Annotated in this window: 56 protein-coding genes and 1 tRNA gene (2 of these 57 running past the window's edge); 21 read left to right on the top strand and 36 right to left on the bottom strand. The window is 71.3% G+C overall.

The genetic code is table 11. The features are described 5' to 3' along the window. The 4 genes in view from ABG090_RS06755 to ABG090_RS06740 are tightly spaced (at most 29 nt apart) and all read right to left on the bottom strand, a layout consistent with a single transcriptional unit that may run on beyond the window. Positions 1 to 971 carry the 5' portion of a WYL domain-containing protein gene (locus tag ABG090_RS06755; protein ID WP_347753643.1) on the bottom strand. Its footprint begins 70 nt before the window's first position, so only the first 971 of its 1,041 coding nucleotides appear in the window; the start codon lies at positions 969 to 971; its stop codon lies off the left edge, out of view. Next, on the bottom strand, positions 971 to 1,951 hold the full coding sequence (locus ABG090_RS06750; protein ID WP_347753642.1) for an FKBP-type peptidyl-prolyl cis-trans isomerase: 981 nt from the start codon (positions 1,949 to 1,951) through the stop codon (positions 971 to 973). The genes ABG090_RS06755 and ABG090_RS06750 overlap by 1 nt, the downstream gene beginning before the upstream one ends. Positions 1,952 to 1,980: 29 nt before the next feature. Continuing rightward, positions 1,981 to 3,048: a tRNA (adenine-N1)-methyltransferase gene (locus ABG090_RS06745; RefSeq protein WP_347757535.1), complete on the bottom strand. Its 1,068-nt coding sequence runs from the start codon at positions 3,046 to 3,048 to the stop codon at positions 1,981 to 1,983. Further along, positions 3,048 to 3,725, bottom strand: a complete 678-nt coding sequence (locus tag ABG090_RS06740) for an HAD family phosphatase (protein WP_347753640.1) — start codon at positions 3,723 to 3,725, stop codon at positions 3,048 to 3,050. The genes ABG090_RS06745 and ABG090_RS06740 overlap by 1 nt, the downstream gene beginning before the upstream one ends. 84 nt (positions 3,726 to 3,809) lie before the next feature. Between ABG090_RS06740 and ABG090_RS06735 the strand changes: the two genes are divergently transcribed. After that, positions 3,810 to 4,862: a PAC2 family protein gene (locus ABG090_RS06735; protein WP_347753639.1), complete on the top strand. Its 1,053-nt coding sequence runs from the start codon at positions 3,810 to 3,812 to the stop codon at positions 4,860 to 4,862. Here the strand turns inward: ABG090_RS06735 and ABG090_RS06730 are convergent. The 3 genes from ABG090_RS06730 to ABG090_RS06720 are packed head-to-tail and all read right to left on the bottom strand — an operon-like array spanning position 4,859 to position 8,254. Beyond that, on the bottom strand, positions 4,859 to 6,094 hold the full coding sequence (locus ABG090_RS06730; protein ID WP_347753638.1) for a cysteine--1-D-myo-inosityl 2-amino-2-deoxy-alpha-D-glucopyranoside ligase: 1,236 nt from the start codon (positions 6,092 to 6,094) through the stop codon (positions 4,859 to 4,861). The genes ABG090_RS06735 and ABG090_RS06730 overlap by 4 nt on opposite strands. 20 nt (positions 6,095 to 6,114) lie before the next feature. Next, positions 6,115 to 6,948, bottom strand: a complete 834-nt coding sequence (locus ABG090_RS06725; RefSeq protein WP_347753637.1) for an undecaprenyl-diphosphate phosphatase — start codon at positions 6,946 to 6,948, stop codon at positions 6,115 to 6,117. A gap of 13 nt (positions 6,949 to 6,961) precedes the next feature. Continuing rightward, entirely contained in the window at positions 6,962 to 8,254 is a 1,293-nt protein-coding gene (locus ABG090_RS06720; RefSeq protein ID WP_347753636.1) for a M20/M25/M40 family metallo-hydrolase, read from the bottom strand. Positions 8,255 to 8,343: 89 nt separating this feature from the next. Here ABG090_RS06720 and ABG090_RS06715 point away from each other — a divergent pair. Then, a tRNA-Leu gene (locus ABG090_RS06715) sits at positions 8,344 to 8,429 on the top strand. Positions 8,430 to 8,522: 93 nt separating this feature from the next. Further along, positions 8,523 to 8,762: a PspC domain-containing protein gene (locus ABG090_RS06710; RefSeq protein ID WP_347753635.1), complete on the top strand. Its 240-nt coding sequence runs from the start codon at positions 8,523 to 8,525 to the stop codon at positions 8,760 to 8,762. Positions 8,763 to 8,764: 2 nt separating this feature from the next. Here the strand turns inward: ABG090_RS06710 and hutC are convergent, their stop codons facing one another. The 4 genes from hutC to dinB form a co-directional block, all read right to left on the bottom strand. Continuing rightward, complete coding sequence (hutC, locus tag ABG090_RS06705) at positions 8,765 to 9,520, bottom strand: histidine utilization repressor (protein ID WP_347753634.1); 756 nt, start codon at positions 9,518 to 9,520, stop codon at positions 8,765 to 8,767. Then, positions 9,517 to 10,494 (bottom strand): formimidoylglutamase, encoded by a 978-nt coding sequence (hutG, locus tag ABG090_RS06700; RefSeq protein WP_347753633.1) that lies wholly within the window; start codon positions 10,492 to 10,494, stop codon positions 9,517 to 9,519. The genes hutC and hutG overlap by 4 nt, the downstream gene beginning before the upstream one ends. Then, complete coding sequence (gene hutU / locus ABG090_RS06695; protein ID WP_347753632.1) at positions 10,491 to 12,200, bottom strand: urocanate hydratase; 1,710 nt, start codon at positions 12,198 to 12,200, stop codon at positions 10,491 to 10,493. The genes hutG and hutU overlap by 4 nt, the downstream gene beginning before the upstream one ends. Before the next feature lie 112 nt (positions 12,201 to 12,312). Beyond that, positions 12,313 to 13,557 carry a DNA polymerase IV gene (gene dinB, locus ABG090_RS06690; RefSeq protein WP_347753631.1) on the bottom strand — a complete coding sequence of 415 codons (1,245 nt, stop codon included), beginning with the start codon at positions 13,555 to 13,557 and terminating at the stop codon, positions 12,313 to 12,315. Positions 13,558 to 13,628: 71 nt separating this feature from the next. Between dinB and ABG090_RS06685 the strand changes: the two genes are divergently transcribed. Beyond that, positions 13,629 to 14,438: an SGNH/GDSL hydrolase family protein gene (locus ABG090_RS06685; RefSeq protein WP_347753629.1), complete on the top strand. Its 810-nt coding sequence runs from the start codon at positions 13,629 to 13,631 to the stop codon at positions 14,436 to 14,438. Between the two features lie 57 nt (positions 14,439 to 14,495). Here the strand turns inward: ABG090_RS06685 and ABG090_RS06680 are convergent, their stop codons facing one another. Together ABG090_RS06680 and ABG090_RS06675 are read right to left on the bottom strand one after the other, a co-directional pair. Continuing rightward, positions 14,496 to 15,761, bottom strand: coding sequence for a hypothetical protein (locus ABG090_RS06680; RefSeq protein WP_347753628.1), 1,266 nt, complete (start codon positions 15,759 to 15,761; stop codon positions 14,496 to 14,498). Continuing rightward, positions 15,758 to 16,576 (bottom strand): RNA methyltransferase, encoded by an 819-nt coding sequence (locus tag ABG090_RS06675; RefSeq protein WP_347753627.1) that lies wholly within the window; start codon positions 16,574 to 16,576, stop codon positions 15,758 to 15,760. Before ABG090_RS06675 ends, ABG090_RS06680 begins: the two co-directional genes overlap by 4 nt. Before the next feature lie 56 nt (positions 16,577 to 16,632). Between ABG090_RS06675 and ABG090_RS06670 the strand changes: the two genes are divergently transcribed. Further along, a complete protein-coding gene (locus ABG090_RS06670; protein WP_347753626.1) occupies positions 16,633 to 17,445 on the top strand; it encodes a Sir2 family NAD-dependent protein deacetylase in 813 nt (270 codons plus the stop codon). Positions 17,446 to 17,596: 151 nt separating this feature from the next. Here the strand turns inward: ABG090_RS06670 and ABG090_RS06665 are convergent, their stop codons facing one another. Beyond that, positions 17,597 to 18,673, bottom strand: coding sequence for a glycosyltransferase family 1 protein (locus ABG090_RS06665; protein ID WP_347753625.1), 1,077 nt, complete (start codon positions 18,671 to 18,673; stop codon positions 17,597 to 17,599). Positions 18,674 to 18,677: 4 nt separating this feature from the next. Further along, entirely contained in the window at positions 18,678 to 19,586 is a 909-nt protein-coding gene (locus ABG090_RS06660; RefSeq protein WP_347753624.1) for an alpha/beta hydrolase, read from the bottom strand. 48 nt (positions 19,587 to 19,634) lie between these two features. Between ABG090_RS06660 and ABG090_RS06655 the strand changes: the two genes are divergently transcribed. Then, on the top strand, positions 19,635 to 20,366 hold the full coding sequence (locus ABG090_RS06655; protein WP_347753623.1) for an exonuclease domain-containing protein: 732 nt from the start codon (positions 19,635 to 19,637) through the stop codon (positions 20,364 to 20,366). A gap of 176 nt (positions 20,367 to 20,542) precedes the next feature. Here ABG090_RS06655 and ABG090_RS06650 read toward each other — a convergent pair whose 3' ends face one another. From ABG090_RS06650 to glgA, 3 genes are all read right to left on the bottom strand, one after another. Then, a complete protein-coding gene (locus ABG090_RS06650; protein ID WP_347753622.1) occupies positions 20,543 to 20,791 on the bottom strand; it encodes a type B 50S ribosomal protein L31 in 249 nt (82 codons plus the stop codon). 92 nt (positions 20,792 to 20,883) lie between these two features. Further along, positions 20,884 to 21,669 carry an ABC transporter ATP-binding protein gene (locus ABG090_RS06645; RefSeq protein WP_347753621.1) on the bottom strand — a complete coding sequence of 262 codons (786 nt, stop codon included), beginning with the start codon at positions 21,667 to 21,669 and terminating at the stop codon, positions 20,884 to 20,886. Positions 21,670 to 21,726: 57 nt separating this feature from the next. Continuing rightward, positions 21,727 to 22,923, bottom strand: a complete 1,197-nt coding sequence (gene glgA, locus ABG090_RS06640) for a glycogen synthase (RefSeq protein WP_347753619.1) — start codon at positions 22,921 to 22,923, stop codon at positions 21,727 to 21,729. Positions 22,924 to 23,019: 96 nt separating this feature from the next. Between glgA and glgC the strand changes: the two genes are divergently transcribed. Together glgC and serB are read left to right on the top strand one after the other, a co-directional pair. Then, positions 23,020 to 24,258: a glucose-1-phosphate adenylyltransferase gene (gene glgC, locus ABG090_RS06635; protein ID WP_347753618.1), complete on the top strand. Its 1,239-nt coding sequence runs from the start codon at positions 23,020 to 23,022 to the stop codon at positions 24,256 to 24,258. After that, positions 24,255 to 24,914, top strand: coding sequence for a phosphoserine phosphatase SerB (gene serB / locus ABG090_RS06630; protein WP_347753617.1), 660 nt, complete (start codon positions 24,255 to 24,257; stop codon positions 24,912 to 24,914). Before glgC ends, serB begins: the two co-directional genes overlap by 4 nt. 66 nt (positions 24,915 to 24,980) lie before the next feature. Here the strand turns inward: serB and fabG are convergent, their stop codons facing one another. Next, positions 24,981 to 25,688, bottom strand: coding sequence for a 3-oxoacyl-ACP reductase FabG (fabG, locus tag ABG090_RS06625; protein ID WP_347753616.1), 708 nt, complete (start codon positions 25,686 to 25,688; stop codon positions 24,981 to 24,983). 60 nt (positions 25,689 to 25,748) lie between these two features. Between fabG and ABG090_RS06620 the strand changes: the two genes are divergently transcribed. The 3 genes from ABG090_RS06620 to ABG090_RS06610 are packed head-to-tail and all read left to right on the top strand — an operon-like array spanning position 25,749 to position 27,081. Continuing rightward, on the top strand, positions 25,749 to 26,048 hold the full coding sequence (locus tag ABG090_RS06620; RefSeq protein ID WP_347753615.1) for a DUF3099 domain-containing protein: 300 nt from the start codon (positions 25,749 to 25,751) through the stop codon (positions 26,046 to 26,048). Continuing rightward, positions 26,045 to 26,284: a hypothetical protein gene (locus tag ABG090_RS06615; protein WP_347753613.1), complete on the top strand. Its 240-nt coding sequence runs from the start codon at positions 26,045 to 26,047 to the stop codon at positions 26,282 to 26,284. Before ABG090_RS06620 ends, ABG090_RS06615 begins: the two co-directional genes overlap by 4 nt. Continuing rightward, positions 26,284 to 27,081, top strand: coding sequence for an SURF1 family protein (locus ABG090_RS06610; RefSeq protein WP_347753612.1), 798 nt, complete (start codon positions 26,284 to 26,286; stop codon positions 27,079 to 27,081). The genes ABG090_RS06615 and ABG090_RS06610 overlap by 1 nt, the downstream gene beginning before the upstream one ends. Before the next feature lie 6 nt (positions 27,082 to 27,087). Here ABG090_RS06610 and ABG090_RS06605 read toward each other — a convergent pair whose 3' ends face one another. The 3 genes from ABG090_RS06605 to ABG090_RS06595 all read right to left on the bottom strand — a co-directional run bounded on the left by ABG090_RS06605 (position 27,088) and on the right by ABG090_RS06595 (position 30,243). Beyond that, on the bottom strand, positions 27,088 to 27,747 hold the full coding sequence (locus ABG090_RS06605) for a trimeric intracellular cation channel family protein (protein ID WP_347753611.1): 660 nt from the start codon (positions 27,745 to 27,747) through the stop codon (positions 27,088 to 27,090). A 38-nt stretch (positions 27,748 to 27,785) separates the two neighbouring features. After that, positions 27,786 to 29,396: an ABC-F family ATP-binding cassette domain-containing protein gene (locus ABG090_RS06600; RefSeq protein ID WP_347753609.1), complete on the bottom strand. Its 1,611-nt coding sequence runs from the start codon at positions 29,394 to 29,396 to the stop codon at positions 27,786 to 27,788. Between the two features lie 91 nt (positions 29,397 to 29,487). Then, complete coding sequence (locus tag ABG090_RS06595; protein WP_347753607.1) at positions 29,488 to 30,243, bottom strand: isocitrate lyase/phosphoenolpyruvate mutase family protein; 756 nt, start codon at positions 30,241 to 30,243, stop codon at positions 29,488 to 29,490. A 90-nt stretch (positions 30,244 to 30,333) separates the two neighbouring features. Here ABG090_RS06595 and ABG090_RS06590 point away from each other — a divergent pair, with 90 nt between their 5' ends. Both ABG090_RS06590 and ABG090_RS06585 read left to right on the top strand, forming a co-directional pair. Continuing rightward, complete coding sequence (locus ABG090_RS06590; protein ID WP_347753605.1) at positions 30,334 to 30,954, top strand: biotin transporter BioY; 621 nt, start codon at positions 30,334 to 30,336, stop codon at positions 30,952 to 30,954. 10 nt (positions 30,955 to 30,964) lie between these two features. After that, a complete protein-coding gene (locus tag ABG090_RS06585) occupies positions 30,965 to 32,737 on the top strand; it encodes a DEAD/DEAH box helicase (protein ID WP_347753604.1) in 1,773 nt (590 codons plus the stop codon). Here the strand turns inward: ABG090_RS06585 and pnuC are convergent. The 6 genes from pnuC to sufB form a co-directional block, all read right to left on the bottom strand. Next, complete coding sequence (pnuC, locus tag ABG090_RS06580) at positions 32,734 to 33,441, bottom strand: nicotinamide riboside transporter PnuC (protein ID WP_347753603.1); 708 nt, start codon at positions 33,439 to 33,441, stop codon at positions 32,734 to 32,736. The genes ABG090_RS06585 and pnuC overlap by 4 nt on opposite strands. Before the next feature lie 138 nt (positions 33,442 to 33,579). After that, a complete protein-coding gene (locus tag ABG090_RS06575; RefSeq protein WP_347753601.1) occupies positions 33,580 to 33,912 on the bottom strand; it encodes a metal-sulfur cluster assembly factor in 333 nt (110 codons plus the stop codon). Then, entirely contained in the window at positions 33,912 to 34,670 is a 759-nt protein-coding gene (gene sufC / locus ABG090_RS06570) for a Fe-S cluster assembly ATPase SufC (RefSeq protein WP_347753600.1), read from the bottom strand. The genes ABG090_RS06575 and sufC overlap by 1 nt, the downstream gene beginning before the upstream one ends. Positions 34,671 to 34,720: 50 nt before the next feature. Further along, positions 34,721 to 35,050: a non-heme iron oxygenase ferredoxin subunit gene (locus ABG090_RS06565; protein WP_347753599.1), complete on the bottom strand. Its 330-nt coding sequence runs from the start codon at positions 35,048 to 35,050 to the stop codon at positions 34,721 to 34,723. Beyond that, a complete protein-coding gene (gene sufD / locus ABG090_RS06560) occupies positions 35,047 to 36,264 on the bottom strand; it encodes a Fe-S cluster assembly protein SufD (protein ID WP_347753598.1) in 1,218 nt (405 codons plus the stop codon). The genes ABG090_RS06565 and sufD overlap by 4 nt, the downstream gene beginning before the upstream one ends. Beyond that, on the bottom strand, positions 36,264 to 37,682 hold the full coding sequence (gene sufB / locus ABG090_RS06555) for a Fe-S cluster assembly protein SufB (RefSeq protein ID WP_347753597.1): 1,419 nt from the start codon (positions 37,680 to 37,682) through the stop codon (positions 36,264 to 36,266). The genes sufD and sufB overlap by 1 nt, the downstream gene beginning before the upstream one ends. Before the next feature lie 220 nt (positions 37,683 to 37,902). Between sufB and ABG090_RS06550 the strand changes: the two genes are divergently transcribed. Both ABG090_RS06550 and ABG090_RS06545 read left to right on the top strand, forming a co-directional pair. Beyond that, positions 37,903 to 38,799 carry a COX15/CtaA family protein gene (locus ABG090_RS06550; protein WP_347753596.1) on the top strand — a complete coding sequence of 299 codons (897 nt, stop codon included), beginning with the start codon at positions 37,903 to 37,905 and terminating at the stop codon, positions 38,797 to 38,799. 61 nt (positions 38,800 to 38,860) lie between these two features. After that, positions 38,861 to 39,880, top strand: a complete 1,020-nt coding sequence (locus ABG090_RS06545) for a Ppx/GppA phosphatase family protein (protein WP_347753595.1) — start codon at positions 38,861 to 38,863, stop codon at positions 39,878 to 39,880. A 486-nt stretch (positions 39,881 to 40,366) separates the two neighbouring features. Here the strand turns inward: ABG090_RS06545 and ABG090_RS06540 are convergent, their stop codons facing one another. After that, on the bottom strand, positions 40,367 to 41,215 hold the full coding sequence (locus tag ABG090_RS06540) for a heme o synthase (protein ID WP_347757533.1): 849 nt from the start codon (positions 41,213 to 41,215) through the stop codon (positions 40,367 to 40,369). A gap of 285 nt (positions 41,216 to 41,500) precedes the next feature. Here ABG090_RS06540 and tkt point away from each other — a divergent pair, with 285 nt between their 5' ends. The 6 genes from tkt to pgl are packed head-to-tail and all read left to right on the top strand — an operon-like array spanning position 41,501 to position 49,562. After that, positions 41,501 to 43,615: a transketolase gene (gene tkt, locus ABG090_RS06535; protein ID WP_347753594.1), complete on the top strand. Its 2,115-nt coding sequence runs from the start codon at positions 41,501 to 41,503 to the stop codon at positions 43,613 to 43,615. Between the two features lie 20 nt (positions 43,616 to 43,635). After that, positions 43,636 to 44,745, top strand: coding sequence for a transaldolase (gene tal / locus ABG090_RS06530; RefSeq protein ID WP_347753592.1), 1,110 nt, complete (start codon positions 43,636 to 43,638; stop codon positions 44,743 to 44,745). Beyond that, a complete protein-coding gene (locus ABG090_RS06525; RefSeq protein ID WP_347753591.1) occupies positions 44,742 to 46,337 on the top strand; it encodes a glucose-6-phosphate isomerase in 1,596 nt (531 codons plus the stop codon). The genes tal and ABG090_RS06525 overlap by 4 nt, the downstream gene beginning before the upstream one ends. Next, positions 46,334 to 47,917 (top strand): glucose-6-phosphate dehydrogenase, encoded by a 1,584-nt coding sequence (gene zwf, locus ABG090_RS06520; RefSeq protein WP_347753590.1) that lies wholly within the window; start codon positions 46,334 to 46,336, stop codon positions 47,915 to 47,917. The genes ABG090_RS06525 and zwf overlap by 4 nt, the downstream gene beginning before the upstream one ends. After that, positions 47,914 to 48,855: a glucose-6-phosphate dehydrogenase assembly protein OpcA gene (locus tag ABG090_RS06515; RefSeq protein WP_347753589.1), complete on the top strand. Its 942-nt coding sequence runs from the start codon at positions 47,914 to 47,916 to the stop codon at positions 48,853 to 48,855. Before zwf ends, ABG090_RS06515 begins: the two co-directional genes overlap by 4 nt. After that, positions 48,852 to 49,562, top strand: a complete 711-nt coding sequence (gene pgl / locus ABG090_RS06510; RefSeq protein ID WP_347753588.1) for a 6-phosphogluconolactonase — start codon at positions 48,852 to 48,854, stop codon at positions 49,560 to 49,562. Before ABG090_RS06515 ends, pgl begins: the two co-directional genes overlap by 4 nt. A 25-nt stretch (positions 49,563 to 49,587) precedes the next feature. Here the strand turns inward: pgl and ABG090_RS06505 are convergent, their stop codons facing one another. The 7 genes from ABG090_RS06505 to whiA all read right to left on the bottom strand — a co-directional run. Then, a complete protein-coding gene (locus tag ABG090_RS06505) occupies positions 49,588 to 49,944 on the bottom strand; it encodes an RNA polymerase-binding protein RbpA (protein ID WP_347753587.1) in 357 nt (118 codons plus the stop codon). Further along, on the bottom strand, positions 49,944 to 50,192 hold the full coding sequence (gene secG / locus ABG090_RS06500) for a preprotein translocase subunit SecG (protein ID WP_347753586.1): 249 nt from the start codon (positions 50,190 to 50,192) through the stop codon (positions 49,944 to 49,946). Before secG ends, ABG090_RS06505 begins: the two co-directional genes overlap by 1 nt. 130 nt (positions 50,193 to 50,322) lie before the next feature. Continuing rightward, on the bottom strand, positions 50,323 to 51,123 hold the full coding sequence (tpiA, locus tag ABG090_RS06495; protein WP_347753584.1) for a triose-phosphate isomerase: 801 nt from the start codon (positions 51,121 to 51,123) through the stop codon (positions 50,323 to 50,325). After that, positions 51,108 to 52,328 carry a phosphoglycerate kinase gene (locus ABG090_RS06490; RefSeq protein ID WP_347753583.1) on the bottom strand — a complete coding sequence of 407 codons (1,221 nt, stop codon included), beginning with the start codon at positions 52,326 to 52,328 and terminating at the stop codon, positions 51,108 to 51,110. Before ABG090_RS06490 ends, tpiA begins: the two co-directional genes overlap by 16 nt. A 5-nt stretch (positions 52,329 to 52,333) precedes the next feature. Beyond that, complete coding sequence (gene gap, locus ABG090_RS06485; protein WP_347753582.1) at positions 52,334 to 53,341, bottom strand: type I glyceraldehyde-3-phosphate dehydrogenase; 1,008 nt, start codon at positions 53,339 to 53,341, stop codon at positions 52,334 to 52,336. An 82-nt stretch (positions 53,342 to 53,423) separates the two neighbouring features. Beyond that, complete coding sequence (locus ABG090_RS06480; protein ID WP_347753581.1) at positions 53,424 to 54,047, bottom strand: superoxide dismutase; 624 nt, start codon at positions 54,045 to 54,047, stop codon at positions 53,424 to 53,426. A gap of 94 nt (positions 54,048 to 54,141) precedes the next feature. Continuing rightward, on the bottom strand, positions 54,142 to 55,007 hold the 3' portion of the coding sequence (whiA, locus tag ABG090_RS06475) for a DNA-binding protein WhiA (RefSeq protein WP_347753580.1). It continues 112 nt past the right edge of the window; the window shows 866 of its 978 coding nt (coding positions 113-978); the start codon falls outside the window, past its right edge; the stop codon is at positions 54,142 to 54,144.

The raw sequence follows: 55,007 nt of genomic DNA, 5'->3' as shown, positions 1-55,007 counted from the left end.
TCATCGGGCCAGACGACCGCGACGTCGCTGCCGAAGCCCGCGAGCTCGTCGGCGATCAGGTGCCGATCGGCGTGGTGGATGACGAGCAGGCCGTCGTCCTCGTGCGTGTCGCGCCGGTGGCGCAGCCGGATGTCGGCATCGCTGCCGGGCATGACGTGCAGCTTGACGGTCGCGCTTGCCCAGATCCGCTCGAGCTTGGCCAGCGCGGCGCTCGCCGCGTCCGCCGGTGCTTCGAACGGATGCTTGGGGGCGCGATCCCGCACCGCCGAGGTGATGCGCTGCATCAGGAACGTGCGCGTGTCCTCGGCGCCCAGGTCGAAGCCCACGAGCATCCATCGTCCGCGGAACAGCACCGTCGCCCACGGCTGCACCGTGCGCGTGCGAGGCGTGCGCTCGCCCGGCTTCAGGTAGTCGAAGAGCACCTCTCGGCGGCGATCGGCAGCGCGCTTGAGCGCCTGGAACGCCTCCTCCCTGGGCCGCTGGCGCGCCTGCAGGATGGCGGCGGTGCCGGGGGCCTGCGGATCGACGGCGGGGTCGATCGTGCGGCCGGGCGTGCGCGCGAGCGGAAGACCGCCGCGGAACTCCGGGTCGGCGCGCAGCTTGAGCGCGGCGCGCTGCGCCTCCTCCGTGAGCCCGCCCTCGTGCCAGACGCGCAGCGCCAGGTCGAGCAGGTCGCGCTCCTCGGCGTTGAAGTGCAGCTCGGCCGGGTCGCCCAGCACGCCGTCGAGCACGCGGTAGCGCGCCTCCTGGTTGCTGTCGTCACCCGGCGGCTGCACGACATCGATGACGATGCCGTGGTCGCGCAGGGCGTCCTTGTCGCGCTCGAACATGCGCTCGAGCGCATCGCTCGGCGGCTGACCCTGATAGCCGGCCACCCGGGCGAAGAGCTCCTGCTTGGTGAAGCCGACGCTTGTGTCCACGAGCGCGAGCAGCAGCGAGAACTGCCGCTCCTCGGCCTCGATCCTCACCATCAGCCGGCGACGGGCTCGAGCCGATCGAGGATGTCGATCACGAACAGGAGGTGCTCGCCCTCCCCGATCGTCGCGGGACGCGTCGCGGGGTCGTCGTAGCCGAGCTCCTGCGGGATCGACACCACGACCTGGCTGCCGACCGGCTGGCCGACGACCGCGTCGACGAAGCCGGGGATGAGGTTGGCATCGTCGATGGTCATCGCCGTCGGGGCGCCGCGCTCCCAGGAGGAGTCGAACACCTCCTCGGTCTCCCAGATGATGCCGGTGTAGTGCACGAGCACGCTGTCGCCCTCGGCGACCGGCTCGCCCTCACCCGCGATGCTCTGCATCACGGTGAGCTCGGCGGGGGCGGGGCTGCCGGGGAAGGTCACGCCCGGCGTGCCGTCGGTGGCGAGCGCGATCGCGGGCATGCCCTGCTGGCCGGGGCGGGGGCTGCCCTCGGCGCGGCCCGGGTGCACGTCGGCGACCTGCAGCACGACCACGGCCGTGTCACTCGACGCGATGTCCATCTCTGCCGACGCGGCGCCAGCGCCGAAGAGCTCCTCGATCGAGGTGGTCAGCACGATGGACTCGCCCGGCGCCGCGCAGGCGACGGCCTGGCTGAGCGTCGATTCGCCGCCAGCGGCGAGGCGCAGCGGCTCGGCGGCCGGCGCCTGCGCGCCCTCGGCCGCGTAGGAGCTGGTGATCTCGAGGCCGGTCTTGCCGGAGTAGACGACGTAGTCGGCGTCGACGATGTCGCCGTCCGACACGCGCTCGCCGTCGCCGCCCAGGTGGCTGACCTGGGCGCCGTCGCTGACGAGCGGGTACTGGAACTCGACCGTCGGCGCACCGTCGCCCTGCTCGACCTGCACCTGGTCGGAGGCCGCACCCGGCTGGAGCATCGGCTCGCAGCCGTCGAGGTCGTCGGCGGGCGCTCCGCAGGCGGTGAGGCCGGCTGCGGCGACGAGCAGCGCGGCGATCGAGAGAGGGCGTGTGCGCACAGCGAGGCCTTTCGGGGTCGGGGACCGGGTCAGTCTACCTGCGCGGCCGACTCGGCCGTCCCCGCAGGACGCGGGTCGACGCCCGGTGCCGAGGGCTCGGCTGCCGCCGGTGCGTCGGCGTCGGGACGCTCCGCGCCGGCCGCGATCGCGTCTGCCTGCCGCACCGCATCCCGTCGGGCGCGGCGTGCGCGCTTGGCGCTCGGCACGCGGTCACCCAGTGCGCCGGGCGTCCAGGCCTCGACGTCGGCGTCGGCGAAGTCGGCCTTCGCCGCTCGGCGGCGGAACGACGGCAGCTCGACGCCATCGGCGATGCGGCGCGCGGTCATGAGGAAGCCGGTGTGCGCCACCATGCGGTGGTCGGGCCGCACGGCGAGTCCCTCCACGTGCCAGCCGCGCACGAGCGTCTCGGTCGACTTCGGCGCGGTGAACCGGCCATCGGCACGGATCGCCTCGACCACGCGCGACAGCTGCGTGACGGTCGCGACGTAGCAGAGGATGAGGCCGCCGGGCCGGAGCGCGCGGGCGCTCGCGTCGACGCACTCCCACGGCGCGAGCATGTCGAGCAGCACCCGGTCGGCCTCGCCGTCGGGCACGTGCTCCCCCAGCTCCTCCGCGAGATCGCCCAGCACCGTGTCCCAGTTGCCGGGACGCGCGCCGAAGAAGCCCGTCACGTTCGCCTCTGCGACCTCGCGGAACTCCTCCCGGCGCTCGAAGGAGACGAGCCTGCCGGTGCCGTGCAGCGCACGCAGCAGCCAGAGCGACAGCGCGCCGGAGCCCACGCCGGCCTCGACGACGGTGAGCTCCGGGTGGATGTCGGCGAAGCCGACGATGTGCGCGGCATCCTTCGGGTAGATGATCGCCGCGCCGCGCGGCATCGACATCACGTAGTCGTGCAGCAGCGGTCGGATCGCGAGGTACTCCGCCTCGCCGACGCTGATGAGCGAGCCGTCGTCGAGCCCCACGAAGCGCTCGTGCGGGACCGCGCCGCGCTGGGTGCCGAACTGCTTCCCCTCGGTCAGCACGATCGTGTACATCTTCTGCTTCGGTCCGGTGATCTGGACGACGTCGCCCCACTGGAAGGGCCCGGTCCTGCCCATCATGCGCGGGCCTCACGCATGGCGTCGGCGAGATCCGCGAGCGAGCGGCCGGCGAGCGTCGGCCAGTGGACGATGCCATCGACCCGGGAGACATCCACCGCGTGCGGGACGCCGATGGTGGTGAGGCCGGCGGCGATCGCGCTGCGGGCGCCCGTGATCGAGTCCTCGATCGCGACGCTGCGTGCCGGATCGGCCCCGAGCTGCTCCAGCGCGCGCAGGTAGGGCTCGGGGTGCGGCTTGCCGTGCTCGCACTCGTCGCCGGCGACGGTCGCGGCGAACGGCGCGCGGCCGAGCCGCTCCGTCAGCGCCGCCTCGACGCGGTCGACGATGGTGCGGGTCGACATGGTCACGAGCGCGACCGGCACGTCGGCCTCCAGCAGCTCGCGCAGCAGCTCGATGGCGCCGGGTCGCGTCGGCAGCTCCTCGTCGATGCTGCTGAGCACCTCGTCGACGAGCCGGGCGACGATCGCGTCGGCGTCCAGGGGCACGCCCTTGTCGATGAAGACGCGGGCGCCGTCCCAGAGGTCGCTGCCGACCATGGCCTCCGCCTCGGCGGTGCCCCACGGGATGCCGTGGTCGGCGGCCAGACGCGCCTCGGCGCCCATCCATTGCGGTTCGGTGTCGATGAGGGTGCCGTCCATGTCGAACAGCACAGCAGCGAGAGCAGGCGAGGTCACCGCGCAAGCCTAGTGAATGGTCGGCTGACGGCTGTGACCTCCACCGAGCGTAGACTCGACGCTCGACGTGAGGAGGTGCCGCGGGTGGCACGAGGACCGATCGAGGGCCGCATCATGGTCGTCGCCTTCGAGGGCTGGACCGATGCCGGCGATGCCGCCAGTGGCGCGGTCAAGCGGCTGATCGAGGCATGCGAGCTCGAGGCGTTCGATGAGATCGAGCCCGACGAGTTCGTCGACTTCGCAATGCACCGCCCGGTGGTCCGCACGCTCGAGGACGGCACCCGCGCGCTGCAGTGGCCCGCGACGATCGCCTACGCGCCGACCCGGCCGTCGCGCAAGACGTCGCTCGCGGCAGACGCCGGCCTGGATGTCTCCACCGGCAACGAGGGCGAGATCTTCGCGCTCGTCGGTGCCGAGCCGAGCCGCAACTGGACGGTCTATGCCGCCGAGTTCCTGGAGATCGCTCGCGGCTGCGAGGTCGACGCGATCGTGTTCGTCGGCGCGATGCTGGCCGATGTGCCGCACACGCGGCCCATCGCGACCACCGTCACGAGCGACAGCAGCGAGCTGCAGGCGCGCCTGGGCGCGGCGCAGAGCGACTACGAGGGCCCGACCGGCATCATGAGCGTGCTCAGCCTGGTCGCCGAGGAGGCGGGCATCCACACGGCATCGCTGTGGGCATCGGTGCCGCACTACGTGCACAACGCATCGGCCCCGAAGGCGGTCGTGGCCCTGCTCGACCAGCTCTCCGAGATGCTCGACGTGACCGTGCCGCTGGGCGACCTGCCGGAGCTGGCGGGCGAGTGGGAGCGAGGGATCGACGAGATCACCGAGCGCGACGACGACATGCGCGCCTACATCGGCAAGCTCGAGGAGCAGCGCGACGCCGTGGAGAGCCCCGAGGCATCCGGCGAGGCGATCGCGCACGAGTTCGAGCGCTTCCTGCGCGCCGAGGGCGGCAAGCGGCCGCAGGGCGGAGCATCCGCGCCCGCCACCACCGATGCGGACGGCGGCGCGCCGGACGCCTCCGATGACGCAGCCGGTGCTGCCGAGGACGACGCCGCGCGCGAGTCGCTGGACGACCAGCGGGACGACTCGCGGGACGAGCGCCCCGACGACGCGCCGCCGCCGGTCTAGCGGGGCTGCACGCTGCGCAGGTCGATCCCCAGCAGCGCGTCGATCGCGGCCAGGCTGCCCTCGTCCGCAGGCGCGCGCAGGATGAACGCGTCCACCGCCTGCAGCGCAGCCGGCGTGTTCAGGTCGTCCTGCAGCGTCACCCGCAGCCACGGGACGACCGATTCCGCGAGCGACGGGTCGTCGTCGGGCTGCTGCGACCACGCGAGCCAGCGGTCGAGGCGCTGCTCGGCAGCCTCCAGGTCGGCCTCGAACCACTCCCAGTCGTCGCGCCAGTGGTGGTCCAGCAGCGCGAGCCGCAGCGCCGCGGGTCGTGCGCCGTCGGCGAGCAGCCGCGACACCAGCACGAGGTTGCCGAGCGACTTCGACATCTTCTCGCCCTGATAGGCGACCAGGCCGGCGTTCAGGCGTGCCTCGCTGAACAGCGGTGCGCCGAGCGCGACGGCGTGGTGCCCCTGCATCTCCTGGTGGGGGAAGCGCAGGTCGCGTCCGCCCGCAGCCACCGTGAAGGGCGATCCGAGCTCGTCCATCGCGATCACGGTGCACTCGACGTGCCAGCCGGGGCGGCCCCGCCCGACGGGTGCGTCCCAGGCCGGCTCCCCCGGCCGCTCCGCGCGCCACAGCACCGGGTCGAGCGGCGAGCGCTTGCCCTCGCGGTCGGGCTCGCCGCCGAACTCGCGGGTGAGCTCGAGCATGCGCGCGGCATCGGTGCGGCTGCCCTCGCCGACGCGGAAGCGACGCTTGCGGGTGGTGTCGAAGAGCACGTCGTCGCCGTCGGCGTCCGGCGCCGGGAGTCGGTAGGCGTCGCCGGAGTCGAGCAGGCGCTGCACGGCGGCCGCGATCGGCTCGATGCGCTCGGTGACCGCGACCCAGGCATCCGGCGGCAGGATGCGCAGGGCCGCCATGTCGGCGCGGAACAGCCGCTGCTGCCGCTCCGCCAGTGCCCGCCAGTCCTCGCCGTCGCGCGCGGCCCGCTCGAGCAGCGGATCGTCGACATCGGTCGAGTTCATCGCGGTGCGCACCTCGATGCCCGCGTCGAGCCAGACGCGCGTGAGGGTGTCGAAGGCGAGGTAGGTGAAGGCGTGCCCCAGGTGCGTCGCGTCATACGGCGTGATGCCGCACGTGTACATCGACGCGTTGCGCCCGGCCGGCAGCGTCGCGCGGCGATCGGTGCGCACATCGTGCACGCTGGGCGACTCGCCCTCGCCGTGCCCGAGGGCGGCGAGCGAAGGCACGGAGGCCCTCTGCCAGGTCTTCACAGCGCCTCGATCCAGCCTGCGGTCAGCGCGAGCAGCAGCACGCTGCCGAGCACGATGCGGTAGACGACGAACGGCATGAAGCTGCGGCGCGAGATCCAATCCATCAGCCACTTGATGACCACGATGCCGACCGCGAAGGCCACGACCGTCGCGAGGATGGTCGGGCCCCATCCCAGGCCGACGGTCGAGGGATCGCTGAAGGCCTGGAAGGCCTCGTAGAAGCCGGAGCCGAACACCGCGGGCACCGCGAGGAAGAACGCGTACTTGGCGGCGGCGGGTCGCTCGTAGCCGAGCGCGCGCCCCATCGTCACCGTCGCGCCGGAGCGCGAGACGCCGGGGATGAGCGCGAGCACCTGCGCGACGCCGATGAGCAGGCCGTCGCGGTAAGTGGTGGTCGCGAGCGTCTTGACCCGCCGACCGAGCATGTCGGCGACGCCGAGGATGACGCCGAAGACGATGAGCACGGTCGCGGTGATCCAGAGGCTGCGCAGCTGGTCGCGGATGAGGTCCTGGAACAGCACGCCGGCGATCACGATCGGGATCGTGCCGATGATCACGAGCCAGCCCATCTTGACGTCCGGGTCGCTGCGATCGACCGTGCCGGAGAACTGCTGGAACCACCTGCCGATGATGCGCGTGATGTCCCGCCAGAAGAAGATCACGACCGCGAGCTCGGTGCCGATCTGGGTGATCGCGGTGAAGGTCGCGCCGGGGTCCTCGGCGCCGGGCAGGAAGAGCCCGGCGATGCGCAGGTGGGCGCTGGAGGAGATGGGCAGGAACTCGGTCGCGCCTTGGAGCGCGCCGAGGAAGATCGCGATCAACCAGTCCATGGGGCGGGGTTCCTCAGTAGTGCAGCAGGAGGTCTTCGAGCACGTCCGTGCCGAACTCGAGCGCCTCGAGCGGCACGCGCTCGTCGACGCCGTGGAACATCGCGGCGAAGTCGAGGTCGGGCGTGAGCTTGAGCGGCGCGAAGCCGTAGCCCGCGATGCCGAGCTCGGAGAGCGCCTTGTTGTCGGTGCCGCCGGAGAGCATGTAGGGCAGCACCGGCGCGCCGGGGTCGTGGCGACCGATCGCCGAGGTCATCGCCTCGACCAGCGCGCCGCTGAAGGGATGCTCGAGCCCCACGTCGCCATGCACGAGCTCGACCTCGATCTCGTCGCCGACCAGGGCGCGGAGCGCGTCGATGGCCTCCGCCTCGCGGCCGGGCAGCGGCCGCACGTCGATGCGAGCCTCGGCGACCGAGGGGATGACGTTGTGCTTGTAGCCGGCCGAGAGCATCGTCGGGTTCGCGGTGTGGCGCAGGCTCGAGCGCAGGAAGCGCGCGACCGTGCCGGTGCGCTCCGCCACCGCATCCGGGTCGTCGTCGTCGATGTCGAGGATCTCGCCGATGCCCCGGATGAGCCCGCGCGTGGTGTCGGTCATCTGCACGGGGAACTCGTGCTCGCCGATCGCCGCGACGGCGCGCGCGAGCTTCGTGACCGCGTTGTCGCGCATGTGCTGCGAGCCGTGGGCGGCGGTGCCGCGGGCGCGCAGCAGGATCCACTGCAGGGCCTTCTCGGCGGTCTGCAGCAAGTAGGCGCGCCTGCCATCGATGTCGATCGAGTAGCCGCCCACCTCGCTGATCGCCTCCGTCGCCCCGGCGAAGAGCTCGGGATGGTTGCGCACCAGCCACTGCGAGCCGTACAGGCCGCCCGCCTCCTCGTCGGCGAAGAAGGCGATGATGAGTCCTCGCCGCGGCTTGCGACCCGCGGCCAGGATGCGCTCGAGCGCGACCAGGATCATGGCGTCCATCTGCTTCATGTCCACCGCGCCCCGGCCCCAGAGCAGTCCGTCGCGGATCTCGCCCGCGAACGGATCGACGCTCCACTCGGTGGCGTCGGCGGGCACGACGTCGAGGTGCCCGTGCACCACCAGCAGCGGCAGCGAGGGGTCCTCCCCCTCGATGCGGGCGATGACGCTCGCGCGACCGGGTGCCGACTCGAAGGTCTGGCTCTCGACGCCCATGGCCGCCAGCACCTCGGTGACGTATGCCGCGGCATCCGCTTCGCCGTTCGAGCGACCGCCGCCCCAGTTCTGGGTATCGATCCGGATGAGGTCCCTGGCGATGAGCGCGGTGCGAGTCAGTCGGTCGGTCACCAGGCAAGGCTACTGGCCGCCGGTGGTCCTCGAGCGCTCCGGCGTCGTGCTAATGTCTTCTCTTGGTCCACCAAGTGGTCCGACACCTTGCGCGGGTGGCGGAAATGGCAGACGCGCTAGCTTGAGGTGCTAGTGCCCGTATTAGGGCGTGGGGGTTCAAGTCCCCCCTCGCGCACAGTGAAAGAGGCCCGGAGCAGCTGCTCCGGGCCTCTTCCCGTTCCTGCGGAAGATCCGGGCGACGCACAGCCCGCGCGGCTACGCTGGCGCCATGTCGATCTTCAACTCGATCCGCTCAGCCGGCTTCCGCCGCGGTCCGAGCAGGCTCATCGCGGGCATCTGCGGAGGCATCGCGGCCAAGGTCGGGTTCAACGTCTGGCTCGTGCGCCTGGTGATGCTGCTGCTGTTCGCGCTGCCGGTGCTCGGCTGGGGGCTCTACCTGGTGGTGTGGGTGCTCACCCCGAACCAGCAGGGCTCGATCCCGCTGGAGCGCTGGCTGGGCCGCCGCTGACCTCAGTCTGACGCCTCGAAGTCGCCCTCCAAGCGGCTGCGCGTGCCCGGCTGCAGCAGCCGGACGATGCTCACGAGGCCGTCGGCCGACCAGGTGCGGCGCCGGATCAGCAGGCAGGGCTCCGCGGTGTCGACGCCGAGCAGTGCCGCTTCGGCGTCGGTCGGCAGCACGGCCTCGACGACGAGTGCGGCACGTGTGAGCGGCGCGACGCGGCTGAGGTAGTCGTTGGGCGTGCCGCGCGTGAAGTCCTGCTCGAGGTAGGCGGGCACGAGCGCGGGGTTGACGAGTCGATCCTCGAGCTGGATCGCCGTCTCGTCCTCGAGGTGCACGATCACCGAGCGGTAGACGCGATCGGTGGCGGAGTCGGCGGCGAACGGGCGCTCGTCGGCGTCCTCGGCCGCGAGGGAGACCAGTCGCGTGCGGTGCCGATGCCCGCGCCGCTGCACCTCGTCGGCGATGTTGCGCACCTCGAACAGCGGCGACGCCGCCTTGGCGGGCGCGACGAAGCTGCCGACGCCGGAGCTGCGCACGATCGCACCGCTCTCGGCGAGCTCGCGCAGGGCGCGGTGCACGGTCATGCGCGAGACGCCCAAGGCAGCGACGAGCTGGTGCTCCGACGGCAGGCGATCCCCCGCATCCCATGCGCCCGTGCGGATGCGGGCAGCGATGAGCCGCTTGATCCGCAGGTAGGCGGGTGTGCCATCGCCGCTCGTGGCCGCGAAGTCCCGCGAGAGCGTCGCCGGGTCGAGCGCGGTCATGTCGTCGCCGGCGCAGGCAGGGATGCGCGACGGGTCGCGATCCGGTGGATGAGCCGGGCCGCCACGCGCGCGGTGCGACCGTCGATGTCGAAGGCGGGGTTGAGCTCCGCGACATCCACGAGTGCGAGCTTGCCGCTCGCGCTCGCGCGGTCGCAGACGTGCTGCACGACCTCGAGCGGCACACCGGATGCGGCGGGCGCCGAGACGCCCGGGGCGATCCACGCGGGCAGCACGTCGAGGTCGATCGTCAGGTGGAGCAGGTCGATGCCGTCCAGGAAGGTGTCGAGGAAGCCGTCCACGGCCGCGGGCGTGCGGCTCTCGTCGTCGAGCAGCCAGCGCACGCCGTGCTGCGCGGCGGTGTCGAACAGCGCCCGCGTGTTCGACGGCTCGCTGATGCCGATGACCGCGTAGTCGACGCTCCGGCCCAACGCCTCCTCGCGCTCGAGCAGCTGCCGGAAGGGCGTGCCGGAGGAGGCGCGGGGTGCGCTGCGCAGATCGAAGTGCGCATCCAGGTTCAGCACCCCCAGCCGGGGCCGAGCGGCTCGCGCAGCGGTGTCGGCGATGCCGAGGTAGCTGCCGTAGGCGATCTCGTGGCCGCCGCCGAGGGCGATCGGCAGCTGGCCGGCATCGATGAGGCCCGCGATGGCGCGGCCGAGGCGCTCCTGCCCGTCCTCGAGCGCGGTGCCCGCGACCACCGTGCCCGCGTCGTGGATCGTGAGCGGCCGCTCGAGCGCGAGCGGCGCCAGGGCTGCGCGCAGCGCGTCCGGGCCATCGACCTGGCCGGGCCTGCCCGCGTTCCGGCGCACGCCCTCGTCGCTCGCGAAGCCGATCACCGCGACGCCAGGGGCGGCATCCGCGGCGTAGCCCCGCACCGCATGGTGCCAGCGGGCGTGCTCGGGCTCCGGGCCGTCGTCCCGGCCCGACCATGTCGGCGGTGCGAGATCCACGGCCTCGAGCCAGGCGGCGTCGGTCATCGCTCCTCCCCGCCGTCGCGGATCACGGGCTCCATGGGGATGCGCACGCCCCGCTCCCCCGCGACGTCCACGGCCCGCCGATACCCGGCGTCGACATGCCGGATGACGCCCATGCCCGGGTCGTTGAGCAGCAGCCGGGAGAGCTTCTCGGCGGCGAGCTCGGTGCCGTCCGCGACCGAGACCTGCCCCGTGTGGATGGAGCGCCCGATGCCCACGCCGCCGCCGTGGTGGATCGATACCCAGGTGGCGCCGGAGGAGGCCGCCGTGAGCGCGTTCAGCAGCGGCCAGTCGGCGATCGCATCGGAGCCGTCGGCCATCGCCTCGGTCTCCCGGTAGGGCGAGGCGACCGAGCCGGAGTCGAGGTGATCGCGACCGATGACGATGGGCGCCGAGAGCTTGCCCTCGGCGACCAGCTCGTTGAACCGCAGGGCCGCGCGATGCCGCTCGCCGTAGCCGAGCCAGCAGATGCGGGCGGGCAGGCCCTCGAACTCGACCCGCTCCTGCGCGGCGCGGATCCAGCGGTGCAGGTGCGCATCCTCGGGGAACAGCTCGAGGATCGCCTCATCGGTGACGCGAATGTCCTCCGGGTCGCCCGAGAGCGCCACCCAGCGGAACGGGCCGAGGCCCTCGCAGAAGAGCGGCCGGATGTAGGCGGGCACGAAGCCCGGGAAGTCGAACGCGCGCGCGAAGCCGCCGTGGCGCGCCTCGTCACGGATGGAGTTGCCGTAGTCGAACACCTCCGCGCCGCTGTCGAGGAAGCCGACCATCGCCTCGACATGCGTCGCCATGGAGGCTTGCGCGTCGCGCGTGAACGCCTGCGGATCTGCGGCCGCTCGCTCCTGCCAGTCGGCGACCGAGCACCCGAGCGGCAGGTACGACAGCGGGTCGTGGGCGCTCGTCTGGTCGGTGACCACGTCGATCGTGATCTGCCCCGCCCGATGCCGCCGCAGGATCTCCGGGAAGACCTCCGCCGCGTTGCCCACCAGGCCGACCGACCATCCGCGCCGCTCGTCCTTGGCCAGCTGCACCTTCGCCAGCGCGTCGTCCAGGTCGGATGCGACCTCGTCGAGGTAGCGCTTGCCGACCCGGCGTCGCAGGCGGCTCTCGTCGACGTCGACGATGAGGCATGCGCCGTCGTTGAGCGTCACGGCGAGCGGCTGCGCGCCGCCCATGCCGCCGCATCCGCCCGTGAGCGTGATGGTGCCGGCGAGCGTGCCGCCGAAGCGCTTCTTCGCGATCGCGGCGAAGGTCTCGAAGGTGCCCTGCAGGATGCCCTGCGTACCGATGTAGATCCAGGAGCCGGCCGTCATCTGGCCGTACATCATGAGCCCCTCTGCCTCCAGGCGGCGGAACTCGGGCCAGGTCGCCCAGTCGCCCACCAGATTCGAGTTGGCCAGCAGCACGCGCGGCGCCCAGCGGTGCGTGCGGAGCACGCCGACGGGCTTGCCCGACTGCACGAGCAGCGTCTCGTCGTCCTCCAGGTCGCGCAGCGTGTCGACGATGGCGTCGAACGCCGCCCAGCTACGAGCCGCGCGCCCGGTGCCGCCGTAGACGACCAGGTCGTCCGGGCGCTCGGCGACCTCTGGGTCGAGGTTGTTCATGAGCATGCGCAGCGGCGCCTCGGTCTGCCAGCTCTTCGCGGTGCGCTCGGTGCCGCGCGCGGCACGCACCGGTCGGGCCTCGTGGCCGGGGGACGAAAGGGTCATCGGTGGCTCCTCATCGAGCGAAGGGATCGGACGCCGCCTCGTTTGCGGTGATTGTATGGTGCTGTATAGACAGCCTGGCGGTCAAGCCGTCGGCCGCGTGTCGTGCGGCGGGTCAGTCCCCGCCGGACGGGCCGGTGTCGTCGCGCTTGCGCTCGCGCCGCAGCATGCTGGCGGGCACGACGGTGGCGGCGCCGAAGCGGTCGTGCACGGCATCCATCGCCCGCTCCGCGCTCCCCCAGGTCTCGGTGTCATCCCACAGCAGGCCGTGGTCGCCGGCCTGCTGCACCGAGCTCGCGCGCACGCCCAGCAGGCGCACGGGCGCCAGCGGGCCGAGCGCGTCGAGCAGCGACCAGGCGGTCTCGACGATCACGCGCGTGACGTCGGTGGCCTCGGGGAGTGTGCGCGAGCGCGTGATGGTGCGGAAGTCGTGGAAGCGCACGGTCAGCGTGACGGTGCGCGCCTGCACGCTCGCGTCGCGCAGGCGCCGACCCACCCCGGTGGCGAGGCGCAGGATCTCCCCCTGCAGCTCGGCGTGCTCGGTGACATCGCGGAAGAACGTGTGGTTGTGGCCGAACGACTGCTCCTGGCCGCGCTCGGTGACGGCGCGCGGGTCGCGGCCCCAGGCGAGGTCGGCGAGATGGTGGCCGGTCGCCTCGCCGAACCAGGCGCTCAGCCGCTCCTGCGAGGTGTTGGCGACATCCGCGATCGTGTGCAGGCCGTAGCGCGCCAGCCGCTCCTGCTGCTTCGGCCCCACACCCCAGAGCGCCGAGACCGGCTGCGGATGCAGGAAGGCGATCACGCGCTCGTCCGGCACGACCAGCATCCCGTCGGGCTTCGCGCGCGAGGAGGCCAGCTTCGCGACGTACTTCGTGCTCGCCGCGCCGATCGAGGCGACGAGGCCGGTCTCGGCGGTGATGCGGGCGCGCAGCGCCGGCGCGATGCGGTTCGCGCCGCCCGCGAGCCGGCGGAGCCCGGCGATGCCGACGAACGCCTCGTCGATGCCGAGCCGCTCGACGTCGGGCGAGGTCTCGTCGAGGATGCCCATGACGTGCTTCGACAGCCGCGAGTAGAGCGAGAAGTCGGGCTCCAGGATGACCGCGTTCGGGCACAGCCGCAGTGCTCGCGCCATCGGCATCGCCGAGTGCACCCCGTACTTGCGCGCCTCGTAGGTCGCAGCGGTGACGACGGAGCGGTTCGAGTCGTGGCCGATCACCACCGGCCTGCCGATGAGATCGGGCCGCGCGAGCAGCGACGCGGACGCGAAAAACGCATCGAGGTCGACGTGCATGATCGTCGCGGTCGCGTCGTCGACCTCCGGCCCCGAGACCAGTCGGTTCGAGCCGTCCTGCTTGCTCACGCGTCCATCGTCCCACGCAGGGCCCACACGAGGCGGCGCCGGCACGCGTGACGTCGGGCAGGATGGATGGCATGCAGCACGCAGGCATGGAACACCCCTACACGCGCTACGTCGCGCTCGGCGACAGCTTCACCGAGGGCGTGGGCGACGATGAGCCGAGCCTGCCGAACGGCGTGCGCGGCTGGGCCGATCGCGTCGCGGAGGAGCTCGCGCGCACGCGTCCCGACTTCGAGTACGGCAACCTCGCGATCCGCGGTCGGCTGCTCGGCCAGATCGAGGCTGAGCAGCTGGAGCCGGCCATCGCCCTGCAGCCCGATCTGGTGACCATCTCCGCGGGCGGCAACGACCTCATCCGACCCGGCGGCGACCCCGATGCGCTTGCCGCACGGCTGGACGGCATCGTCGGAAGGCTCCGTGCCACCGGGGCCGAGGTCGTGCTGTTCAACGGCCCCGACATCGCCATGACGCCGGTGCTGCGGTCGATCCGCGGCAAGGTCGGCATCTACAACGCGAACCTCTTCGGCGTCGCGGCGAAGCACGGCGCTGTCATGGCGGACATGTGGTCGGCGCGCCATCTGCAGCAGCCGCAGATGTGGGCGCCCGACCGGCTGCACTTCTCCCCCTACGGCCACCACGCGATCGCGATCCTGGTGCTCGACGCGCTCGGCGTGCAGCATTCGCTGTCACCGATGGAGCCCGAGCCCCTGCCCGACCTCACGCGCTACCAGCTGCGGCGCGAGGATCTGCAGTGGGCGCGCGAGCACTTCGGGCCGTGGGTGGTGCGCCGGCTGCGCCGCAGGTCGTCCGGCGACACCATCCTGCCGAAGCGGCCGGAGCCTTCGCACGTCGAGCCGATCGCGCGGCAGGACGACGGCGCCTGAGCCGACTCCGCTCCCGGAGCGGCACGAGCCGTGCTCGCCGCGCCGCCCGGCGCACGCTCAGTCGTCGAAGTACCAGGCGACCGCAGTGGCGGGATGCGTCAGTCGCCACCACGGGTCGGGCTCGGGAACGCTCTGTGTGAGCTCCATCTCGACGCCCGTGTCGCTGCCCGCGATCCTGGCCTCACCGACCTGCAGGCGCGGCGAGCCCGCGATGACGCTGCGCGTCGTGGACTCGACTGCCGGCGCCTGGTCTCCGAACACCTGCGCATCGAGGTCTGCTGCTGTCACTGCCAGCACGGGCGGGCCCCACGGCACCGGATACTCGGCCAGCGCCGTCCCCGCCGGCACGATCGTGCGCGTCGCGAAGTTCGGCCAGACGGTCTCGAGCAAGCCGATCATGGCGGCGTCGGTCTCATCGGCTGCGATCGTGCCCATCACCACCCCGACGACGCGCCGCTCGACGCCGTCGATCTCGCGCACGGCGGTCACGAACAGGTTGCGGCCCCAGACACGCAGCGTGCCGGTCTTGCCGCCGTCGATGTCATGCAGGCCGAGCAGCCGGTTGGTGTTGGGCGCGGTGCCGATCCCCGGGATCTGCACCGATTCGAGCTGCAGGGTCGAGAGCACCACGGGCTCCGCCACTGCCCGCAGGGCGATGCGGGTCAGGTCGTCGGCGCTCGACACGCTCCGGGCATCCAAGCCGGAGGCATCTCTGAGCACCGTGTCCTCGAAACCGTGGAGCGCCGTCCAGTCGGCAGCGGCGGACTCGAACTCCTGGATGCCGCCGAAGGCCCAGTTCGCCAGCGACCAGATCGCGTTGCCGGCTGAGTCGACGAGCGCCCACTCGATGAGATCGCGCTGCCGCACCTGCATCCCGTCGTAGACCGGAGCGACGGGCGCGTTCTCGCGGAGCGCGGCTGCCACCGCGGCGACGTCGTCGGGGCCGAGCGTGATGAGCGGCCCACGCTCGTCGCCCTCGATCGGATGCTCCGCGAGCACGACGAGGACGGTGACGAGCTTCGTGACGCTCGCCATCGGGTGGGCATCCTCGCTGCCGAAGGACTGCCACACATCCGGATGGCCATCGACGCCCGCGACACCGAAGCCCGCGGCTCGCGCCTGCGCGGGCCAGTCGACAGCGGCCGCCGGCAGCGCAGGCGGCGGCGGCTCCAGCTGCCGCGCCGCGAGCGTGGGGGCGGGGGCGAACAGCACGGCCGCGCCCGCGACGATGGCGGCCAGGAGCACCAGCACGATGAGCGCGCGCAGCAGCGTCACGAGCGGATGGGTCCTGCTGGCGCGCTGGCTCGCAGCGGTGACCGTCATGCGGCGCCCCGCAGCGCCCACATCGCGACCGCGGCGGACGCGGCGACGTTGAGCGAGTCGACGCCGTGGTGCATGGGGATCCGCACCACCCGGTCGGCGGCGGCCAGCGCCCGGCGACTCAGGCCCGGGCCCTCGGAGCCGAACACGAGCGCGACGCGCTCAGCGGGGTCCGCGGCGTACTGCTCGAGGTCGACGGCGTCATCGCGGAGCGCCATCGCGACCGTCTCGAAGCCGGCATCGCGGAAGATGGGTGCGGCGGCCTCGAGCGACTCGATGCGGGTCCACGGCACCTGCAGCACCGTGCCCATCGACACGCGCACGCTGCGCCGATAGAGCGGGTCGGCGCAGGTCTGGGTGACGAGCACGGCATCGGCCCCGATGCCCGCGACCGAGCGGAAGGCAGCCCCGACGTTGGTGTGGTCGACGAGGCCGTCGAGCACGACGACGCGTCGTGCCTGCGCCAGCAGCGTCGCGGCATCCGGCAGCACGGGACGCTGCATCGACGCGAGTGCGCCGCGGTGGAGGTGGAAGCCGGTGAGCTGCTCGAGCACGGGCTCCTCGCCGACGAAGACGGGCACCTCGGCGGTCGCGGCGGACTCCTGCAGCACTGCCTCCACCTGCGGCAGCCAGCGCGGTGCGACCAGCACCGACCGGGGCCGGTGGCCAGCGCGCAGCGCACGCTCGAGCACGGTCTGCGACTCGGCGATGTAGAGCCCGCGCTCGGGCTCGGTGCGGCGGCGCAGCGCCACGTCGGTGAGCGCCACGTAGTCCTGCAGCCGGGCATCGTCGAGCGAGTCGATCTCGATGATCTGCATGCTGCTCCCCCGACTCCGCCGTGCTCCCAGGCTACCGGCGCACTAGGCTTGCACCCGTGCTCGACACAGCCATCGACCTGCTCCGTGGCCGCCGGATCGCCGTGCTGACCGGTGCCGGCATCTCGACCGACTCCGGCATCCCCGACTACCGCGGCGCGGGTGCGCCGCGGCGCACGCCGATGGTCTTCGAGACCTTCCGCACGAGCGAGGATGCCCGCCGCCGCTATTGGGCCGGCAGCCACTTGGGGTGGCAGCGCTTCATCTCGGTGCATCCGAACGACGGGCATCGAGCCCTCGCTCGCCTCGAGGAGGCGGGGCTCGTCAGCGGCATCGCGACGCAGAACGTCGACGACCTGCACGAGCGCGCGGGCTCGCGGGAGGTCGTGCACGTGCACGGGCAGATGCACACGGTTACCTGCCTGCACTGCGGCACGACGTTCGACCGCGGGACGATCGCGGCGGAGATCGAGCGGTTGAACTCGTGGATCGTGGTGCCGGAGCAGGTGCGGCTGCAGCCCGACGGCGACGTCGAGATCGACGCCGCGCAGGATTTCCAGGTGCCCGCCTGCCCGGTCTGCGGCGGCATGCTGAAGCCCGACGTGGTCTTCTTCGGCGAGTTCGTGCCCCCGCAGACCTTCGCCGCCGCGCGCGACGTGATCGCGGCGGGTGACGTGGTGCTGGTGGCGGGCACATCCCTGGTGGTGAACTCCGGCACGCGACTGCTCGAGGTCGCGCGTCGCAGCGACGTGCCCATCGTGATCGTCAACCGCGGAGAGACGAAGTGGGATGCGCGCTCTGCCGTGCGCGTCGAGGGCGGCACGAGCGAGGCGCTGACGGCCATCGCCGACGCGCTGGTAGCCCCCTTCTAGCCCCTCGCACACCGGCGCGCGAACGACACACGCCCCCTTCCGTAGATCGAGGAGCGCGCGTGCGCAGCACGCGCGCGTCACGAGGTCGGACCGGTGCGCCCCGCGCTTCGGTCTCGTGACGGCGCCGGCCTCCGGCCGCTGGCTCCTCGGCCTACGGGCGCGGGCGGGGCGCAGCCGCCGCGATCTGCTCCAAGAAGGCGCCGAGGCGGTCGGCGGAGTCGCGCCAGCTGAAGGCGGCAGCCCGCTCGAGCGCCGCCCTCGATCGCTCCGCCCACTCCCCTTGCAGGGCGCGCACGGCGCGTGCCAGCGCATCCGCATCGCCCACCGGGAAGTAGACCGCGGCGTCGCCGCCGACCTCGCGGAAGATCGCCGTGTCGGCGACGATGACCGGCACGCCGAGCGTCATGGCCTCGAGCAGCGGGATGCCGAAGCCCTCGTCGCGCGAGGCGTGCACGAGCGCGGTGGCGCTGCGCAGCAGCTCGGCATACTCGTCGTCGGCCACCCCGTCGTGGAAGACGATCGCAGCGCTCGGCGCGAGCGCTCGGAGCCGGTCGCGGGTGGCGGGGTCGACGCGGCTGCAGAGGTGCAGCTCGTGCCCGGGCAGCAGCGCGGCGGCGCGCACGAGCGTCTCGACATCCTTGTACGGCATGAACGAGCCCATGTAGACGAGGCGCTTCGTGGCGGGCGCGCTGCGGTCGACCTGCTCCCCCAGCGCGACGGCGGCGTTCGGCACGATGGCGACCGGCTTGCGCGTGAGGCGGTGTCGCTCGATGAGCCCGCGCGTGGTCTCCGAGATCGTGACGACGCCGTCGACGGCGTTCAGCAGCATCCGCTGCGGCGCGAACGAGCGGTGGTAGGCCCGCCACAGCAGCCGCACCGCAGCCGGCAGGTCATGCGGCGGCGTCGGATGGCGGTAGTAGATGAGGTCGTGCACGGTCGTCACGAGCGGCCAGGCGCGGCCGGTGGCGCCGATCGTCTGCATCGGCGAGTAGGCGATGTCGGCCTGCACGCCGCGCAGGCGCCACGCGGTCAGCGGCTCGAGCGGCCCGGTCGGCGACGGCCCGAGCACGAACGGCAGATCCGGCAGCATGGTGCGCTGCCGCTCGTCGCTGAGCAGCATCATGACCTCGTGCTCGCGCGACAGGCCGGCGACGAGCTCGGCGGAGAAGCGCGAGATGCCGTCGTGCCGCGGGAACCGCACGTAGCGGCAGTCGAACAGGATGCGCACGCGCCTACCGCTGCTCTGCCAGGAAACGCCGGATGACGCGGGCGGCCTCGCGCGGCTGCTCGTAGTGCACGAGATGGCCGACGCCCGTGAGCACCGACAGCCGCGCGTCGGGGAACCGGGTGCGCAGCCGGTGCTGGTGCGACAGCGGCGTGATGTCGTCGCGGTCCGCCGCGATGAGCTGCACGGGCTGCGTGACACGGGCGGCGACCTCGCCGACCGTGTGGCGGATGGAGGCGTCGAACGCCTCCAGCACCGACTGTCGTGAGGCGTAGCGGGAGAAGTAGCGGTCGTGCTGGTCGTGGATCCAGCGCAGCAGCTGGGGCTCGCGCGTCTTCGCCATGAAGGCGCTCATGCCGCGCACGATGGGCGGCGCGCCCAGCAGCGCGAGACCCGCGCGCTCCGGCAGTGCGGCCGCCGCTCGGTAGTAGCCGAGCGCGAGCAGCGAGCCGATCTTGTTCGTGCCTGCCAGTGCCGGCGTCGCGATCGGGTTCACGAGCACGATCCGGGAGGCGTCCAAGCCTGCCGCCGCCGCATGCGCGACGACGATCGAGCCGAAGGAGTGGCCGAGCACGACGGCGCCGGGCGCTGTCGCGGCGACGAATGCCTGCAGCCAGCTCGCGTAGGCGTCGATGGTGGCGTGCGGCAGCGCATCCGAATCCCCGAACCCCGGCAGATCGGGTGCGATCACGCGCAGGCCGGGCAGGTGCGCAGCGACCGGCTCGAGGCCGTGATGGTCGCCGCGGAAGCCGTGCACGAAGACGATCGGCGGCGCGTCCTCGGGTCCGTACTCGAACACCGCGGTGCGCGCCCCTGCGACGGCGACGTCGCGCCGGCGCTGCGGCAGCTGCTCGACCAGCGCCCGGTACGGCGATTCCACCGCTCGGCGATCCACGGATCCGTCTTCCACAGGCACTCGCCGAGCCTACCGGCGGCCGTGGGTGGCCGCGGCTAGCGTGGCGGCATGACCGACACCCAGATGCACCGACCGATCCTCGCGGTGAGCCCAGCGGCGCCCGACCGCTGGATCGACCGGCTGGTCGTGTTCGACCTCGAGACCACCGGCGTCGACCCCGCCGAGGCGCGCATCGTCACGGCGTACGTCGGCGTGCTGGATGCCTCCGGTGCGGTCATCGAGGAGCGGTCCTGGATCGTCGATCCCGGCATCGAGATCCCCGAGGGATCGATCGCGGTCCACGGGATCACGACCGAGCGTGCGCGCGCCGAAGGCGCCGCGGCGCTCGGCGCGGTGTGCGAGATCCGCGATGTGCTGGCCGGGTATCTCGCGCAGGGACTCGCCGTCTGCGCGTTCAACGCGGCGTACGACGTGTCGCTGCTGGACGCGGAGTGCCGGCGCCACGGGCACGAGCCGCTGGAGATGAAGCCGGTCATCGACCCGATGGTGCTCGACCGCCGGTTCGACCGGTTCCGGCGCGGCAAGCGCACGCTGACCGTCGCGACCGCCACCTACGGCGTCGAGCTGCTCGACGCGCATGACGCGAGCGCCGACGCCATCGCGGCCGGTCGCCTGGCCCAGGCGATGGCCGCGAAGTTCGCCGAGCTGCGCATCGATCCCATCTCCCTGCACGAGCTGACGGCCACCTGGGCCGATGAGCAGGCTGCCGACTTCGAGCAGTTCCGCCGCCGCACCGACCCCGCCTTCAGCGCCGGCCGCGGCTGGCCGCTGCGCGCCTGACCCGCGCCGCGCCTGCGCGCCTGCCGCCGTCGAGGCGTGCGTGTCAGGTTGTTGCTGTTCTGGCGCCTACGAACTGCAACAACCTGACACGCGCTAGTGCGAGGGCACGCTGCGAGCGGTGCGCGCACGACGAAGGGCGCCGAGCCGAAGCTCGACGCCCTCGTGGGATCCGGTGATCAGCCGCCGAAGCCCTTGTAGCGGTTCTTGAACTTCTCGACGCGGCCGGCGGAGTCCATGATGCGCTGCTTGCCCGTGTAGAACGGGTGCGAGGCCGACGAGATCTCGACGTCGATGACCGGGTAGGTCTCGCCATCCAGCTCGATCGTCTTGTCGCTCGTCAGCGTCGAGCGCGTCAGGAACGTCTCGCCGGATGCGAGGTCGCGGAACACGATCGACTGGTAGTCGGGGTGGGTCTCGGTCTTCATTGCATGTCCTTGGTCGCTCGGCGCGGAAAGTCTACGGCCAACGTGCGGGCCGACAGACGAGTGTATCAGTTGAATCGGGAGGTCTGCGAGTCTTAGCGCTTGGCGCGGGCGCTCCAGCGACCGTCCTCGTGCTGCACGTGCAGCGGCACACCGAATGTGGTGGTCAGGTGCTCATCGGTGAGCACCTCGGCGAGCGGGCCCGCCGCCTGGATCGCACCGTCAGCGAGCAGCATCGCGTGCGTGAAGCCCGGCGGGATCTCCTCGACGTGGTGCGTGACCATCACGATTGCCGGCGCGAGATCGCTCGAGGCGTAGTCGGCCAGCGACTCCAGCAGCGACTCGCGCGCCCCGAGGTCGAGGCTGCCGGCCGGCTCGTCGAGCAGCATGAGCTCGGGATCGGTCATCACGGCGCGCGCGATCTGCACGCGCTTGCGCTCTCCGTCGGAGAGGGTGCCGAAGCTGCGGGTGGAGAGCCCGGTGAGATCCCACGCGTCCATCACCTCGGCGGCGCGCTCGAGGTCGAACGACTCGTAGCGCTCCGTCCAGCGGCCGGTCACGGCGTAGGCGGCGGTGAGCACGACGTCGCCGACGCGCTCCTGCGGCGGGATCCGCCGCGCCAGGCCCGTGGCGGCGAGGCCGATGCGCGTGCGCAGCTCGAAGACGTCGACCGCGCCGATCCGCTCCCCCAGCACCTCCACGGTGCCCGAGGTCGGATGCGTCGACGCGGCAGCCAGCTGCAGGATCGTCGACTTGCCGGCGCCGTTCGGCCCCAGGATCACCCAGCGGTCGGTCTCGTCGACCGTCCAGGAGACCGAATCGAGGATGCGATTGCCGTTCCTGACGAACGAGACGTCGGTGAGCTCGAGGACACTGGCCATGCACGCGAGCCTACCGATCCCGGCTGGCAGCTCAGCGTGGCGCGCGGGGTGCGGCCGCTACTGCGCGCGCTCGGCGATGACCGTCGCGTAGACCTCGCGGGTCTGCTCGGCGATCTGCTCCCAGTTGAAGTGCGTGCGAGCGCGCTCGCGACCCGCTTCGCCCATGCGCTTCGCCGCCTCCGGGTCGGCGACCATGCGCGAGAGCGCGTCGGCGAGGTCGGCCTCGTAGCGGTCGGGATCGGTGGGCGTGCCGGTGCCGTCCTGCACCTGATCGATCGGCACGACGAAGCCCGTGACGCCGTCGTCGATCACCTCGGGGATGCCGCCCGTGCCGCTGCCGACCACGGGTGCGCCGCAGGCCATGGCTTCCAGGTTGACGATGCCGAGCGGCTCGTAGACGCTCGGGCACACGAAGGTGGTGGCGTGGGTGAGCAGCGCGCACAGATCCTCGCGCGGCAGTGACTCGTCGATCCAGACCACGCCCTCGCGGGTCTGCTGCAGCTCCTGCACGAGCGCCTTGACCTCCGCCATGATCTCGGGCGTGTCGGGTGCGCCGGCGCACAGGATGAGCTGCACGCCGTCCGGCAGCTCGCGGGCGGCGCGCAGCAGGTGCGGCAGGCCCTTCTGGCGCGTGATGCGGCCGACGAACACGATCGACGGATGGTCGGGGTCGAGCCCCAGCTCGCGGGCGCGATCGGCGTCGTGGTTCGGCGACCATGCCTCGAGGTCGATGCCGTTGTAGATGGTGACCACGCGCTCCGGGTCGAGTGCCGGGTACGAGCGCAGGATGTCGGCGCGCATGCCGTTCGAGACCGCGATCACGCGGTCGGCGGCCTCGTAGGCGCGGCGCTCGATGTCGCTCGAAATGCGATAGCCCCCGGCGAGCTGCTCTGCCTTCCAGGGTCGCAGCGGCTCGAGCGAGTGCGCCGTGACGACGTGCGGCACACCGTGCAGCTCCTGCGCGAGCCTGCCGGCCTCGTTCGCGTACCAGGTGTGCGAGTGCACGATGTCGGTGCCTTCCACCGCGTCGGCGATCTGCAGGTCGACCGCGAGCGTCTGCAGCGCACCGTTCGCGTCGGCGAGCGCCTCCGGCACGTCGTACGCCGTGGTGTCGGCCTCGTCCCGCGGCTGGCCGAAGCAGCGCACCTGCACCTCGGTGCTCTGCCGCAGCGCCCTGACGAGCTCGGCGACGTGGACGCCGGCACCCCCGTAGACAGCGGGCGGGTATTCCTTGGTGAGCAGATCGACGCGCATGGCTTCACCGTACTTCAGTGCACTCCCGGCGGCGGGGCGAGTTGCGATTCGAGAGAACTCTGCCCGCGATCAGCATCCGCCGCGTAGGGTGGCGCCATGGGAAACAAGGTCTTCGGGATCGTGCTCGCAGGCGGCGAAGGCAAGCGGCTGATGCCGCTGACCGCGGATCGAGCGAAGCCTGCCGTGCCGTTCGGCGGCGCCTATCGGCTGATCGACTTCGCGATCTCGAACCTCATCAACTCCGATCTCCGCCAGATCGTCGTGCTGACGCAGTACAAGTCGCACTCGCTCGACCGGCACGTGGCCCGCGTGTGGCGGATGTCGAACATGCTCAACTCCTACGTCACGTCGGTGCCCGCGCAGCAGCGCACCGGCAAGCGCTGGTTCCAGGGCTCGGCCGACGCGATCTTCCAGTCGCTGAACCTCGTCGTCGACGAGAAGCCCGACATCATCGTCGTGGTCGGCGCCGACCACGTCTACCGCATGGACTTCCGCGACATGATCCAGGCGCACATCGACTCCGGCGCGCGCGCGACGGTCGCGGGCATCCGGCAGCCGATCGAGCTCGCCAACCAGTTCGGCGTCATCGAGGAGGACAAGGACAAGCCCGGCTTCATCCGCGCCTTCCACGAGAAGCCCGCCGACGCCTCCGAGCTCGTCGTCGCGCCGGGAGAAGTGCTGGCCTCGATGGGCAACTACGTCTTCAACGCCGACGCGCTGGTCGAGGCGGTCACCGTCGACAGCGAGCTCGAGGGCTCCGGCAACGACATGGGCGGCGACATCATCCCCTGGTTCGTCGAGCGCGGCGAGGCCGCCATGTACGACCTGAAGAACAACACCGTGCCGGGTGCGACCGAGCGCGACAAGTACTACTGGCGCGACGTGGGCACGATCGAGTCGTTCTTCGACGCGCACATGGATCTCATCTCGGCGCTGCCGATCTTCAACCTCTACAACCGCGAGTGGCCGATCTTCACGCAGATCGTGAACGCGCCGCCGGCGAAGTTCACGCGCGACGCGTGGGGTCGCGCCGCCGACGTCAACGAGGCGATCGTCAGCGCGGGCTCGGTCGTGCAGGGTGCCTCCGTGGTGCGCAGCGTGGTCGCGCCGTGGTGCACCATCGATGCCGGCGCGACGGTGTCGGATGCGATCCTGTTCGACGGCGTGCACGTGGGCGCCGGTGCGGTCGTGCGGCGCGCGATCATCGACAAGGACGTGCGGATCGGACCCGGCGTGCAGATCGGCGTCGACCAGGCAGCCGACCGCGCGCGCGGCTTCTCCATCTCCGACTCCGGCATCGTCACCGTGCCCAAGGGCATGCAGCTCGACCAGTGACGCTAGCCACACTGCTCGTCGTCACCGACGTCGATTCGACGCTCATCCGCGACGAGGTGATCGAGCTGCTCGCGCGCGCCGTCGGTGCGGACGCCGAGCGCCACGTCGCCGCCGTCACCGAGCGCGCCATGCGGGGCGAGCTCGACTTCGCCGCGTCGCTCGCCGAGCGGCTGCTGATCCTCGAAGGGCTCCCGGTCTCGGTGATCGATGACGCGCGCGCCCAGGTCACGGTGACGCCGGGCGTGCCGGAGCTCATCGCCGAGGTGCATGAGCGCGGCGGCGTGATCGCGGCGGTCTCCGGCGGCTTCCACGAGGTGCTCGATCCGCTCGCGGCCTCGCTCGGCATCGATCACGCGCGCGCGAACCGGCTGGAGGTGGCGGATGGGCGCCTCACGGGCCGCTCGATCGGTCCCGTCATCGACGGCGCCGCCAAGCGCGACACGCTCGAGGCGCTGCGGCTCAACCTCGGCGTGCCGCGCGAGCACGTGGTCGCCATCGGCGATGGCGCGAACGACCTGCTGATGATGGGGGCAGCTGGCGTGTCCGTGGCCTTCTGCGCCAAGCAGCTCGTGCGCGAGCAGGCGAGCCACACGGTCGACGTGCCCGACTTCCAGCGGATCCTGCCGCTGCTGCCGGGCGCTGCGCTGCACTGGTAGGTGCCGCTCAGGGCCGCGCGGCGATCCCGTGCGGGCCGCAGCGATCGACGACGCGCGGTGCGCGCCTCAGTGACCCATGCCGAGGCCGCCGTCGACCGGGATGACGGCACCGGAGATGTAGGCGGCCTCGTCACCGGCGATCCATCGCACGACGTTCGCGACCTCCTCGGGGGTCGCGTAGCGGCCGGCGGGGATCGCCTTCTTGTACTCGGCCTGCGTCGCGTCGTCGAGCTCGGCCGTCATGTCGGTCTCGATGAAGCCGGGCGCCACCACATTGGCGGTGATGCCGCGGGCGCCGAGCTCGCGCGTGATCGACCTGGCGATGCCCACGAGCCCAGCCTTCGATGCCGAGTAGTTCACCTGGCCGGGGCCGCCGTAGAGACCGACGACGCTGGAGATCAGCACCACCCGGCCCCACTTGGCGCGCAGCATGCCCTTCGAGGCGCGCTGCGCCACTCGGAACGCGCCGGTGAGGTTCGTGTCCACGACCTCCGAGAAGTCCTGCTCGCTCATGCGCATGAGCAGCGTGTCGCGCGTGATCCCCGCGTTGGCGACGACCACCTCGACCGGCCCGAGTTCGGCCTCCACTCGCGTGAACGCGGCGTCGATCGATGCGCTGTCGGTGACATCGGCGGCGACGGCGAGCGCGCCCTCGGGCCCCGAGCCGTCTCGCGAGGTGATCGCGACACGATGCCCCGCGTCGAGGAAGGCCTGGGCGATCGCGCGGCCGATGCCGCGGTTGCCGCCGGTGACGAGCACGGTGCGAGGAGTCATGCCGCAAGCCTACGTCTGCAGGGGTGATGCAAAGGGCACGGGCGTAGACTCTGCAGAGCCATGCGAGAGCACTCTCGGTCGCTCACCGACCTGCCGATGTCCCCTGACGAAGACCGCCAGCGGCGCTTCCGCCTGTACTTCTACCTGATGGTCGTGCGCGTCGCCGCGCTGGGTGTCTTCTTCATCGTGCCCGGATGGTGGAAGCTCATCCCCGCGTTCCTCGCGATCGTCATCCCCTACTTCGCCGTCGTGATCGCGAACGTGTCGACGCATCGGCAGCCGGAGGGCATCGAGGCGCCGAACGCGCTCCCGCCGGGCCCGTCCGCCGCGCCTCCGGCGGCAGGGAGCGCGCCGCGGTGAGCCTGCTCTCGATGCTGGAGGGCGAAGGCGCGACGGCGACATGCTCGTCGACCGGCTGCACCGCCCCGGCGCAGCACGCGATCCACTGGCGCAACCCGCGCATCCACGCCGACGACCGCGTGAAGACCTGGGCCGCGTGCGCGGAGCACCGCGACACGCTGAGCGGGTGGCTGCGCTCGCGCGCCTTCCCCGTCGCCGTCACCGGCTTCGGGGAGACCGTGGAGCGGGTGCGCTGATGCTCCGCCTGCTGCGCGAGCCGCGCTGGCTCGGCTACATCGCGCTGGCCGTGGTGTTCGCGGTCGCGTGCTCGCTGCTGGGCGTGTGGCAGTGGAACCGCCGTGCGGAGGCGCTCAGCGCGATCGAGCGGCTCGAGGCCAACTACGACCGGCAGCCCGCGCCCGTGGCAGCGGTGCTGCCGGAGCCGGGCGCGTTCGAGCTCGAGCAGCAGTGGACGCCGGTGCTGCTCGAGGGCGAGTACCTGCTCGACGAGCAGCTCCTCCTGCGTGGCCGCTGGCGCGCGGGCCAGGTCGGCTTCGACGTGATCACACCGTTCCGGACCGTCGACGGCACCGTCTTCCTCGTCGACCGCGGCTGGATCGACCAGGCCGCCGACACTCAGCGGCCCGCGACCGAGCCCGAGACGCCCGCGGGGCCGACGACGGTGGTCGCGAGGCTCCGCCCGAACGAGGGCACGATCGCCGGCCGCGGGGCGCCGGAGGGCCAGATCGCCGCGGTCGACCTGCCGTCCATCGCCGCGGCGCTCGGCCAGCCGACGTACACGGGGGCCTACGGACTGCTCGTGGAGGAGGACGGCGCGGCGCCGGCGGACGTCGCCGTCGCCACGAGGCCCGTGCTCGACGAGGGGCCGCACCTGTCCTACTCGCTGCAGTGGTACGTGTTCGCGCTCGGCGGCTTCGCGGCCGTCGCGTGGGGCATGCGCGACGAGCTGCGCAGCCAGTCGGCCATCGAGCGGCCCAAGCCCGCTCGGCGCAGCGACGCCGACATCGAGGACGACATCCTCGACCTGCGCTGAGCCTGCTCAGTCGCGGATGACCGTGATCGCCTCGGTCTTGAGCGCGGGCACGCGCCAGTGCAGCAGCTCGCTCGCGATGCGCAGCGCGCTGACACCGGCGGCGATGATGGCGAGCACGTACCACTGCCCCAGCCCGAGCACCACGGCGGCCGACGCCGCACTGGAGCCCACGAGCGCGGGCAGCAGGTAGAGCCGCGAGTCACGCCGGAACACGGCGGGGATGTCGTTGGCGAGCGCGTCGCGCAGGATGCCGCCGCCGATGCCGGTGAGCATGCCGACGAACGCGGCGCCGACCGGGCCGACCCCGAACTCGAGCGCCTTCCTGGCGCCCTCCACGACGAAGATCCCCAGGCCGATGGCGTCGAACACCAGCACCGGCCGGTCCAGCTTCACCATCCACCGGTGCAGCACCCAGACCGTGAGCGCGCCACCGAGCGCCACCATGAGCATCCACCAGTCCACCATCGCGGCGACGGGCGTCGCGCCGATCAGCACGTCGCGCAGCATGCCGCCGCCGGTCGCGGTGACGACTGCGAGACCCGCCATGCCGACGAAGTCCATGCGCTTCTGCACCGCGAGCAGCGCACCGGAGATGGCGAAGGCGAGGATGCCGACGCCCGAGAAGACATCACGGACGACTGCGACCCACCCGGTGGGATCCTCCATCGCGGCTGCCTCCTGTGCTCTGCTGGTCGGCGCTGCGGCTAGGCCAGGCCGATGAGGTCGAGGTACTCCGGGCTCCAGAGATCCTCGGTGCCGTCGGGCATGATCAGCACGCGCTCGGGGTCGAGCGCCTCGACCGCGCCCTCGTCGTGGCTGACCAGCACGACGGCTCCCTCGTAGGCGCCGAGCGCGCCGAGGATCTCCTCGCGGCTGGCCGGGTCGAGGTTGTTCGTCGGCTCGTCGAGCAGCAGCAGGTTGGCGCTCGAGACGACGAGCATCGCGAGCGACAGGCGCGTCTTCTCGCCGCCGGAGAGCACGCGCGCCGGCTTGTCGGCGTCGTCGCCGGTGAACAGGAACGATCCCAGCACTCGGCGCGCCTCGGTCGAGGTGATGTCGGGCGACGCGCTCAGCATGTTCTGCAGCACCGAGCGCTCCACGTCGAGCGTCTCGTGCTCCTGCGCGTAGTAGCCCACACGCAGGCCGTGACCGCGCTCGATCTCACCGGTGTCGCTCTCCGAGACGCCCGCGAGGATGCGCAGCAGCGTCGTCTTCCCCGCGCCGTTGAGGCCCAGGATCACCACGCGCGATCCGCGGTCGACGGCCAGATCGACCGCCGTGAAGATCTCGAGCGAGCCGTACGACTTCGACAGGTCGCGAGCCAGGACGGGGGTCTTCCCCACCGGCGCCGGCTTCGGGAAGCGCAGCTTCGCCACCTTGTCGACGGCACGCTCGTCGTCGAGGCCGGCGCGCATCCGCTCCGCACGCTTGGCCATCTGCTTCGAGGCGACGGCCTTGGTGGCCTTCGCGCCCATCTTCGCGGCCTGCAGCTCGAGCTGCGACGCCTGCTTCTCGACGTTCGCGCGCTCGCGCTTGCGCCGCTCGGCGTCGGCCTCGCGCTGCCGCAGGTAGAGCTTCCACGACATGTTGTAGATGTCGATCACCTGGCGGTTCGCGTCCAGGTAGAAGACGCGGTTCACCGTCTCCTCGACGAGCTGGACGTCGTGGCTGATGATCAGCAGGCCGCCGGCGTAGCCCTTCAGGAACTCGCGCAGCCACACCACCGAATCGGCGTCGAGGTGGTTGGTGGGCTCGTCGAGCAGCATCGTGTCGGCGCCCGAGAAGAGGATGCGCGCGAGCTCGATGCGGCGGCGCTGGCCGCCGGAGAGCGTCTCGAGCGGCTGGTCCAGGATGCGGTCCGGCAGCTGCAGGTTCGACGCGATCGCCGCACCCTCGGCCTCGGCCGCGTAGCCGCCGAGCGCGAGGAAGCGATCCTCCAGCTGCCCGTAGCGGCGCATGGCCGCGTCGGCGACCGTGCCCGTCTCGCCCATCTGCTCGGTCGCGAGCCGCATGCCTTCGACGATCTCACCCAGGCCGCGCGCATCGAGGATCCGGCGACGCGCGGTCTGCTTCGGGTCGCCGGAGCGGGGATCCTGCGGCAGGTAGCCGATCTCGCCGCTGCGCTCGATGGTGCCGGCGAAGGTGTGGCCATCGCGGTCGTCGCTGATGCCGGCCAGCACCTTCGTCATGGTGGTCTTGCCCGCACCGTTGCGGCCCACGAGGCCGATCTTGTCGCCGGCGGAGATGCGGAAGGAGACATCGCTCATCAGCGTGCGGGGGCCGATCGAGAGGTCGAAGCCGGACACTGCGATCATGCGCGCGGGAACCTCTCTCGATGCGGGTGGGGTGGGCGGCCCGCGGATGAGCGAGCCAGCCGTCCAGCCTATCAGCGGCCGTTCGGGCGTGTCACCGCCACGGCCGCACGAGGTCGCCGACGGTGTCGGTCAGCGCCTGCTGCAGTCGCGGACCGAACGTGACGCGGCGCGCGCCGCTGGCTCGGATGGCCGCGAGATCCCCCACCACGCTCCCCTGCACCGGATGCGCGGTGACGTTCACGGGCAGGGTCACGCGCTCCAGGATCGCCCCGAGTGCCTCGGCGCTCGGCGGCCGCACGGGGTAGAGCGAGCGTGCGCCCGCCCGCTCCGCGAGCTCCATGCGCAGGATCGCCTGCTCGAGCCGTTCCGCGTCGTGGAGCCGCGGAGACAGGAAGGCGTCCGTGCGCGCGTTGATCACCACATCGACGCCGGCCGCGTCGGCCGCCTCGCGCAGCCCGGCGATGTAGTCGGCGTGCTCCTGCGGCTCGCGCATCCGCTGCTCGCTGTGCACGGTGTCCTCGATGTTGAGCCCGACCGCGCCGGCGGCCAGCAGGCGTTCGATGAGCTCTGCGGCAGGCGTGTCGTAGCCGGATTCGAGGTCGGCGCTGACCGGCACGTCGACTGCGGCCGTGATGCGCGCGATCTCCGCCAGCACATCCTCGAGGCGCATGCGCTCGCCGTCCTCCTCGCCACGCGCCGTGGCGAGCGGATGGCTCCCGACCGAGAGCGCGCGGAAGCCCGCCGCGACCACGGCCCGAGCCGACCACGGGTCCCACACGGTGGGGAGGACCACGAGATCGTCGTGCATGCGGAGGAGCTCGGTGGCCCTGGTGGCGAGTGCAGTCATGCCGCAAGGCTAGGGATCTCGCCCTGGGAGGACCAGATGCACCTGGACCAGATGCACCGCTGGCACGCGTCGCAGTCGTAGGCTGTCCGCATGACTGCTGCCGCTGTGCCTCTCTCCCGCCGCACCGTGCTCGCCGACGCGCTCGTCGGCCAGCGAACCCTCGTCAAGGATCTGCTGCTCGTCGTCGCCGGCATCACGGTCGTCGCGGCGCTCGCGCAGGTCGAGATCCCGATGTGGCCCGTGCCCATCACGGGGCAGACGCTCGGCGTCATGCTCGTCGCCGCGAGCCTCGGCTTCCGGCGCGGCGTTGCGGCGCTGGGCGGCTACCTGCTGCTCGGTCTCGCCGGCGCACCGATCTTCGCCGGCTTCACCGGCAGCATCGCCGCGATCGGCAAGCCCAGCTTCGGCTTCATCATCGGCTTCGTCGCCACCGCGGCGGTCGTCGGCTGGCTGGCCGAGCGCCGCTGGGACCGCCGTCCGCTGCTCGCGATCGCGCTGTTCGGCCTGGCGAGCCTCATCCCCTTCGCCTTCGGCATCCCCTACATGGCCCTCGTGCTGGCGGCGCTGGGCACGCCCGTCGACTTCGCCGGCGCGATGGCCCTCGGCTTCGTGCCGTTCATCGTCGGCGGACTCGTGAAGTGGGCGATCGCGGCAGCCGCGCTGCCCGCTGCCTGGGCGGGCGTGCGCGCGCTCGACCGCGCGGCCGACTAGCGTTGGGGGTATGACCGACACCGAGCGCACCCCCGCCCCCGAGACCGATGGCGAGCGCATCACCTTCGCGAGCCTCGGCCTGCCCCCCGGCATCATGCGGGCGCTCGATGACGTCGGCTACGAGACGCCCTCGGCGATCCAGGCCGAGACGATCCCGCTGCTGCTCTCTGGGCGTGACCTGATCGGGCTGGCGCAGACCGGCACCGGCAAGACCGCCGCCTTCGCCCTGCCCGTGCTCTCGGCGATCGATGTCGCGCAGCGCAGCCCGCAGGCGCTCGTGCTCACGCCGACGCGCGAGCTGGCCGTGCAGGTCTGTGAGGCGTTCGAGCGCTACGCGGCGCACCTCGGCGGCGTGCACGTACTGCCGATCTACGGCGGCCAGGGGTACGGCGTGCAGCTCTCGGCGCTCCGCCGCGGCGTGCACGTCGTCGTCGGCACGCCCGGCCGCATCATGGACCACCTCGCCAAGGGCACGCTCGATCTCTCCGGCCTCACGCACGTGGTGCTGGACGAGGCCGACGAGATGCTGCGGATGGGCTTCGCCGAGGACGTCGACCAGATCCTGAAGTCCACGCCCGCCGAGAAGCAGGTCGCCCTGTTCTCTGCCACCATGCCCCGACAGATCCGCGCGATCTCGCAGCAGCACCTGCGCGAGCCCGCCGAGGTCACCGTGCGCGCCGGTGCGACCAGCTCGCCGAGCATCACGCAGCGAGCCCTCATGGTCTCGTACCAGCAGAAGCTCGAGGCGCTCACGCGCGTGCTCGAGGTGGAGCCCTTCGAGGGCGCCATCGTCTTCACCCGCACGCGCAACGAGACCGAGACCGTGGCGGAGCGGCTGCGGGCGCGCGGCTACGCCGCCGCGGCGATCTCCGGCGATGTGGCGCAGCCGCAGCGCGAGAAGACGATCGACCAGCTGCGCTCCGGCGATCTCGACGTGCTCGTGGCGACGGATGTCGCAGCCCGCGGCCTCGACGTCGAGCGCATCAGCCACGTCATCAACTACGACCTCCCGATCGACATCGAGTCGTACACGCACCGCATCGGCCGCACCGGCCGCGCGGGCCGCACCGGCGACGCGATCAGCTTCGTCACCGCGCGCGAGCGGCGGATGCTCAGCGCGATCGAGAAGGCGACGCGCGCGACCGTCGAGATCATGCCGATGCCGAGCGCCGACGAGGTGAACTCGACGCGCCTGACGCGCTTCGACGACGCGATCACCGCCGCGCTCACGCAGACCGACCGCATCGAGCGCTTCCGCGAGATCGTCGCGCATTACGTCGAGCACCACGATGTGCCGCAGGAGGACGTGGCCGCCGCGCTGGCCGTGGTCGCTCAGGGCGACACTCCCCTGCTGCTCGACGAGCGGGCCGACCGCGCACTGCAGGCATCCCGCACCGAGCGGCCGCAGCGGGCCGAGCCGTCGGGTCGCGCCGATGCGGGCGAGCGGCGTCCGCGCCGCGGGCCGTCCGACGCCACCACCTACCGGCTCGCGGTCGGCAGCCGCAAGGGCGTCGAGCCGCGCCAGATCGTCGGGGCGCTCGCCAACGAGGGCGGTCTGGGCCGCGATGACTTCGGTCGCATCCAGATCCGATGGGACTTCACGCTCGTCGAGCTTCCGGAGCTCGACCGCTCGCAGCTCGAGCGGCTGTCGAAGACCCGCATCGTGGGCGTGCCGATCGACATCCGCGTGGACACCGGCAGGAGCGAGCGGGGCGGTCGCGACGACCGACGCGAGCGGAACGATCGGCCGGCGCGGAAGCCGCGCCAGGATCGAGAGCGCTAGCGGCGCTCGTCGCCCGACCCGACGCGCGGGTCGGGCATGAGCGTCTGCACCGCCGGCTTCTTCCTCGCACGCGACCAGACGATGAAGCCGACGAGCGTGAAGACGCCGTAGAAGGCGTACATCACCGCGGTCGCCCAGTAGCCGGCGCTCAGCAGCAGCGGCACACCGACCAGGTCGACGGCGATCCAGATGAGCCAGAACTCCGTCCAGCCCCTGGCCATGCCGTAGGTGGCGAGCAGCGATCCGACGAACGTCCACGCATCCGCCCACACCGGCTCGTAGGAGCCGAGCATCCGGAACAGCGGGGTGATCGCGACGGTGCCGACGATGAGCGTGGCGACGAGCGCGCCGCGCTGCCGCCAGGAGGCCCAGCGCGGCACGATCTGCCCGCCGGCACCGCGCGCCTGGCGCCAGCGGATCCAGCCGTAGATCGCCACGGCGATGAACATCACCTGACGCCCCGCCTGCCCGAGCAGCGCGGGCAGCTCGTGCGCCGGGTCGAGCAGCGTGCCGAGGAAGACCGTCAGCAGCAGCAGATTGCCGACGATGCCGACGGGCCAGGCCCAGACGCGCCGCAGCATGCCGCCGAGCGCGCTCGCGAGGCCGAAGGCGTTGCCGACGACCTCGCGCAGCAGCAGCTCCTGATCGCCGCCGACCGGGATCGTCGCGGTGTAGAGCGCGACGATCCAGTCGAGGAGATCCATGGGACGGCTTCCTGTTCGGGGCGGCGGCTGTCGTGAATCCGAGCTCGCTCGCTCGCGCTCGCGACGGCGTTGGGCCGGACGGTCCGCTGGACCGTCCGTTGCCCTGCTGATGAGAGTGCTGCCGGGCTGGGGCTATCGCTAGATGGTGAAGCCCAACGCCCGCATCATCTCGCGGCCGTCCTCGGTGATCCGCTCGGGACCCCACGGCGGCATCCAGACCCAGTTGATGCGGAACTGCTCGACGTGCCCGTCGAGCTTCTCGGCGATCTCCGACTCGATCACGTCGGTCAGCGGGCAGCCGGCCGAGGTGAGCGTCATCGAGACCACGAGCGCATCCTGGTCATCGTCCCAGGCGAGGTCGTAGATGAGCCCGAGGTCGACGATGTTGACGTCCAACTCGGGGTCGACGACATCCTTGAGCGCCTCGGTCAGCTCATCGAACTTCGAGGCTTCGATCTCGGTCAGGGCCATCAGACACCGGCCTTCAGGTAGCGGTCGTAGCCCTCCTCCTCGAGCCGGTGCGCCAGCTCGGCGCCGCCCTGCTCGGCCACGCGACCGTCCACGAACACGTGCACGTGGTCGGGCTCGATGTAGCGCAGGATGCGGGTGTAGTGCGTGATCAGCAGCACGCCGAGGCCGCTCTCGGCCTTGACGCGGTTCACGCCCTCGGAGACGATGCGCAGCGCGTCGACGTCGAGGCCGGAGTCGGTCTCGTCGAGCACCGCGAAGTTCGGGCGCAGCAGCTCGAGCTGCAGGATCTCGTGGCGCTTCTTCTCGCCGCCCGAGAAGCCCTCGTTGACGTTGCGCTCGCCGAACGAGGAGTCCATGCGCAGCTTCTCCATCGCGGAGCGGACGTCGCCGATCCACTGGCGCACGCGCGGGGCCTCGCCCGAGATCGCGGTCTTCGCCGTGCGGAGGAAGTTCGAGACGGTGACGCCGGGGATCTCCACCGGGTACTGCATCGCCAGGAACAGACCGGCCCGCGCGCGCTCGTCGACGCTCATGGCGAGGACGTCCTCACCGTCGAGCGTGATCGAGCCGCTGTCCACGATGTAGCGGGGGTGGCCCGCGATCGTGTAGGCGAGGGTCGACTTGCCGGAGCCGTTGGGGCCCATGACGGCGTGGATCTCGTCGGAGTTGATGGTCAGGTCGACACCCTTGAGGATGTCCTTCTTCCCCTGCTCGGTCTCGATCGAGACGTGCAGGTCCTTGATGTCGAGGACGCTCATCGCGCTTCCTTTCCTTCGCGGCCGCAGCCGCGTGGCAGACGCTGTCTGCTCTAGCTCTGGGTCAGTGGATTCTGGACGTCGACGAGCACGTCGTCGCCGTCGATGGTCACGGGGAACACGGGCACCGGCTCATAGGCCGGCAGGTTCATCGGCTTGCCCGTGCGGAGCGCGAACTGCGAGCCGTGGGCCCAGCACTCGATCGCGTCACCCTCGACGAAGCCCTCGGAGAGGGAGATCTCGCCGTGGGTGCAGGTGTCGCCGATGGCGTGGATGTCGCCGGCGGAGTCCTTCACGATCGCGATCGCGATGCCGTCGAGCTCGACCTTCATGGCCGCGCTGACGGCGACCTCGCTCACGCCGCAGACGCGCTGTGCCGTCATGCGCCCACCTTCGACGCGGGGGCGAGGCCCGCACCCTGGCGCAACTCGTCCTGGATCGCCTCGCCGAGGCGCTCCTCGATCTCTGCCACGCCGATCTTCTGCACGATCTCCATCAGGAAGCCGATCACGACGAGGCGCCGTGCCTCCTCCTCATCGATCCCGCGCGACTGCAGGTAGAAGAGCTGCTCGTCGTCGAAGCGACCGGTCGCCGAGGCGTGGCCGGCGCCGGCGATGTCGCCGGTCTTGATCTCGAGGTTGGGGATGCTGTCGGCGCGCGCGCCATCGGTGAGCACGAGGTTCTGGTTCTTCTCGTAGCTGTCGGTGCCGGTCGCGTGGTCGCCGATCAGCACGTCGCCGATCCAGACGGAGCGCGCTCCGGTGCCCTGCAGCGCACCCTTGTAGAGCACGTCGCCGCGGGTCTCGGTGCCCTCGTGGAAGAGGAAGACCTGGCTCTCGATGTGCTGGCCCGCGTCCGAGAACGACAGTCCGAACATCTCGCCCTCGGCGCGGTGCCCCGCGAGGCGCACCGAGGGGTTCACCCGTGCGACGCCGCCGCCGAACGAGATCACCATGTGCTTGAGGTAGGCGCCGTCGGCGACGACCGCCTGGTGGGCGGCCGCGTGCACGGCGTCGTCGTCCCAGTCCTGCACCGTGATGAGCGTCAGGCGTGCGCCATCGCGGACGATCACCTCGACGTTCTGCGCGTACTGCGCGGAGCCGGAGTGGTGGAGCACGACCGTGCCCTCCGAACCCGGCATCGCCTCGACGACGATGTGCGCGTTCGCGCGTCGGTCGGCACCGGTGCCCACGAGGCGCGCGATGACCGGCTCCTGCTGCGTGCCGGCGGGCAGGCGGATGTGCATCGCGTTCTCACACTGCTTCCAGGCGATGGCGCTGACGACGTCCTCCGGTCGGAAGATCTCGCCGCGAGGCGCGGCGTCGTGACCGGTCGACTCGACGAGCAGGCCGCGCGACTCGAGCGCCTCGACCTGGTAGTCGATGGCGCCCTCGGCGCCCGCCTCGGTCGGCGCGTCCACGAACAGCGGCGCGAGGCGCTTCACGTCGGAGAGCTTCCAGTTGACCTCGCGGCCCGTCGGCGTGCCGAAGTCCGCCGGCTCGAACGACGTGGGTCGCTCGGAGCGGGTCTGCACGGGCACGAAGCGCTCTGCGGGTTCGGTCACCAGATGCTGGGGTGTCGTGTCAGTGGCGGTCATCAACCCACGGATCCTTCCATGCTCATCTCGATGAGCTTGTTGAGCTCGAGTGCGTACTCCATCGGCAGCTCGCGCGCGATCGGCTCGATGAAGCCGCGCACGATCATCGCCATCGCCTCGGTCTCCTCGAGACCGCGCGACATGAGGTAGAACAGCTGCTCCTCGCTGACCTTCGACACCGTCGCCTCGTGACCGAGCACCACGTCGTCGACGCGGATGTCGATCGACGGGTAGGTGTCGGAGCGCGACATGGTGTCGACCAGCAGCGCGTCGCAGACGACGCTGTTGGCGGAGTGGTGAGCATTGGCGTCGACGCGCACCTCACCGCGATAGCCGGCACGGCCGCCGCCGCGGGCGATCGACTTCGAGACGATCGACGACGTCGTGTACGGCGCCATGTGGATCATCTTCGCGCCGGCGTCCTGGTGCTGTCCGGGGCCCGCGAAGGCGACCGAGAGGGTCTCCCCCTTGGCGCGCTCCCCCACCAGGTAGATCGATGGGTACTTCATCGTCACCTTGGAACCGATGTTGCCGTCGATCCACTCCATCGTCGCGCCCTCTTCGGCGATCGCGCGCTTGGTGACGAGGTTGTAGACGTTGTTCGACCAGTTCTGGATCGTCGTGTAGCGAACGCGCGCGTTCTTCTTCACGATGATCTCGACCACGGCCGAGTGCAGCGAGTCCGACGAGTAGATCGGCGCGGTGCAGCCCTCGATGTAGTGCACGTAGGAGCCTTCGTCCGCGATGATCAGCGTGCGCTCGAACTGGCCCATGTTCTCGGTGTTGATGCGGAAGTAGGCCTGCAGCGGGATCTCGACGTGGACGCCCTTGGGCACGTACACGAACGAGCCGCCCGACCACACGGCGGTGTTCAGCGCGGCGAACTTGTTGTCGCCCGAGGGGATGACCGTGCCGAAGTACTCCTCGAAGAACTCCGGGTGCTCCCTGAGCGCCGTGTCGGTGTCCATGAAGATGACGCCCTGCGCCTCCAGATCCTCCTGGATCTGGTGGTAGACGACCTCAGACTCGTACTGCGCCGCGACGCCGGAGACGAGGCGGCTGCGCTCGGCCTCCGGGATGCCCAGGCGGTCGTACGTCCTGCGGATGTCCTCGGGGAGGTCCTCCCAGGTCTGCGCCTGGCGCTCCGTGGAGCGCACGAAGTACTTGATGTTGTCGAAGTCGATGCCGGAGATGTCGGCACCCCACGTCGGCATCGGCTTGCGCTCGAACAGCTGCAGGCCCTTGAGCCGACGCTCGAGCATCCAGTCGGACTCGTTCTTGAGCGCAGAGATCTCACGGACCACCTGTTCGCTCAGCCCTCGCTTCGCGATGGCACCCGCCTCATCGGAGTCGTGCCACCCGAACTCGTACTGTCCCAGACCCTCGAGCTCGGGCCGGTCGATCAGAACATCGGACATCCGCTCCCCCTATCTACGCTTCACATCCTGTAACCCGGCGGTGCTCCTCGGCATTCCGCGCGGCCCGTGCACCCCGGAGAACGGGCCATAATGAAAGGGCCTTCGCACATGCCTCGCCGCAGCTGCGGCACGGGGGTTCGGAGCCGATGGGCTCCCCCTCATCCTATCGCGACGGCAGGAGAGGTGCATCTTGCTGACCCGCTCGCGCAGCCTGGTCGTCATGGCCTGGACGACGCTCGTCTCGCAGATCGCCATCGTCGGCACCGGCGGGGCGGTTCGGCTCACCGGCTCGGGCCTCGGGTGCACGCAGTGGCCCAACTGCACGCCGGAGTCGTTCGTGCCGGTGCCGGAGCAGGGCATCCACGGCATCATCGAGTTCGCGAACCGCGTGATGGGCGGCATCGTGCTGCTGGTCGCGATCGTGATGCTCGTGCTGGTGATCCGCCAGCACGCGGGGCGTGTCGCGATCACGCTCGCCTCGCTCGTCCTCGGTCTCACGCTCGCGCAGGCGCTCATCGGCGCGGTGGTGGTGTGGATGTCGCTGCGCCCCGACACCGTCGGCATCCACTTCCTGCTCTCCGTCGTCCTGGTCGCGCTGGCCGCGCTGCTCGCCTGGCGGGTGATCGTGGGCGCCTTCGGTCCGCAGAGGGCGCCGCGCTGGCAGTGGCTGCTCGCGCTCGCGATGACCGCCGCGCTGGCGGTGGTGGTCGTCGTGGGCGTGCTCACCACCGGCTCGGGCCCGCACGCGGGCGACGGCGGCGCCGCGCGCAACGGTCTCGACCCCGCGATCATGCAGCACGTCCACGCCTGGCCCGGCTACCTGCTGCTGGCGCTGGTGCTGGCGGTCGTGGTGGCCGCGGCCGTGCGGGGACCGCGTCGGCACCTGCGCTGGACGCTGGGGCTGCTGGGCCTGATCCTGCTGCAGATCGTGATCGGCATCATTCAGTCGAACACCGGGCTGCCGGTGCTGCTGGTCGGCATCCACATGGTCGTCTCCGTGATCTCGACCGCGGTCGTGGTCGCGGTGGTGCTCTCGCTGCGGCATGGACCGGTCGACGGTGCCGTCGAGCACCCCGCGGATCGGGCGGCCGACGCATCGGTGACCACGCCGGTGTGACGGGCGACCCGACGCGAGCATCCGATCGCGGTCGACCCGGCCGGATGGCAGGATCAGGCGCATGCAGCGCAGTGAACTCGGCACCGGTCGCACGGACGACGTCGCCATCGAGACCCGGCGGCCCGAGGACGGGGCCATCGGCGCCGCGCGGCACGGCTCGCGGCTGGGCGTGCTCGACATCGGCTCGAACACCGTGCATCTGCTCACCGTCGACGTGCGGCTGGGCGGCCGACCGATCCCGCAGCGATCGCACAAGCTGACCCTGCGCCTGATGCGCTACCTCGACGACGACGGGGCGATCAGCGACGAGGGCGTCGAGGCACTCCTGACCGCGATCGGCGAGTGCGCCGAGATCGCCAGGGATGAGCAGCTCGATGATTTCGTGGTGATGGCGACGAGCGCGCTGCGCGAGGCGACCAACGGCGAGCAGGTCGTCGCCCGCATTGAGCGCGAGGCGAAGGTGACGCTCGACATCCTCTCCGGCCCGGACGAGGCGCGGCTGACGTTCCTGGCCGTGCGCCGGTGGTTCGGGTGGTCGGCGGGGCGCATCCTGCTGCTCGACATCGGCGGCGGATCGCTCGAGGTGGCGATCGGCGAGGACGAGGAGCCCGATGTCGCGCTCTCGCTGCCGCTGGGCGCCGGTCGCTCGACGGTGGGCTTCTTCCACGCCGATCCCCCGCCGCTCGCCGACCAGCGCGCGCTGCGGCTCTACGCCAAGGCCGTGCTCGATGACGCCGTCGCGCAGGTGAAGCCGTTCGGCAAGCCCGACCATGTGGTCGGCTCGTCGAAGACCATCCGCTCGCTCGCGCGACTGGCGGGCAACCTGATGCCGGGCGTCGGCGACGCCGATCGGGCGGTGCTGACGCGCAAGCAGCTGAACGACTGGCTGCCGCGGCTCGCGAAGATGGACGCGGACTCGCGTTCGGCGCTGCCCGGCATCACGCCGGATCGCACGTTCCAGGTGATCGCGGGCGGCATCGTGCTCTCGGAGGCGATGCGCGCCTTCGGCCTGAAGGAGCTCGACGTCAGCCCGTGGGCGCTCCGCGAGGGCCGCCTGCTCCAGATGCTCGACCGCGTCTGACGCCACCGAGCCGGCATCCGCCCACCGCCCGGCGCGCCGAGCCGGCATCCGCGAGCTTCCCCGAATCGCGCCTTCCGCCGGGCGGACGCACCTTCTCGGGACGCTCGCCGACGACCGCGGGCGCGAGCTTCCCTGGATCGTGCGTTTCGGCCGGTGAGCGCGCCGTTTCGGGCCGCTCGGCGGATGCGGGGTGGCTTGGCGGATGCGCGGGGTTGGTCGGCGGATCGGCGGGTGCGCGGGCCGGGCCGGCATCCGCGAGGTTCCCCGAATCGCGCCTTCCGCCGGGCGGGCGCACATTCTCGGGACGCTCGCCGACGACTGCGGGTGCGAGCTTCCCCGGATCGTGCGTTTCGGCCGGTGAGCGCGCCGTTTCGGGACGCTCGGCGGAGGCGCCGGGATGCGCGGGGCGGGTCGGTGATGGCGCGGGGCGGGTCGGCGGATACGCGGGCGGAGCCGGCGGGCGGCACCGGCGGGGGCGCCGGGCGGCTAGAAGGGCAGCAAGGGGTCGACGCCGACCGCGAGGAAGATCAGCGTCAGGTAGGTGTTCGAGGCGTGGAAGACGCGCATCGCGCGCAGCTCGCTCGCACCGCGGATCGCACGGCTGTAGAGCGCGTGCGACTCGCCGATGAACCACGCGCCCGCGATCACCGCGACCGCGCTGTAGAGCAGGCCCATCCCGGCGACCGGGATCAGCAGCAGCGTGCAGGCGATCGACGCCCACGCGTAGAGGATGACCTGGATGCCGACCATCTGCGTGCCCCGCACGACGCCGAGCATCGGCACGTGCGCCGCCTCGTAGTCGTCGCGGTACTTCATCGACAGCGGCCAGTAGTGCGCCGGCGTCCAGAGGAACACGAGCGTGAAGAGGATCCAGGCGGGCCAGTCGAGCGTGCCGGTGACCCCTGCCCAGCCGATCACGACCGGGAAGCATCCGGCGATGCCGCCCCAGACGATGTTCTGCTCCGTGCGGCGCTTCAGCAGCATCGTGTAGATGAGCACGTAGAAGGCGATCGCCGCGACCGACAGCGCCGCCGCCAGCGGCGTCGCGAACACGGCGAGCACGACAGTCGAGACCACGGCCAGCGTCCACGCGAACACGTGCGCCTCGAGGACCGAGAGCGTGCCCGTCACGAGCGGCCGCTGCTGCGTGCGGTGCATGACCCGGTCGATGTCGCGATCGAGGATCATGTTGAACGCGTTGGCGCTGCCCGCGCTCAGGAAGCCGCCGATGAGCGTGGCGGTCAGGGCGCCGAGCGGCGGCACGCCGCCCGCGGCCAGGAACATGGTGGGCAGCGCGGTGACCAGCAGCAGCTCGATGACGCGCGGCTTGGTCATCGCGACGTACGCCTTCGCCTTCACCGAGACCCGAGCGCTCAGCTGCCGTCCCTCGACCTCGGGTGCGACGACGCCGGGCGAAGCCGAGTTCGACATATGCAGCGGGATCCGTTCAGACGAGGGCGAGTGCCGTATGGCCAACCCTCATCCTATCTGACGCGCACGGCCGCGGCGGGGTACGCCCACTGGGCGCACATGCTTGCTCACTATGCTGGAGGTGTCGCAACGTCCGCCCCGCCGCGGCGCTCGGAAGCTCTGCGCGGGCAGCCCGATGAAGGAGTCCCCTTGCCATTCGAATGGACCACCAACGACCAGCAGGCAGTCGACACCGCACGGGTGCTGGCCGCCGATGCCGTCGAGAAGAAGGGCAACGGCCACCCAGGCACGGCGATGAGTCTCGCGCCGCTCGCGCACCTGCTGTACCAGAAGGTCATGGATCGCGACCCGGCCGACGACACCTGGCTGGGTCGTGACCGCTTCATCCTCTCTGCCGGCCACTCGTCGCTGACGCAGTACATCCAGCTGTACCTGACGGGCTCGGGGCTGGAGAAGCACGACATCGAGTCGCTCCGCACCTGGGGCTCGCTCACGCCCGGTCACCCGGAGTACGGCCACACCAAGGGCGTCGAGATGACGACGGGGCCGCTCGGCCAGGGCCTCGCCTCGGCGGTCGGCTTCGCCTACGCGCAGCGCTTCGAGCGCGAGCTCTTCGACCCCGAGACCGCCGTCGGCGAGAGCGCCTTCGACCACTACACCTACGTCATCGCGAGCGACGGCGACCTGCAGGAGGGCGTCACGAGCGAGGCCGGCTCGCTCGCCGGCCACCAGCAGCTCGGCCGCCTGATCGCGATCTACGACGCGAACGAGATCTCGATCGAGGACGATGTCGACATCGCCTTCACCGAGGACGTCAAGGCCCGCTACGAGGCCTACGGCTGGCAGGTGCTCGAGGTCTCCTGGCGCACCGGCGACCGGCCGACGGCCGACGACTACGTGGAGGATGTCGAGGCGCTGCACGCCGCGATCGAACAGGCGAAGGCCGAGACGGCGAAGCCGAGCCTCGTCATCCTGCGCACGATCATCGGCTGGCCCGCGCCGAAGCTGCAGGGCACCGGCAAGGCGCACGGCGCCAAGCTCGGCAGCGAAGAGGTCGCGGCGGTGAAGGAGCTGCTGGGCTTCGACCCGGAGCAGTCGTTCCAGGTGGACGACGCCGTCATCGAGTACACCCGCGGCAACGCCAAGGCACGCGCCGAGGAGGCTCGCGCGGCATGGCAGGAGCGCTTCGACGCGTGGAAGGCCGCGAACCCCGAGCGCAGCGCGCTGCTCGACCGCCTGCTCGCCGGCGAGCTGCCCGACGGCGTCGAGGAGGCGCTGCCGGTGTTCGAGGCCGGCACCGAGGTCTCCACGCGCGCCGCCTCCGGCAAGGTGCTCAACGCGCTCGCCGATGTCCTCCCCGAGCTCTGGGGCGGCTCCGCCGACCTCGCGGAGTCGAACAACACCACGCTCGAGGGCAAGGGCTCGTTCGCGCCGGCGGAGCACGGCACCCGGATGTGGTCCGAGGCCTCGGCGCGCGGGCGCACGCTGCACTTCGGCATCCGCGAGCACGCCATGGCGGCGATCCTGAACGGCATCGCGCTGCACGGCCCGACGCGCGCCTACGGCGGCACATTCCTGATCTTCAGCGACTACCAGCGCCCCGCGCTGCGGCTGGCCGCGCTGATGGGCGCGCACCCGATCCACGTCTGGACGCACGACTCGATCGCGCTCGGCGAGGACGGCCCGACCCACCAGCCCATCGAGCAGCTCGCGGCGCTCCGCGCCATCCCCGGATTCGACGTCGTCCGTCCATCCGACGCGAACGAGACCGCCTGGGCGTGGAAGGCCATCCTCGAGCGGCACGATCGCCCGGTGGGCATCGCGCTCACCCGCCAGAACATCCCGGTGTTCGAGCGCGGGGACGGCGAGGCTTCCGGTGACACGCTGGCCGCCGCGTCGAACGTGTCGAAGGGCGCCTACGTGCTCGCGGAGGCCACGGACGGCACGCCGGACGTGATCCTGATCGCGACCGGCTCCGAGGTGCAGATCGCGCTCGACGCCCGCGAGCGGCTGCAGGCCGACGGCATCGCCGCGCGCGTCGTGGCCGCGCCCTCGCTCGAGTGGTTCGCCGACCAGTCGGCGGAGTACCGCGAGTCGGTGCTGCCGAAGGCGGTCAAGGCGCGCGTCTCCGTCGAGGCCGGATCCCCGCTCACGTGGCAGGGCATCGTCGGCGACGCCGGCCGCACCGTCGCGATCGACCACTTCGGCGCCAGCGCCGACTACCAGACCCTGTTCCGCGAGTTCGGGTTCACGGCAGAGGCCGTGGTCGACGCCGCTCGCGCATCCATCGAAGCGGCTCGCTGAGCGAGCCAGGAGGCAAGGACATGAACGAGAACACTCAGGCACTCAGCGACGCCGGCGTCAGCATCTGGCTCGATGACCTCTCGCGCCAGCGCATCACCACCGGCAACCTCGCAGAGCTCATCGCCGAGCGCAACGTGGTCGGCGTCACCACCAACCCCACGATCTTCGCGAAGGCGATCGCCGAGGGCGAGTCCTACGAGGCCGCCGTGCACGAGCTCACCGCCAGCGGCGCGAGCGTCGACGAGGTCATCACCTCGTTGACCACCACGGACGTCGCGGATTCGTGCGACGTCTTCGCCGAGGTCTACCGCGAGTCGGGCGGCAAGGACGGCCGGGTCTCGATCGAGGTCGAGCCGGGCCTCGCCCGTGACACGCAGGGCACGGTCGCGCAGGCGGCGTCGCTCCACGAGCGGGTCGGGCGCGAGAACGTGCTGATCAAGATCCCCGCCACCGAGCAGGGCCTGGCGGCCATCGCCGACACGATCGCGGCGGGCATCAGCGTCAACGTGACGCTGATCTTCGCACTGGACCGCTACCGCGACGTCATCAACGCCTACCTCACGGGCCTGGAGCGCGCGCAGCAGGCGGGCAAGGACCTGTCGAAGATCCACTCGGTCGCGTCCTTCTTCGTGTCGCGCGTCGACAGCGAGTTCGACAAGCGCCTCGACGCGATCGGCACCGAGGAGGCGGCGGCGCTCAAGGGCAAGGCGGGCATCGCCAACGCGCACCTCGCCTACCGCGTCTGGCAGGAGTCGTTCGCCAGCGAGCGCGCCGAGACGCTGCTCGCCGCGGGCGCGAACACGCAGCGCCCGCTGTGGGCATCCACCGGCGTCAAGGACCCGGCGCTGCCCGACACGCTCTACGTGACGCAGCTCGTGGCACCCGAGACGGTCAACACCATGCCCGAGAAGACGCTCGAGGCGCTCGCTGACCACGGACAGGTGCAGGGCGACGCGATCGCGGGCAACTTCGAGGCAGCCGAGGGCGTGCTCGACGCGCTCGACGCGCTGGGCATCTCCTACGCGGAGGTCGTCGAGCAGTTGGAGGCCGAGGGCCTGGAGAAGTTCGACGCCTCCTGGGCGGAGCTCGTGCAGACCGTGCAGGAGCACATGGCAGGAGCACGCGCATGACGTTCATCATCTCCGCCTCCGGCGCAGCGGCCGAGGCCATCGAGCGGGTCGTGCCGCAGCTGGTCGCCGATGGCGTGGCTGGCAGGCTCGTCTCCGGCGACGCGACCCTCTGGGGCGAGGCCGCCGAGGCAGAGGCATCGATCCGGCTCGGCTGGGTCGAGGCAGCGGCAGGCACCCGGGGACTCGTCGACGACATCGAGGCGCTGCGCAAGCAGCTGCGTGCGCACGGCGTCGACCGGATCGCGCTGGCCGGCATGGGCGGCTCGTCGCTCGCGCCAGAGGTCATCACCCGCACCGAGGGCGCCGATCTCACCGTGCTCGACTCCACGGAGCCGGAGCAGGTGCGCCGCGCGCTCCGCGACGGTCTCGCGCGCACCGCGCTCGTGGTGTCGTCGAAGTCCGGCTCGACGCTCGAGACCGACAGCCAGCGCCGCGCGTTCGAGGCGGCGTACCGCGAGGCGGGCATCGATCCCGCCGAGCGCATCGTCGTCGTCACCGACCCGGGCTCACCGCTCGACGCCGAGGCTCGCCGCGCCGGCTACCGCGTCTTCAACGCCGACCCGAACGTCGGCGGTCGCTACTCGGCGCTCACCGCCTTCGGGATCGTCCCCTCGGGGCTTGCCGGCGTGGATGTGCGCGAGCTGCTGGACGAGGCGATCGCCGCCCTGCCGGAGATCAGCGAGGACTCGGAGTCCAACCCCGGGCTGCAGCTCGCCGCCGTGATCGCGGCGACCAAGCCGCTGCGCGACAAGATCGGCATCGTCGCCGACGGCACGCACATCATCGGTCTGGGCGAATGGGCGGAGCAGCTGATCGCGGAGTCGACGGGCAAGGAGGGCCTCGGCCTGCTGCCCGTGGTGCTCGAGCGGAATGCTGCCGAGCTCGACGCGCAGCTGCCCGACCTGCAGGTGGTCCGACTCGTGGGCTCCGCTCGGGAGGCCAGAGAGGTCGCCGAGGGCGAGGTCGAAGTGGCCGGCACGCTCGGCGCACAGCTGCTGGTGTGGGAGTTCGCCGTGGCGGTCGCGGGCCGCATCCTCGGCATCAACCCCTTCGACCAGCCCGACGTGGAGTCGGCCAAGAACGCCGCCCGCGGCCTGCTCGACGACCTGCAGCCCCCGGCGGCGCCCGTCGCGGTGGACGGCGGCATCGAGGTGCGCGGCACCGGCGGCGTCGCGCTCGACACCGTCGAAGCATCCCTGGACGCGCTGCTCGCGCAGCTCGGCGAGGGCGGCTACCTGGCGATCCACGCCTACCTCGACCGCATCGGCCAGCCGCGCTTCGAGCGCCTCCGCCAGGCGTTCGCGGCTCGCACGCAGCGCCCGGTCACCTTCGGCTGGGGGCCGCGCTTCCTGCACTCCACCGGCCAGTACCACAAGGGAGGCACGCCCAACGGCGTGTTCCTGCAGCTGCTCGGGGCACCGCACGAGGACCTCGAGATCCCCGGCCGCCCGTTCACCTTCGGGCAGCTCATCCGGGCGCAGGCCGCCGGTGACGCGAGCGTGCTCGCCGAGCACGGCCGGCCCGTGCTGACGCTCACGCTCGACGACTTGGACGAGGGCCTGGACCGGCTGCTCGGCGCAGCGGCTCGATGACGGCTGTGACGGTCGGGGCAGGAGCCAGCGAGGCTGCCGCCCCGACGGTCCCGATCGCGGCCGGGCAGAACCCGCTGCGCGACGCGGCGGATCAGCGGCTGACCCGCATCCCGGGCCCGAACGCCATGACGTTCTTCGGCGTCACCGGCGACCTGGCGCGCAAGAAGCTGCTTCCCGCGGTGTATGACCTCGCCAATCGCGGACTGCTGCCTCCGGGCTTCGGCCTGGTCGGCTTCGGCCGTCGCGACTGGACGCACGAGCAATTCTCCGAGGTGGTGCGGGAGGCCGTCCAGCAGCACGCACGCACCTCGTTCCGAGAGTCCGTCTGGCGCCAGCTGAGCGACGGCATTCGCTTCGTGCAGGGCGACTTCGACGACGACGACGCATTCGACCGGCTCGCTGAGGTGCTCTCGGAGCTCGACGAGGCGCGCGGCACGATGGGCAACCACGCGTTCTACCTGTCGATCCCGCCCAACGCGTTCCCGCTCGTGACGCAGCAGCTCAAGCGCTCCGGCCTCGCCGAGGGCGAGGGCGATGCCTGGCGCCGGGTCGTCATCGAGAAGCCGTTCGGCCACGACCTGCAGTCGGCGCGCGAGCTGAACGCCGTGGTCGAGTCGGTGTTCCCGGCCGACAGCGTCTTCCGCATCGACCACTATCTCGGCAAGGAGACGGTGCAGAACATCCTGGCGCTGCGCTTCGCCAACAGCCTGTGGGAGCCGATCTGGAACGCCAACCACATCGACCACGTGCAGATCACCATGGCGGAGGACATCGGCGTGGGTGGCCGCGCCGGCTACTACGACGGCATCGGCGCCGCACGCGATGTGATCCAGAACCACCTGCTGCAGCTGTTCGCGCTCACCGCGATGGAGGAGCCGGTCTCGTTCGACGCCGCCGACCTGCGGGTGGAGAAGGAGAAGGTGCTGCGCGCGGCGCGCGTGCCGCTCCCCCTCGACGCCTCTGCCGCACGCGGCCAGTACGCCGCCGGATGGCATGGCGGGGCGCTCGTGAAGGGCTTCCTGGAGGAGGAGGGGATGCGCCCCGACTCCGCCACCGAGACGTACGCGGCGATCAAGCTGCAGGTCGACACGCGCCGCTGGGCGGGCGTGCCCTTCTACCTCCGGGCCGGCAAGCGACTGGGACGCAGGGTCACCGAGATCGCGATCGTGTTCAAGCGCGCCTCGCAGTACCTCTTCCCGGACTCGGATCGCACGATGGGCGAGAACGCGCTCGTGATCCGCGTGCAGCCCGACGAGGGCGTCTCCATGCGGATCGGCTCGAAGGTGCCGGGACCCGGCATGCACGTGCGGGACGTGACGATGGACTTCGGCTACGGCCACGCCTTCACCGAGGAGCGCCCCGAGGCCTACGAGCGGCTGATCCTCGATGTGCTGCTGGGCGACCCGCCGCTGTTCCCCCGCCACGAGGAGGTCGAGCTCTCCTGGAAGATCCTCGACCCGATCGAGGAGCACTGGGAGTCCGTCGGCGGACCGGTGGAGCAGTACGAGCCGGGATCGTGGGGCCCGCGCGGCGCGCACGACCTGCTCACGCGCGACGACAGGCAATGGAGGCGCCCGTGATCATCCGACTCTCTCGCACCAACACCGCCGAGGTGCAGCGACGCATGCTGGAGATCCGCGAGGAGGGCGGCGTGCTGGCGCTCAGCCGCGTGCTGACGCTCGTCATCCACACCCAGATCGGGGCGGAGGAGGAAGCGATCCGGGCCGCGAACCAGGCCTCCCGCGAGCACCCGATGCGCGTCATCGTCGTCTCCCGCAACCCGGATCACGTGAGCGCGCGCGAGGCGCCGCACCTCGACGCGGAGATCCGGGTCGGCGCGGACGCTGGCGCCAGCGAGGTCGTGCTGCTGCAGTGCTACGGCGAGCTCGGCTCGCACCTGCTCGGCATCGTGCAGGGCCTGCTGCTGCCGGATGCGCCGGTGGTCGCCTGGTGGCCGAGCTTCATGCCGGAGACGCCCTCGTCGTCGCAGCTGGGCCAGATCTCGCAGCGACGCATCACCGACTCGGGCAAGCACCAGGACCCGCATGGCGCGATCGTGTCGCTCGCGGGCTGCTACATGCCGGGCGACACGGATCTCGCCTGGACCCGGTTGACCAGCTGGCGTGCACACATGGCAGCGCTGCTCGACCAGCCGCCCTACGAGCGCGTCGAGGCGGGTCGCGTCTCCGGCGACCTGGAGAACCCGAGCGTGCATCTGATGGCCGCCTGGCTGCGGCTGCGGCTGCGGGTGCCGATCGAGAAGGTCGAAGCAGGCGACAGCACCCCGACGGGGTCGAGCGGCCTGCACTCGGTCGTGCTCGAGCGGGCCAGCGGCGCTTCGTCGCTCACCCGGCTGCGCGACTCGGTGGGGATCCTCGTCCAGCCCGGCCAGCCGGAGCACCACCTCGCGCTCTCGACCCGTGGGCTCGAGGACCAGCTGGCGGAGGAGCTGCGCAAGCTCGACGCCGACGACATGTATGGCCAGGTGCTGCAGGCCCTGGCCGAGGAGGTCCGATGACCGTCATCGTCCACGACGACCGAGCGACGCTCGTCGAGCGCACTGCCGACCGGCTCGCGACCCTGCTCGGCGAGCTGATCGCCTCCCAGGGGCGCGCGACCGTCGCGGTCACGGGAGGCTCGGTGGGGATCGCCCTGCTCGCCGAGCTCGCCGACCGCGAGATCGAGTGGCAGCGCGTGCGCATCACCTGGAGCGATGAGCGCTACGTGGCGTCCGACTCCCCCGACCGCAATGCCGTGCAGGCGCGCGAGGCGCTGCTCGACCGGGTGCCGATCCCGGCGGAGAACATCCGAGAGCTCCCCGCCGACGACGGCACGCCGCTCGCGGATGCCGCAGCAGCGGGCACGGCGCTGCTGCGCGAGCTCGGCCCGATCGACCTGACGCTGCTGGGCATGGGCCCCGACGCGCACATCGCCTCGCTCTTCCCCGGCCATGCCGGCGTGCACGAGGCCGGCGTCGCCGTCATCGGCGTGACCGATTCCCCCAAGCCGCCGCCGGAGCGGCTGAGCTTCACGGTGGACGCGATCAATGCATCCGACCGCGTCTGGCTCGTGATCGCGGGCGCCGACAAGGCACCCGCCGTCGCGCTCGCACGCAGTGGCGCGTCCGCTGCCGACGCGCCGGCAGGCACCGCGCACGGCCGGCACGAGACGCTCATGCTGCTGGACGCCGAAGCGGCCGCGCTCCTGGAGGAGGGCGGCCGCTGAGGGCGGATGTCGACGGGGTCGCGGCTCAGCCGCGGCCCTCCGCCGAGCGCAGCTTCTGCAGCGCCTCATCGAGCAGCTCGACGGCCTCTTCCGGCGTGCGGCGCTCCTTCACGTACGCGAGGTGCGTCTTGTAGGGCTCGTTCTTCGCGACCTGGGGCGGGTGCTCCTTGTCGCGACCGGCCGGCAGGCCGGTGGACGGCGAATCGATGACCTCGGGGATCTCGTCCTCGGGGAGATCGGCCGCGAAGTAGCGGACGGTCTCGTTGCCCATGGCGTCCCAGTAGGAGATCGCGACGCGCTCGGCGTGGAATCCCCTGTCCTGCTCCCCCATGGGGCCCGCGCCGACGCGCGAGCCGCGGATCGCACTGCCTCCAGAAGCCATCAGATACCTGCAAACTTGGTGATGAGGCCGAGCACGATGATGGAGGCGAGCCAGGCGAGGCTCACCACGACGGTGATCGTGTTCAGGTTCCGCTCGGCGACGCCCGACGAGCCCATGGACGAGCCGACGCCACCGCCGAACATGTCGGAGAGGCCACCGCCTCGGCCCTTGTGCAGCAGGATGAACAGCGTCAGCAGCACCGAAGTGACACCGAGGATCACCTGCATGATGATCTGGAGAATCTCCACTAGCCCTCTTCTCAATCTCTCGGCCGAGGCCGCATCCGCGGGCGCGCGACAGGCGCCGCCCACGGCAAGTCCAACGTCGATCCTACCGCAGGGATGCCGAGCGTACGGGCTCGGGCGGCGCGCGCGCCGCTCAGGTGCCGACGTGCTGCTGGAATCGGGCGATGGCGGCGAACTCCGCCGCATCCAGGCTCGCCCCGCCGACGAGCGCGCCATCCACATCCGGCTCGCGCATGAACCCGGCGATGTTGCCCGACTTCACACTGCCGCCGTACAGGATGCGCGTCGCGGCGGCGGCCTCGTCGCCGCGCATCTCGGCGATCGCCTGGCGGAGCGCCTGGCAGACCTGCTGCGCCTGATCGGCGGTCGCCGCCTTGCCGGAACCGATGGCCCAGACCGGCTCGTACGCGACCACGATGTCTCCGCTCGCGGGCAGCTCGGCGAGCACGTCCCGCAGCTGCTGCACGGGCACGGCCGCCGCGCCGTGCTGCTCGAGGTCGGCCTCGGTCTCGCCGACGCAGATGATGGGCGTGACGCCGGCACCGAGGGCGGCGGCAGCCTTCCTGCCCACGAGCGCGTCGGTCTCGCCGTGATCCTGTCGTCGCTCGGAGTGGCCGACGATCGCGTAGGAGCATTCGAGCTTCGCGAGCATCGAGGCAGCGACCTCGCCCGTGTGCGCACCGGACTCGTGCTGCGAGACATCCTGCGCCCCGAAGCGCAGCTCGAACTTCTCCGCAGCGATCAGCGTCTGCACACTGCGCAGGTCGGTGAACGGCGGGAACACCGCGACCTCGACGGCGGCGTGATCGTGCCGACCGTCCTGCAGCGTCCACGCCAGCTTCTGCACCAGCGCGATCGCCTGCAGGTGATCCTGGTGCAGCTTCCAGTTGCCCGCGATCAGCGGAATGCGGTCGCCCATCATTTCCCTTCCCATCCGAGTGCTTCCAGTCCGGGCAGGCGCGAGCCCTCGAGGAACTCGAGACTCGCACCGCCACCGGTGGAGATGTGGCCGAATGCCGCATCGTCGAAGCCCAGCTTGCGCACGGCAGCCGCGGAGTCGCCGCCGCCGACCACGGCGAGGCCGTCGGTCTGCGTCAGGGCCTCGGCGACGGTGCGCGTGCCCGCCGCGAACGCCTCCATCTCGAACACGCCCATGGGCCCGTTCCAGAAGACGGTGGTGGCGCTGCGGATCGCGTCGGCGAATGCCGCTGCGGAGTCGGGTCCGATGTCGAGCCCGATGCCCGCCGTGCCGAAGCTCGAGCGCTCGATCGCGTCTGCCGCGACCGTCTCGTGCTCGGCGTCAGCCGCGAACGCCGCCGCGACGACCACATCGGTCGGCAGCAGCAGCTCGACGCCGAGCTCGTCTGCCTGCTGCAGGTAGCCTCGCACGCGATCGAGCTGGTCCTCCTCGAGCAGGCTCGAGCCGACGCCGTGGCCCTGCGCCTTCAGGAACGTGAAGAGCATGCCGCCGCCGATGAGCAGCCGGTCCACGCGTGGCAAAAGGTGCTCGATCACGCCCAGCTTGTCGCTCACCTTGGAGCCGCCCAGCACCACCGCGTAGGGGCGCTCCGGGGACTCGGTGAGCCGCGAGAGCACCTCCAGCTCGCGCTCGACGAGCAGGCCGGCCGCGCTCGGGAGCGCCGCGGCGATCTCGAAGACGCTGGCCTGCTCGCGATGCACGACGCCGAAGCCGTCCGAGACGAAGGCGTCCGCGCCCTCCGCGAGCTGCGCGGCGAAGGCCTCGCGCTCCGCGCTGTCCTTGCTCGTCTCGCCCGGATTGAAGCGCAGGTTCTCGAGCAGCGCGAGCTGCCCGCCCTCGAGCGCGTCCCGCACCCGGCGAGCATCCTCGCCGACGGTGTCGGTCGCGAACGCGACGTCGGCGGCCAGCAGCTCGCGCAGGCGCTCGGCGACCGGCGCGAGCGAGTACTGCGGATCCGGTTCGCCCTTGGGGCGGCCCAGATGCGACATCGCCACGACCTTCGCGCCCTGCTCGAGCAGGGCGCGAAGGGTCGGCAGCGATGCGACGATCCGGCCCTCGTCGGTGATGGTCCCATCCTCCAGCGGCACGTTGAAGTCGCAGCGGATCAGGATGGTCTTCCCGGCGAGATCGCCGAGCGAGGAGAGGGTGCGGATCGCCATCGGAATCAGAGCTTCGAGCCGACGTGCGCCGCCAGGTCGACGAGCCGGCAGGAGTAGCCCCACTCGTTGTCGTACCAGGACGAGACCTTGACCTGGTCGCCCAGCACACGCGTGAGACCGGAGTCGAAGATCGACGAGTACGGGTTGCCGATGATGTCGGCGGAGACGATCTCATCCTCGGTGTACTGCAGGAAGCCCTTGAGCGGCCCGGACTCGGCGGCCGCCTTGTAGGCCGCATTCACCTCGTCGACCGTGAGACCGTCGCGGGTCTTCACGGTGAGGTCGGTGATCGAGCCGGTGGGCGTGGGCACGCGCAGCGCGTAGCCGTCGAGCAGGCCGTTCAGCTCCGGGATGACGAGGCCGATGGCCTTCGCCGCGCCCGTCGACGTGGGGATGATCGAGAGCGCCGCAGCACGGGCACGGCGGAGGTCGCTGTGCGGGCCGTCCTGCAGGTTCTGATCGGCGGTGTAGGCGTGCACCGTCGTCATCAGGCCGCGCTCGAGACCGAAGTTCTCGAGCAGCACCTGCGCGAGCGGCGCGAGGCAGTTCGTCGTGCAGGACGCGTTGGAGATGACGTGGTCGGTCTCCGGGTCGTAGGTCTCGTGGTTCACACCCATCACGAAGGTTGGGGCAGGCCCCTTGGCCGGTGCGGAGAGGATGACCTTCTTCGCGCCCGCCGTGAGGTGCGCAGAGGCATCCTCGACCTTGGTGAAGCGACCGGTGGACTCGATCACGATGTCGACCTCGAGCTCGGCCCACGGCAGCTGCGCGGGGTCCTTCTCCTCGAGCGCGCGGAACGTGACGTCGCCGACCGTGATCGTGCCCTCGTCGGAGGACACGGCCGCGTCGATCGGACCGGAGACCGAGTCGTACTTCAGCAGGTGCGCGAGCGTCTTGTTGTCGGTGAGGTCGTTGACCGCGACGATGTCCATGTCAGCGCCCTGGGCAAGCGCTGCACGCACGAAGTTGCGGCCGATTCGACCGAAGCCGTTGATGGCTACTTTCAGAGTCATGGGATGGGTTCCTGACTTGTTGGAGTGGAAGGGGCCCCGGACGCTGTGCCCGGGGCCCCGGTCACATGGTGACGATGGGTGGTCAGCGGACGATGAGTCCGGAGGTCTGCGCCTTGGCGGCGTCGAAGCGTGCCTGCGCGTCCTGCCAGTTCACGATGTTCCAGAACGCCTTGACGTAGTCGGCCTTGACGTTGAGGTAGTCGAGGTAGAACGCGTGCTCCCACATGTCGAGCATGAGGATGGGCTGCGTGCCGACCGGGACGTTGCCCTGCTGGTCGAACAGCTGGAAGATGTTCAGCCGCGAGGCGATCGAGTCCCACGCGAGCACCGACCAGCCGGAGCCCTGGATGCCGGTGGCGTTGGCGGTGAAGTGCGCCTGGAACTTCGCGAAGTCGCCGAAGAACTCCGAGATCGCGGCCTGCAGCTCGCCCTCGGGCTCGCCGCCGCCGTCGCCGGCGAGGTTGTTCCAGAAGATCGTGTGGTTCGTGTGCCCGCCGAGATTGAACGCGAGGTCCTTCTCGAGCTTGTTGATCGCTCCGAAGTCGTCGGCGTCGCGCGCGGACGCGAGCTTCTCGAGCGCCGTGTTCGCTCCGTCGACGTACGCCTTGTGGTGCTTGTCGTGGTGCAGCTCCATGATCTTCGCGGAGATGTGGGGCTCGAGTGCCGCGTAGTCGTACGGCAGATCGGGAAGGGTGTAGACGGCCATAGTGAGGCTCTCCTCTCTCGTGCGCGTCGGACGCGCCGATTCGTCACTCTCGATCCTAGCCACCGGCACCCTGGGCGGGGGCCGGACGTCTTCGTCACACGTCGATGTCCTCCGGAACGGCAGCCTCGGTGTTCGGGATGCCCTGGTCCTGGGCGGAGCGGTCGGCCATCGCCAGGAGCCGACGGATGCGGCCGGCGACGGCGTCCTTGGTCATGGTGGGGCTGGCGAGGTGGCCCAGCTCGTCGAGGCTCGCGTCGCGGTGCTCGAGCCGCAGCCTGCCCGCGTAGGCGAGGTGCTCCGGCACCTCCGGCCCGAGGATCTCGAGCGCGCGCTCGATCCGCGCGCACGCGGCCACGGCCGCCTGGGCACTGCGGCGCAGGTTCGCGTCGTCGAAGTTCACCAGCCGGTTCGCGGTGGCGCGCACCTCGCGGCGCTGCCGCAGCTCGGCCCACGCCTGCACGGTCTCGAGCGCGCCCATGGTGGTGAGCATCCGCGAGATCGGCTCGCCCTCCCGGATGACGACGCGGTGCGCCCCGCGCACCTCGCGGGACTTCGCCGGGATGCCGAGGCGACCGGCGGCGCCGACGAGGGCCATCGCTGCCTCGTTGCCGGGACAGACGACCTCGAGGGCGGCGGAGCGACCCGGGTCGGACAGCGTGCCCTGGGCGAGGAACGCACCGCGCCAGATGCCGGCGAGGTCCTCGAGCGAGCCCGTGGTGACCTTGTTGGGCAGACCGCGCACCGGGCGCCGGCGGGCGTCCATCAGGCCCGTCTGCCGAGCGAGCGTCTCGCCCTCGGCGATCACGCGCACCAGGTAGGCGCCGCTGGTGCGGTTCGTCGAGGATGCGATCTTCGCGATCTCGGCCCGCACGCCGTACAGCTCGAGGATGCTCTTGGCGAGCCGACGCGCGGCAGCGGCGGAGTCGAGCTCGCTCTCCACCGCGACGCGGTTCGAGATCA

It is taken from the genome of Agrococcus sp. ProA11, assembly GCF_039880525.1.
Lineage (GTDB): Bacteria > Actinomycetota > Actinomycetes > Actinomycetales > Microbacteriaceae > Agrococcus > Agrococcus chionoecetis.
Note: the sequence above shows the minus strand (reverse complement) of the source record. Positions and strands in the feature narration are given on the sequence as shown.

Coding starts and splice junctions, on each gene's coding strand:
- ABG090_RS06745 (WP_347757535.1), bottom strand. CDS start 3,048: ATGGGCAGGACCGGGCCCTTCCAGTGGGGCGACGTCGTCCAGATCACC.
- ABG090_RS06725 (WP_347753637.1), bottom strand. CDS start 6,948: ATGGACTGGTTGATCGCGATCTTCCTCGGCGCGCTCCAAGGCGCGACC.
- ABG090_RS06710 (WP_347753635.1), top strand. CDS start 8,523: ATGTCGATCTTCAACTCGATCCGCTCAGCCGGCTTCCGCCGCGGTCCG.
- hutC (WP_347753634.1), bottom strand. CDS start 9,520: ATGACCGCGCTCGACCCGGCGACGCTCTCGCGGGACTTCGCGGCCACG.
- hutG (WP_347753633.1), bottom strand. CDS start 10,494: ATGACCGACGCCGCCTGGCTCGAGGCCGTGGATCTCGCACCGCCGACA.
- hutU (WP_347753632.1), bottom strand. CDS start 12,200: ATGACCCTTTCGTCCCCCGGCCACGAGGCCCGACCGGTGCGTGCCGCG.
- ABG090_RS06685 (WP_347753629.1), top strand. CDS start 13,629: ATGCAGCACGCAGGCATGGAACACCCCTACACGCGCTACGTCGCGCTC.
- ABG090_RS06680 (WP_347753628.1), bottom strand. CDS start 15,761: ATGACGGTCACCGCTGCGAGCCAGCGCGCCAGCAGGACCCATCCGCTC.
- ABG090_RS06675 (WP_347753627.1), bottom strand. CDS start 16,576: ATGCAGATCATCGAGATCGACTCGCTCGACGATGCCCGGCTGCAGGAC.
- ABG090_RS06655 (WP_347753623.1), top strand. CDS start 19,635: ATGACCGACACCCAGATGCACCGACCGATCCTCGCGGTGAGCCCAGCG.
- ABG090_RS06650 (WP_347753622.1), bottom strand. CDS start 20,791: ATGAAGACCGAGACCCACCCCGACTACCAGTCGATCGTGTTCCGCGAC.
- ABG090_RS06645 (WP_347753621.1), bottom strand. CDS start 21,669: ATGGCCAGTGTCCTCGAGCTCACCGACGTCTCGTTCGTCAGGAACGGC.
- glgA (WP_347753619.1), bottom strand. CDS start 22,923: ATGCGCGTCGATCTGCTCACCAAGGAATACCCGCCCGCTGTCTACGGG.
- glgC (WP_347753618.1), top strand. CDS start 23,020: ATGGGAAACAAGGTCTTCGGGATCGTGCTCGCAGGCGGCGAAGGCAAG.
- fabG (WP_347753616.1), bottom strand. CDS start 25,688: ATGACTCCTCGCACCGTGCTCGTCACCGGCGGCAACCGCGGCATCGGC.
- ABG090_RS06620 (WP_347753615.1), top strand. CDS start 25,749: ATGCGAGAGCACTCTCGGTCGCTCACCGACCTGCCGATGTCCCCTGAC.
- ABG090_RS06610 (WP_347753612.1), top strand. CDS start 26,284: ATGCTCCGCCTGCTGCGCGAGCCGCGCTGGCTCGGCTACATCGCGCTG.
- ABG090_RS06605 (WP_347753611.1), bottom strand. CDS start 27,747: ATGGAGGATCCCACCGGGTGGGTCGCAGTCGTCCGTGATGTCTTCTCG.
- ABG090_RS06600 (WP_347753609.1), bottom strand. CDS start 29,396: ATGATCGCAGTGTCCGGCTTCGACCTCTCGATCGGCCCCCGCACGCTG.
- ABG090_RS06595 (WP_347753607.1), bottom strand. CDS start 30,243: ATGACTGCACTCGCCACCAGGGCCACCGAGCTCCTCCGCATGCACGAC.
- ABG090_RS06590 (WP_347753605.1), top strand. CDS start 30,334: ATGACTGCTGCCGCTGTGCCTCTCTCCCGCCGCACCGTGCTCGCCGAC.
- ABG090_RS06585 (WP_347753604.1), top strand. CDS start 30,965: ATGACCGACACCGAGCGCACCCCCGCCCCCGAGACCGATGGCGAGCGC.
- pnuC (WP_347753603.1), bottom strand. CDS start 33,441: ATGGATCTCCTCGACTGGATCGTCGCGCTCTACACCGCGACGATCCCG.
- ABG090_RS06575 (WP_347753601.1), bottom strand. CDS start 33,912: ATGGCCCTGACCGAGATCGAAGCCTCGAAGTTCGATGAGCTGACCGAG.
- sufC (WP_347753600.1), bottom strand. CDS start 34,670: ATGAGCGTCCTCGACATCAAGGACCTGCACGTCTCGATCGAGACCGAG.
- ABG090_RS06565 (WP_347753599.1), bottom strand. CDS start 35,050: ATGACGGCACAGCGCGTCTGCGGCGTGAGCGAGGTCGCCGTCAGCGCG.
- sufD (WP_347753598.1), bottom strand. CDS start 36,264: ATGACCGCCACTGACACGACACCCCAGCATCTGGTGACCGAACCCGCA.
- sufB (WP_347753597.1), bottom strand. CDS start 37,682: ATGTCCGATGTTCTGATCGACCGGCCCGAGCTCGAGGGTCTGGGACAG.
- ABG090_RS06550 (WP_347753596.1), top strand. CDS start 37,903: ATGGCCTGGACGACGCTCGTCTCGCAGATCGCCATCGTCGGCACCGGC.
- ABG090_RS06545 (WP_347753595.1), top strand. CDS start 38,861: ATGCAGCGCAGTGAACTCGGCACCGGTCGCACGGACGACGTCGCCATC.
- ABG090_RS06540 (WP_347757533.1), bottom strand. CDS start 41,215: ATGACCAAGCCGCGCGTCATCGAGCTGCTGCTGGTCACCGCGCTGCCC.
- tal (WP_347753592.1), top strand. CDS start 43,636: ATGAACGAGAACACTCAGGCACTCAGCGACGCCGGCGTCAGCATCTGG.
- ABG090_RS06525 (WP_347753591.1), top strand. CDS start 44,742: ATGACGTTCATCATCTCCGCCTCCGGCGCAGCGGCCGAGGCCATCGAG.
- zwf (WP_347753590.1), top strand. CDS start 46,334: ATGACGGCTGTGACGGTCGGGGCAGGAGCCAGCGAGGCTGCCGCCCCG.
- pgl (WP_347753588.1), top strand. CDS start 48,852: ATGACCGTCATCGTCCACGACGACCGAGCGACGCTCGTCGAGCGCACT.
- ABG090_RS06505 (WP_347753587.1), bottom strand. CDS start 49,944: ATGGCTTCTGGAGGCAGTGCGATCCGCGGCTCGCGCGTCGGCGCGGGC.
- tpiA (WP_347753584.1), bottom strand. CDS start 51,123: ATGGGAAGGGAAATGATGGGCGACCGCATTCCGCTGATCGCGGGCAAC.
- ABG090_RS06490 (WP_347753583.1), bottom strand. CDS start 52,328: ATGGCGATCCGCACCCTCTCCTCGCTCGGCGATCTCGCCGGGAAGACC.
- gap (WP_347753582.1), bottom strand. CDS start 53,341: ATGACTCTGAAAGTAGCCATCAACGGCTTCGGTCGAATCGGCCGCAAC.
- ABG090_RS06480 (WP_347753581.1), bottom strand. CDS start 54,047: ATGGCCGTCTACACCCTTCCCGATCTGCCGTACGACTACGCGGCACTC.